Source organism: Thioclava sp. F36-7 (genome assembly GCF_002020075.1).
Classification (GTDB): domain Bacteria; phylum Pseudomonadota; class Alphaproteobacteria; order Rhodobacterales; family Rhodobacteraceae; genus Thioclava; species Thioclava sediminum.
This window is the reverse complement of sequence record NZ_MPZR01000003.1, coordinates 335466-391258: the sequence shown is the minus strand read 5'-3', so window position 1 is coordinate 391258 and position 55793 is coordinate 335466. Positions and strand designations below refer to the sequence as shown.

The window sequence follows — 55793 nt, the reverse complement described above, 5'->3', positions numbered from 1 at the left end:
AGATGATCGGATGGGCGGTTGAGGAAGGCGCGGATATCATTATCGGCGAGACCTTCTACTACGCGGGCGAGGCGCTCTGTGCGCTGGAGGCCGCGAAGGCGTCGGGTCTGCCGGTGGTGCTAACGCTGGCGCCGATGGCGGGCAACGAGATGATGGACGGGGTCGGCATCGTCGAGACCTGCCAGCAGCTCGAACAGGCGGGCGCCGATGTCGTCGGGCTGAACTGTTTCCGCGGGCCGCAGACGATGATGCCGTGGCTGCGCAAAGTGCGCGCGGCGGTGAGCTGCCATGTCGGCGCCCTGCCCGTGCCCTACCGGACCACGAAGGAGGAACCGACCTTCTTCAACCTCTCCGATCACAACGGCTGCACCTGCCCCTCGCCGCATGGCCGGACCTTCCCGACCGCGCTCGATCCGCTGGCCTGCAACCGCTACGAGATCGGCGCCTTCGCGCGCGAGGCGCAGGCGATCGGAGTGAATTACCTCGGCGTGTGCTGCGGGGCGAGCCCGATGCATATCCGCGAGATGGCCGAGGCCGTGGGTCGCGAGACCGAGGCCAGCCGCTTCTCGGAGCGCATGGAGAACCACTTCATGTATGGCCAGAATGCCCGCCTCCCGGCGCATATCCGGGCGCTTGGCGACGGCGCCTGAGGCTTGACGCAGCCCTGTCGCGCGAGAGTTTCGCGCGGCAGGGAAATCTATATATTGACACGACCATCCCTCGCCGCCCAATATGATGTTGCTTTGGTTCCTGCGAGTCACTCCGCAGGCGAAGAGGGAAGCCGGTGAAATTCCGGCGCTGCCCCCGCAACTGTAAGCGGCGAGCCTCAAGTCCGAATGTCACTGGTGCGATGCGCCGGGAAGACGGCCCCAGAGGCGCTCGAGCCGCGAGCCAGGAGACCTGCCAGAGCAGATAGACGACGACCGCGGCGGAGGGCCCGGGCGCGTGGCAGTGTGCTTTGCGCCCTGCCCACGAGCCTTGTCCCGCGCTGCCGACAGCAAACAAAGGGACAGGAACCATGACCATCACCGTCTACTCGAAACCGGCCTGCGTGCAATGCACCGCAACGACCCGCGCGCTCGATGCCAAGGGGATCGATTACAACGTGATCGACCTGACCGAGGATGCCGCCGCGATGGAGATGGTGCAGGACCTCGGCTACCGTCAGGCCCCGGTCGTGATCGCGAACGAGGATCACTGGGCGGGCTTTCGCCCCGACATGATCAACCGGCTGGCCTGAGACCTAGCCGCGATGGGACAGGCCAAGCTGATCTATTACTCCTCGGCCTCGGGGAACACGCAGCGCTTCGTGGAGCGGCTGGGTCTCCCCGCCCTGCGCTTGCCCGTCTCGGCGGACGCCCCGATGCCGACGCCCTCCGGCCCCTACGTCCTGATCTGCCCGAGCTATGCCGACGGCAAGGGGCGCGGCGCGGTCGCGAAACCCGTCATCGCCTTTCTCAACGACCCCACCCGCCGCGCGGGCCTGCGTGGCGTCATCGCCAGCGGCAATCGCAATTTCGGCGCACTCTTCGCCTGCGCGGGCGATCTGCTGGCGCGCAAATGCAATATCCCCGTGCTTTACCGGTTCGAGTTGGCAGGCACGGACAGTGACATCGCCCGCGTGCGCGCGGGTCTCGAAACCTTCTGGAGGCAGGAATGCTCGATAGCGACGTGACACCGAGCGGGGCCGCGGCCTCGGAATTCGCGGGGCTTGATCACCACGCGCTCAACGCAATGCTCAACCTCTATGAAGCGGAGGGCAATATCCGCTTCGACGCCGACCGGATGGCGGCCCGGCAATATTTCCTGCGCCATGTGAACCAGAACACGGTGTTCTTCCATTCGTTGGATGAAAAGCTCGGCTATCTGGTGGAGGAAGGCTATTACGACGCGGGCGTCCTCGATCAGTATTCGCGCAACTTCCAGCGCGCGATCTGGGACGCGGCCTTTGCCGCCAAGTTCCGCTTTCCGACCTTCCTCGGCGCGTTCAAGTACTACACCTCCTACACGCTGAAGACCCGTGACGGTCAGCGCTATCTCGAACGCTACGAAGACCGGGTCGTGATGGTGGCGCTGACGCTCGCGCGCGGCGACGAGGCGCTGGCGATGCGCCTGATGGAGGAGATGCTGGCGGGGCGCTTCCAGCCCGCGACGCCCACCTTCCTCAATGCGGGCAAAAAGGCGCGCGGCGAATTCGTGTCGTGTTTCCTGCTGCGGCTGGAAGACAACATGGAAAGCATCGGGCGCGGCATCAACTCGGCGCTGCAACTGTCGAAACGCGGCGGCGGCGTGGCCCTGATGCTGACTAATATCCGCGAATATGGCGCGCCGATCAAAGGAATCGAGAACCAGTCCTCAGGGGTGATCCCGGTGATGAAGCTGCTCGAAGACAGCTTCAGCTATGCCAACCAGCTCGGCGCACGGCAGGGCGCGGGCGCGGTCTATCTGCACGCCCATCACCCCGACATCCTGCGTTTCCTCGACACCAAGCGCGAGAATGCGGACGAGAAGATCCGGATCAAGACGCTGAGCCTCGGCGTGGTGATCCCCGACATCACCTTCGAGCTCGCGAAGAAGAACGAGGAGATGTATCTCTTCTCGCCCCATGACGTGGAGCGGGTCTATGGCCGCGCTTTCTCGGAGATTTCCGTCACCGAGAAATATCACGAGATGGTCGATGACGCGCGCATCCGCAAACGCAAGATCAACGCCCGCGCCTTCTTCCAGACACTGGCCGAGATCCAGTTCGAAAGCGGCTATCCCTACATCATGCTCGAGGACACGGTGAACCGCGCCAACCCGATCGCGGGGCGCATCACCATGTCGAACCTGTGTTCGGAAATCCTGCAGGTGGCCGAGCCGTCGGAATTCGACGAGGATCTGGGCTATGCGCGGATGGGCACGGATATCTCGTGCAATCTGGGTTCGCTCAACATCGCGAAGGTGATGGATGGCGGCGATCTGGGCGCGAGCGTCGGGGCCGCGATCCGGGCGCTCTCGGCGGTGTCGGAGATGAGCGCGATCAACGCCGTCCCCTCGATCCGCAAGGGCAACGAGGAGAGCCACGCGATCGGTCTGGGCCAGATGAACCTGCACGGTTTTCTCGCCCGCGAGCGCATCCATTACGGCAGCCCCGAGGGGATTGAGTTCACCTCCGTCTATTTCGCCGCCGTGGCCTATCACGCGCTGGCGGAGTCGAACCGGCTGGCCGACGAGCATGGCCGCAGCTTCAAGGGGTTCGAGACCTCCGCCTACGCCAATGGCAGTTTCTTCGAGAAATACGTGACCCGCGACTGGCTGCCTGAGAGCGAGACCGTCACGGCCCTGTTCGACCGCTTCGGGATCACCCTGCCCTCGCGCGCCGACTGGGCTGCCCTGCGGGACCGGGTGATGGACACCGGCCTGTGGAACCGCAACCTGCAAGCCGTGCCGCCCACCGGCTCGATCAGCTATATCAACAACGCCACCGCCTCGATCCACCCGATCACCGCGAAGATCGAGATTCGCAAGGAAGGCAAGATCGGCCGGGTCTATTACCCTGCGCCCTACATGACGAACGACAATCTCGAGTTCTACCGCGACGCCTATCAGATCGGCCCCGAGGCGATCATCGACACCTATGCGGCGGCGACCGAGCATGTCGATCAGGGGCTCTCGCTGACGCTGTTCTTCCCCGCCGAGGCCACGACCCGCGACATCAACCGCGCCCAGATCTACGCATGGCGGCGCGGCATCAAGACCATCTACTACATCCGCCTGCGCCAAGCGGCCCTTGAGGGGACCGAGGTGCAGGGCTGCGTATCCTGTTCCCTGTGAGGCCCGCCATGAAAGATCTGCACACGCCCCGCCCCGTTCCGCGCCCCGTCCCCCGTGCCGTCAACTGGAACCGCCTTCAGGACGACAAGGACCTCGAAGTCTGGAACCGACTGACGTCGAATTTCTGGCTGCCCGAGAAGGTGCCGCTGTCGAACGACATTCAAAGCTGGTCGCAGCTGACCGAGGACGAACAGACGCTCACGATCCGGGTCTTCACCGGGCTGACGCTGCTGGACACGATCCAGAACACGGTCGGCGCGCCCGCGCTGATGGCGGATGCCGCGACGCCCCATGAGGAAGCGGTGCTGTCCAACATCGCCTTCATGGAAGCCGTGCACGCGCGCAGCTATTCCTCGGTCTTCTCGACTTTGTGCAACACCGCCGAGGTCGACGAGGCCTTCCGCTGGTCGCAGGAGAACCCGCATCTGCAGGCGAAGTCGCGGCTGATCCTTGACGAATATGACGCGACCGCCAGCCCGCTCAAACGTAAGGTGGCGAGCGTCTTTCTGGAAAGCTTCCTGTTCTATTCGGGCTTCTACCTGCCGATGCACTGGTCGAGCCGCGCGCGCCTGACCAACACCGCCGACCTGATCCGCCTGATCATCCGCGACGAGGCGATCCACGGCTATTACATCGGCTACAAGTTCCAGCGCGCGCTGGAGCGATTGAGCGAGGCCGAGCGCGCGGAGGTCAAGGATTTCGCCTTCTCGCTGATGTTCGACCTCTATGACATCGAGGGTCGCTATACCGAGCAGCTCTATGACGGTCTGGGGCTGACCGAGGATGTGAAGCATTTCCTGCATTACAACGCCAACAAGGCGCTGCAGAACCTCGGCTACGAGGCTCTGTTCCCCGACGAGGCCACCCGCGTGAACCCGGCGATCCTTGCCGCGCTCTCGCCCGGATCGGACGAGAACCATGACTTCTTCTCGGGCTCGGGATCGAGCTACGTGATCGGCAAGGCCGTCGCGACCGAGGACGAGGACTGGGCGTTCTGAGCCCGCCGCCGCCCGCGCCTCAGACGGGGCGCGGGTCGGTATCAAAGGGCGCGGTCTCGCCGCCCGATTTCAGCGTGGCGATGAACCGCTTGGTGCGCTCGCGCTCGGGCGCATCGAAGACCTGCCGCGCCGGGCCGGTCTCGACCACGCCGCCGCTTTCCAGCACCACCACGGTCTCGGCGATCTGAGAGGCCAGCCGCAGGTCGTGCGTCGCCATCACCATCGTCGTGCCCTCGCGGGCAAGCTGCGCCAGAACGTCCACGACCTCAGCGGCCAGTTCCGGATCGAGCGCCGAGGTCGGCTCGTCGCAGAGCAGCACCTTGGGCGACGGGGCCAGTGCGCGCGCAATCGCGATCCGCTGCTGCTGACCGCCCGAAAGCGTCGCGGGCCAGGCATCGGCCTTATGCGCCATGCCGACCTTTTCGAGCAGCGACATCGCCCGCTCGCGTGCCTTCGCGGCAGGCCAGTTCTGCACGGTCACAAGGCTTTCCATCACGTTCTCGATCGCGGTGCGATGCGGGAAGAGCTGGAAATTCTGGAACACCATGCCGGTCTGCTGGCGGATGCTCTGGATCTGGGCGCGCGACAGCTTGCCGCCTTCGCTCAGCGTAACGGACGCGTCGCCGATGGCGAGAGTGCCGCGCGTGGGCACCTCCAGCAGGTTGATCGTGCGCAAGAGCGTGCTCTTGCCGCCGCCCGAGGGGCCGATCAGCGCGGTCACGGAGCCTTCCGGCAGGGAGAGCGAAATCCCCGACAGGACCTCGTTCTCGCCGAACCGCTTGGTGATGTTGGACAGCTCGATCATGTGCGTTCCTCCAGAAAGCCGCCATATTGGCCAAGGCGCCGTTCGAGCCGCCCCTGCAGAGCCGACAGGACTGAGCAGAGCGCGAGATAGATCAGCGCCGCCTCGACATAGAGGACGAGAGGTTCATAGGTGGTCGCGACGATCCGCTGCGCCGCCTGAAACAGTTCCGGCACGGTGATCGCGGCGGCGAGCGACGTATCCTTCACCAGCGAGATGAAGCTGTTCGACAACGGCGGCACCGCGACCCGCGAGGCCTGCGGCACGATGGTGCGGGTCATCGTCTGCCGCCAGTTCATGCCGATGGAATAGGATGCCTCCCACTGCCCCTTGGACACCGATGACAGCGCCGCGCGCAGGATCTCGGACGTGTAGGCGCCGACATTCAGCGTGAAGCCGATCAGCCCCGCCACGAAAGCATCGAGCGTGATCCCGAGGCTCGGCAGCCCGTAGAAGATCAGGAACAGCTGCACCAGAAGCGGCGTCCCCCGGATCACCCAGACATAGAACCGCACGATCCACACCAGCGGGCGCGGACCGAAGAGACGGATCACCGCGCAGAGCAGCCCGAGCGCAAGGCCCAGCGTGAAGGTGATAAGCGTCAGCGGGATCGTGAAGGTCACCGTCGCCTGCAAAAGCGGCACGAGCGACGACCACATCAGGGGCAACCAGTCAGCCATAGCGGATCCTTTCCGAGAGCCTCACGCGCGCCTCCGGGCCGAACCCCCAGGCGCGCGCGGCTCTACATGCGCCTTACTTCGAGACGTCCTCGCCGAAATATTCCTGCGAGATCTTCTGATACGTGCCGTCAGCCTTCATCTCGTCGAGCGCCTTGTTGATCGCAGCGAGCAGCTCGGGCTGCTCCTTGGCGATGATCACGCCGGAATAGTTCGCATCCGGCTGCGTCGCGGCCAGTTTCACCGGGGCATCCGGCTTGTGCTTCTTGAAATCGAGGAAGGACAGGCTGTCATTCACCGTCGCGTCCGCGCGGTTCTGCAAGACGAGCGCGATCGACTGGTCGAACCCGTTCGTTCCGATCAGTTCGGCGCCGTGATCGGAAGCGATCTTGCCGAAATTGCTCGACAGGGTCTGCGCGGCGGTCTTGCCTTTCAGATCGTCGAAGCTGCTGATGTCGGTCTCGCCTTCACGCACGATCAGCGCCGCTTTCGACGCGATATAAGGCTGGGAGAAATCGTATTTCTTCTTGCGCGCATCGGTGATGCCCACCTCGTTGATCACCGCGTCGTAGCGGTCGGCGTCGAGCCCTGCGATCAGACCGTCCCAGCGGCCTTCGAGGAACTTCACCTTCACGCCCAGCTTCTCGCCAATGGCGCGGGCGATGGCGACGTCAAAGCCGGTCAGCTTGCCGGACTCGTCGTGGTAGGTGAAGGGCGGATAGGTGCCTTCGGTGCCGACGCGGAAGACGCCGTCTTTCTGGATGTCGGCGAGGCTCGCGGCCTGGACTGCGGGCGCCACGATCCCGGCAAGGGCTGCGATGGCGATGAGGGTGCGAATGGGTTTCATGCGAGATACCTCCGATAGGTCGAAGACGCCGCCCTGTGGCGGGTCGGAATAACAGGCGCCTTACCTAGTAATGCGGAGAGGCGAAGTCGATGCGGCAGGCAAACATATGATAAAATTAGTCTTTTATTCCCTCTCGCGCGGCGGGAGCGGAACGAATTCCAGCACCGTGTCGCGCGGCGGAAAGCCTGTTCCACGGCGTGCGGGCGCGGCAAAACACTGTCATCCGACATACGGTTGCGCGCCTCCCCGATGTTGCGAAAAGGCGCGCTCTGCCCCGGCATCACGCTACGCTTCCGCCCCGGCGGACTGCCTGCCCAAGCGCCGCGTCAGAGCGGTCTCCAACAGGCTCAGCGCGTCGTAGATGAGCACCGCGAACAGCCCCACGATCACGCCGCCCTGCAGGACGAAGGCGGTGTTGCTCGTCAGAAGCCCCGCGATGATCACCTCGCCCAAGGTGCGCGCTGCCACGGTGGAGCCGACGGTCGCCGTACCGATGGCGATCACCACCGACAGCCGGATCCCCGTCAGGATCACCGGCAGCGCCAGCGGCAGTTCCACCCGGATCAGACGTTGCCATCGGGTCAGGCCTATGCCGCGCGCGGCCTCCATCGTCGCGGGCGGCAGGGTCGAAAGGCCCGCGATGGCCGTCTCGAAGATCGGCAGCAACCCGTAGAGGAACAGCGCCACCAGCGTCGGCCCCGCCCCGAAACCAAGCGCGGGCACCGCCAGCGCCAGCACTGCGACGGGCGGGAAGGTCTGGCCAATGTTGGTGATCGTGCGCGACAGCGGCAGGAAGGCCGCGCCCGCAGGCCGGGTCACGAGGATGGCAAGGCCCACCGCGACCAGCGTCGCCAGCCCGGAGGCCAGCGCCACCAGCCCCAGATGGCTCAGCGAGAGCGACAGGATCGAGGCGCGCTCGTAGATCACCGGACCGCCCGCCGGGGCGAAGGGTGCAAAGACCGGCGCGAACCAATACGGGCGCAGAACCAGCGCCAGCAAGAGCGCCACGCAGGCGGCCCGGATCACGCCGCTACGGCTCATGCCAGCTCCGCCGCGCGGGCGCGGATCGTGGCCAGCGTCACCCGGCCAAGCGGGGTATCGCCATCGGCCACCGGCAGCGCCTCGCAGCCGCGCCAGAGGCACAGGGACAGCGCATCGCGCAGGCTGGTCTCGGGCGCGATCGGTTCACCGTCAGCAGTGCCGTCTTCCAGAACCTCCGAGACCGGGATCAGCGACAACAGCCGCAGCGGACGGTCCACGCCGCCCACCATCTGCGCCACGAAATCGGTGGCGGGCGCGGCGATGATCTCGGCGGGCGTGCCATGTTGCAGCAGCTTGCCGCCATCCATCACCGCTACCCGGTCGCCCAGATGGATCGCCTCTTCCATGTCATGCGTCACGAGCACGATGGTCGAGCCGAGCTGCCGCTGGATATGCCGCAGATCGGCTTGCGCCCGGGCCCGGATGATCGGGTCGAGCGCGCCGAAGGGCTCGTCCATCAGCAGCAGATCGGGCCGCGAGGCCAGGGCGCGGGCCACGCCGACGCGCTGTTGCTGACCGCCCGACAGCTCCGCCGGGTAGCGGTCGCGAAACTGCGCGGGCTCCATCGAGAACAGGTCCAGCAACTCGTCGACACGCGCGCGCGTCTTGTCTCTGGACCAGCCGAGCAGCTTGGGCACCGCGCCGATATTGCCCGCGATCGTGTAATGCGGAAACAGCCCGTCGCCCTGAATGACGTAACCGATCCGGCGGCGCAGCTCGTGCTTGGGCAGCGCGCTAGTGGCCTCGCCATTGATCCGCACCTCGCCCGAGCTGGGTTCGATCAGCCGGTTGATCATCCGCAGTAGCGTGGTCTTGCCCGAGCCGGACGTACCCACGATCACCGTGATCGTGCCGGTCTCAACCGTCATCGAGACGTGGTCGACCGCTGCGGTGTCCTCATAGAGCTTCGTGATCTCGTCGATTTCGATCATTCTTCACGCTCCGTTCGAGGGGTCGTCAGTTCGACGAGGATGTCCATCGCGATGGCCGAGATCAGCGCCAGCGCGACAGTGGGCAATGCGCCCAACAAGATCAGGTCACCCGCCGTCTGGTTCAGACCCTGAAAGACGAATGTGCCATAGCCGCCGCCGCCGATCAGCCCGGCGATCACCGCCAGCCCGATATTCTGCACCAGCACGATGCGCAGGCCCGCCAGCACCACCGGCAGGCCCAGCGGCAGTTCCACCCGGGTCAGACGCTGACGCCATGTCATCCCCATCCCCCGCGCCGCCTCGAGCGTGGCGGCGGGCGCGGTGCGCAGCCCGGCCAGCACATTGGCGACCACCGGCAGCAGCGAATAGAGGGTCAGCGCGAGGAAGGCCGGCGCGAAGCCGATCCCGGCGATGCCGATCGCGCGGGCGCCGGGGATGACGCCGCTCAGCCAGCTCAGCACCGGGATCATGATCCCGAACATCGCGAGCGAGGGGATCGTTTGAAGGAAGCTCAGCACCGGCAGCAAAGCGCGGCGCAGCCCGGCGTTGCGGTGGGACATCACGCCGAGCGGCAGGCCGATCACCGCCGCCGCCAGCAGCGAGCCGAAGGCAAGGCCCAGATGGCGCAGGCTGGCGCTATAGAAGGCGTCCTTGCGGCTCGCGAATTCCTGCGCGATCGACAGATCGCTCAGCGCGCCCGACCACAGCAGCGCGCCGACCAGCGCGAGCACCAGAACCAGAAGCCCGGCCCGCGCGGCAGGCCCCGGCGACAGCGCGGAAAGCGCATCGGCCATCATCAGCGCGAAGACCACCAGCAGGAACCAGAAGCCCGCCGCCGGAGAGACGCGGGCATACTCTCCCGCCTCTGCAAGCAGGGAAGACGCGCCGAGGACCAGTAGCCAAACCAGCCCCGCAAGGCCAAGCGCAGCCCCCGCGATGCGCAGATACGGCCGCGCGGCGGGCAGCCCCAAGGCAAGCCCCAGCAGCATCAGCGCGATCCCCGGCCCCGTGATCTGCGGCGCGGCGAGGGTCCAGAGCGCCCGGCCCTCGCCCGCGACGATCCGGTTCGCCGCCAAGGTCATGAAGGGCGCGAAGATCGCGGCCAGACCCAGCACCGCGAACAGCACGCCGGGCGGCGACAGCCCCGCCATCGCGGAGCCTGTGCCCGCCCGTTTGCGCGCCGCCGCAGTCAGTTCAGCACTCCGATCTGCGTCAGGTAGTCCTTCGCGACCGCCTCGGCGGGCTCACCGCCGACCTGAATACGACCGTTGAGCTTTTGCAGCGTCTGCATGTCGAGCTTGTCGAAGATCGGGTTCAGCACCTCGGGGATCTTCGGGTATTCCTTCAGCACCGCGTCGCGCACGATCGGGGTGGGCTCGTAGACCGGCTGCACGCCCTTGTCGTCTTCCATCACGACGAGCCCCGCCGCGCCGACACCGCCATCGGTGCCATAGGCCATCGCCGCGTTCACGCCCGAGGTGCCGCGCGCCGCTGCCTGAATGGTCGCCGCCGTGTCACCGCCCGACAGAACCACGGTCTGATCGGGGCTCAGCTTGAACCCGTAGGCCTTCTGCATCGCGGGCAGCACGGCGGGAGACGAGACGAACTCGGTCGAGGCCGCGAGCTTCACGTCACCGCCATTCGACACCCATTTGCCGAAATCGGACATGGTGGTGAGGTCGTTCGCCTTGGCGAGCGCGCCCGTCACCGCAATCGCCCAGGTGTTGTTGGCAGGCGCGGAGTCGAGCCAGGTGATGTCGTTTTGCTTGTCCAGTTCGGCGGCGCGGTCATGCGCCTTCGTGGCATCCTTCCAGATGTCGCTATCGGCCTCGTTGAAGAAATAAGCCGCGTTGCCGGTATATTCGGGGTAGATGTCGATCTGGCCCGCGAGGATCGCCTTGCGCACGACCTGCGTGCCGCCCAGCTGCAACCGCCGTTCGACCGGCATCCCGGCATTTTCCAGCGACAGTGCGATGATATTGCCCAAGAGACCGCCTTCGGTGTCGATCTTGGAGGAGACGGTGATATCGGCCTGCGCGGCGGAGGCGAGCGCGCCCCCGAAGACCGCGGCGGCCACGATGAGAGGATATTTCATGGCTGGTCTGGCTCCCTGACTGATGTCTGTGCGTGTCTCGAGACGTGATCCTGCCTGAGGTAGGGCCCGACCCGCGCCCGCCAAGCCTCTCCCGACCCACCAGCCGCATGCGACGCCCCGGCCTGGCCACGGGGCCTTTCAGGGGTGCGTCACATTTGCGCTAGCCCGACGCGCCAAGGTTTGCATAAGTAGTCAAAAGACATGCTCGAAGAGGGACGTCATGGTTGGAATTGGTACGGGCCTCGCACGGCTCGCGATGGTGGCGGTGCCGACCGCACTCGGTGTGGCGGCGATCGTTTTTGCGGGCGATCTGAAATCTCTGCCCAGCCCGAGCGAGGCGAACCGCCCGGCGACGCTGGTGCGGGTGATCACGCTCGCGCCCATCGAGATGATCCCGCGCGTCACCGGCTATGGCACGGTCGCGCCGGTGCGCGAGTGGCGCGCCGTCGCGCGGATCGAGGGAGAGATCCGCGACATCGCCAAGCCGCTCGCGCCGGGCGATATCGTGGCCAAGGACACCCCGCTTTTCACCATCGACGACAGCGATCTGAAACTGCAGCGCGCCAGTCTCGAGGCGCAGGTCGCGGCCTCCAAGGTCAAGGATGAGACGGTGCGCACGAGCCTCGAGCTGGCGCGCTCCGACCTCGCGCTGGCCCAGGACGAGCTCGACCGCCAGAAGACGCTGCACGACCTGGGCCGGATCACCCAGCCCCAGCTCGACGCGGCGCGCCGCCAGCAGCTGACTGCGCAGACCAAGGTGACCGATCTCGAAAGCCAGCTGAAGCTGAACGAGGCCGAACGCGAGGTGCTCGATACGCAGGCGGCGACGATCGACCGGTCCATCGGGTTTTCGACGATCACGGCGCCTTTCGAGCTGCGGGTCAATTCGCTGGACGCGGATCTGGGCCAATATGTCAATCGCGGTCAGGTTCTACTGAGCGGCGAAGGCGTCGCGGCGGTCGATATCTCGGCGCAATTCCCGATCGGGCGGATGGGCCCCCTGCTCCGGCTCGCGGGCGACGGCACCAAGGTCACCGATCTAAAGGCGCGCGTCACCCTGCCCGAGCCCGAGCACCCCATTGTCTGGAAGGCCAAGGTCGAGCGGATGGGCGAGGCGATCGACGAGACCACGCAAAGCGCGCCCGTCGTGGTGCGCGTCGACGATCCACTGGGTCAGGCGCAGGCGGGCGAGCGCCCACCCCTGCGGCGCAACATGGTCGTCGCGGTGGAACTCGCCGCGCCGAAGCAGAGCCTGCTCGTCGTTCCCGCCGAGGCGGTCGCGGGCGGGAGTGCGATGGTCGTTGCGGAAGATGGCACGCTGGAGAAGCGCGCGGTGAAGACCAGCTTCGTCTCGGGCGATCTGGCGGTGATCGCGCAGGGCCTCAAGGCGGGCGACAAGCTGGTCGTCACCGATCCTTCGATCGCCGTGCCGGGCATGACGGTCAAGGCGACCGAGGATGAGGCGCGCAAGGCCGAGATTGCCGCCGAGGCGCTCGGCCAGACGGCCACGAGCCCGCAACCGGGAAGCGGTGGCGGCGGAGGTGGCGGGGGCGGCAAGGGGGCCGCGCCCGAAGGCGACGCCGCACCGAGCGGAGACAGCGCCGCCAAGCCTGCGGGAGATGCGCAATGATCGCGCTTTTCGCTGGCCATCGCACGGCGGCCAATATCGCGATGATCGCGATTGCGGGGCTCGGGCTGATGGCGCTGCCGAGCCTGCAGCGCGACACCTTCCCGGCGACGCCACCCTCGGATGTCTCGGTCCGCATCACCTATCCCGGCGCCGCGCCTTCGGAGGTCGAGACCGGCATCTGCACCGTGACCGATCCGGTCCTGACGCGGGTCGAGAACCTTGCGAAACTGACCTGTCTTGCGCGCGACAACAGCGCCCAGATCACTGCGGAGATGATCGAGGGTGCGGACATGACGCGCTTCTACAACGACATCAAGGATGCGGTGGACGGGATCAATTCCTTCCCCGACAAGGCCGACGATCCGGTGGTGCAGATCGTCGAGCGCACCGCCTCGGTCTCGTCGGTGGCGGTGACCGGGCCGGACGATCCGGCGGTGCTCTACGCCTATGCCCAGAGCTTCGCCGATCAGCTGCGCGCCGATCCGGCAATCTCGCTGGTCTCGGTGAACGGCTTCTCCGACCGCGAGATCGCGATCGAATTCGACCGCGCCGCGCTGGAGCGCTTCGGGCTCGACATGGGCTCTGTCGGTGCGACGCTGGCGCGCTACAGCCTCGACATGCCCGCGGGCTCGCTCGAGGGGCGCTCGGGCGAGGTGGCGATCCGCTTCCTCGGCGAGAGGCGCACGCCTGCCGAGCTTGCGCAGATCCCGATTGCGGGCAGTGCCGCGGGCGGCGAGGTGCGCTTGGGCGATGTCGCGACGATCCGCGAAGGCTTCGCCGATCCCTCGCAGGCCACCTATTTCGACGGCAAGCGCGCCGCCATCGTCTCGGTCCAGAAGACCGCCTCGCAGGATGCGCTGCGGGTGCGGGCCGCGCTCGATCGCGAGATGGCACAGGCGCAGGCCGAGGCGCCGGGCAATATTCAGCTCGCGATCTCAGCGGATTCCACGCGCAACATCGTCGAGCGCCTGCGCATCATTGGGGTCAACGGGCTGCAGGGCCTGATCCTCGTGCTCGTCGCGATGTGGCTGTTCTTCGGGCTGCGCATGTCCTTCTGGGTCGCGATGGGCCTGCCGATCAGCTTCCTCGGCGCGATCTTCGCGATGCAGTTCCTCGGCTACACGATCAACATGATGACGATGGTGGCGCTGTTGGTCGCCACCGGTCTGTTGATGGACGATGCGATCGTGATCTCGGAAAACATCGTGCGCCGGCGACAAACGGGAGAGCCCGCCCGTGTCGCCGCCGTCAAAGGCACGATGCAGGTCTTTCCCGGCGTTCTGGCGTCTTTCCTGACGACCGCGATGGTGATCGGGCCGCTCAGCTTCCTGACCGGCAATATCGGCGCGCTGCTGAAATACATCCCGATCGTGCTGCTGATCACGCTGACGGTCAGCCTGATCGAAGCCTTCCTGATCCTGCCCGCCCATATGCGCCACTCGCTGAAACACGACATGCGCCCCGGCCCCGTGCAACGCGCGGTCAACGGCGTCTTCGAGCGGCTGCGCGACCGTGTCATCGTCCCGCTTGCCGGGGTCGCTCTTCGCTGGCGCTATCTGACGCTTGGGCTTGCGATCTTGCTCGTGTCGCTCTCGGTCGCGCCCTTCACCGGGGGCTTCCTGAAATACCAGAGCTTCCCGACGCTGGAGAGCGACACGGTCGAGGCGCGGCTTCTGCTGCCCGCGGGCGCGCCGCTCTCGCTGACCGAGGCGCGGGTGAGCAAGGTCGTCAAGGCGCTCAAGGAGATGGATGCCGAGCTGAGCCCCGCTCAGCCGGACGGCCAGCCCCTCGTCAGAAGCTACACCATCACCTATGGCAGCAATGCCGACAGCCCGACCACGGGGCCGAACATGGCCACGGTGAGCGCCTCGCTTCTGCCCGCAGGGACGCGCACCACCGATGTCGGCACGGTGCTCGACCGCTGGAAGCAGCTGGTCGGCAAGATGCCCGACATGGCCGCCTTCCGGATCACCGACAAGGAGCGCGGTGCGGGAGGCAAGCCGATCGATCTGCTCGTCACCGGCCCGGATCTTGGCGAACTGGCAACCACCGCGCGCGAGCTGCGCCGCTTCTTCCGCGGCTTCGACGGGGTGCGCGATGTGACCTTCGATCTGCAGCCGGGCAAGCCCGAGCTGGTGGTGCGGATGAAACCGGCGGTGGCCAACCTGCTGGGCGTGACGCCTGCTGCGCTGGCGGGTGAGCTACGCGCGGCCTTCCGTGGCGACAGCGCCGTCAGCTTCGCCGATGCGCGCGGTCAGGTCGATATCGTGGCCCGGCTCGCGCCCTCTGAGCGGCGCGCTATCGGCGATGTTCTGGCACTGCGGGTGCCCGGCAAAAACGGCGCGCTGGTGCCGCTCTCGGCCGTGGCGACGGTCAGCGAGACACGCGGCTACACCACGATCACCCATGTGAACGGGCAACGCGCGGTCTCGGTGCAGGGCACGATCGACCCGACGCGGGCCAATTCGCGCGAGCTGATGGCGGCGATGCGGGCCGATTACCTGCCCGAACTGGCGCAAAAGCGCCCCGACGTGAAAGTGCAGGTTCTGGGCGAAGAACAGGACACCGCGACCACCGGGGCGTCGCTCGTGCGTTTCATGACGGCGGGCGCGGTCGGGGTCTACCTGCTGCTGGCCTTCTACATGGGCAGCTTCATCCGCCCGGTCGCGGTGATCGCGACGATCCCGCTCAGCCTGATCGGCGTGATGTGGGGGCATGTGCTGCTTGGCCTTCCGCTCTCGCTGCCGAGCCTCGTGGGGCTGGCGACGCTGGCGGGCGTGGTGGTGAACGACGCGATCCTGCTCGACGCGTTCATCGGCGAGAGACGTGCGACCGGAACCCCGATGCTCGAGGCCGGGAAGGAGGCCGTGCGCGACCGCTTCCGCGCGATCTTCCTGACCTCGCTGACGACTGTGGTCGGGCTTGGCCCGCTTTTGCTGGAAACCTCGACGCAGGCGCAATTCCTGCGCCCGATCGTGGCGAGCCTCGCCTTCGGTCTGAGCGCGGCGACGGTGCTGTCGCTCTTCGTGACCCCTGCGATCCTCGCCGTGCTGGAGGATTTCGGCATCCGCACCGCCGATCCCGAGCCCGAGGAGACGGCCCCCTCTGTCGAGCACCCCGTCGACGCGTTGCGCGTCTGACCGAGGTCTTCGCCCGATCTGGGTCGGAGAGCGTCGGCCTGACGCTCTCCGCCTGGAGGCTGCCTCCACCGCTGCGGCTTTTGTGACGTCATCCCCCCTTGCAATCCGCACCTCGGTGCCCGGACTATCGCTGTGATTGCCGGGGAAGACGCGACACCCGACGGGCGCGCGCGGTACTCCGCAAATGCGACAGAAATCGAGGAGGAGACTACCCATGAAAGAGATCGGAATGCTGCTGGACGGGGCCTCCGCCCCTGCCGCCTCGGGCGCAAGTTTCGACCGGATCGATCCGGTGACCGGCGAGGTCGCCACCCGCGCCGCTGCCGCGGGCCGTGACGATGTCGAGGCGGTCGTGGCCTCTGCCGCGCGCGCCTTTCCCGGCTGGTCCGCGACCGGGCCGAACGGGCGACGCAAGATCCTGTCGAAAGCCGCTGACGTGATGGAGGCTAGAGCCGACGAGTTCATCCAGGCGATGATCACCGAGACCGGCGCGACCGGGCCCTGGGCCGGGTTCAACGTCCATCTCGCGGCAGGCATGATCCGCGAGGCTGCGGCGATGACCACCCAGATCGGCGGCGAGATCATCCCCTCCGACAAGCCCGGCACGATGGCGATGGGCGTTGCGCGCGCCAAGGGCGTCTGCCTCGGAATCGCGCCGTGGAACGCGCCGGTCATCCTCGGCACGCGGGCGGTCGCGATGGCGCTTGCCTGCGGCAATACGGTGGTGCTGAAAGCCTCCGAAATGTGTCCCGCGACGCATCGCCTGATCGGGGAATGTTTCGCGGAAGCCGGACTTCCCGAGGGCGCGCTCAACGTGGTGACCAACGCCCCCGAGGACGCGGCCGATGTCGTCGAGGCGCTCATCGCGCATCCCGCGGTCAAGCATGTGAACTTCACCGGCTCTTCCGCCGTCGGCCGGATCATCGGACGGCTTACGGGCGAACATCTGAAGCCCTCGCTGCTGGAGCTGGGCGGCAAGGCGCCGCTGATCGTGCTCGACGATGCCGATCTCGACGGGGCGGTGAATGCCGCGATCTTCGGCGCCTTCATGAACCAGGGCCAGATCTGCATGTCGACCGAGCGGATCATCGTCGACGAGAAAGTGGCCGACGCTTTCGTCGAAAAGCTCGCCGCACGCGCCAGTGCCCTGCCCGCGGGCGATCCGCGTGGCGAGGTGGCGCTGGGGGCGCTTGTCTCCGAGGCGGCGGCCGAGAAGATGGACGCCCTGATCGCCGACGCGACCGGCAAAGGCGCGAAACTTGTCGCCGGGGGGTCGCGCGAGGGGACGATCGTCGCGGCCACGCTGCTGGACGGGGTCGCGGAAGGCATGCGCATCTATGCCGAGGAGAGCTTCGGCCCGGTCAAATCGATCATCCGCGTGAAGGGCGACGAAGCGGCGCTGAAAGTCGCCAACGACACCGAATACGGCCTCTCGAGCGCGATCTTCAGCGCCGACGTCTCGCGTGCGATGGCGCTGGCGAACCGGCTCGAAACCGGGATCTGCCATATCAACGGCCCGACGGTGGGCGACGAGCCGCAGATGCCCTTCGGCGGGGTCAAGGCCTCGGGCTACGGGCGGTTCGGCGGGCGCGCGGCCATTGCCGAATTCACCGATCTGCGCTGGATCACCATCGAGGACCCGAAACAGCATTACCCGATCTGAGCCGGGCTCTCAGAGGGGCGAAACAGCAAGGAGCCGGCCCTGGGGTCGGCTCCTTTCAATGTCGGATCGCCGCAGACGCGGCCCACCCGGATCAATCCGTCTTCGGTTTGGGGTAGACCGGCAGATGCGGGATCAGAACGTGATCGGGCTGGTCGATCGCGAAGAGGAAAGCCCGCGCGACATCGTCGGGGCGCAGCGCATCCGGTTTCGCCTCGTCGAAGAACGGCGTGTCGACCATGCCCGGATGCAGGCAGGTGACGCGGCCGCCCGCCTCGCCGAGTTCCTCACCGAGATTGTCGGCATAGCCGCGGATGAACCACTTGGTCGCCGAATAGACCGAACCGAACATCGCGCCCTGCGACGCCTTGGAGCCGGTCAGCACCATATGCCCTTTCGAGGCGCGCAGATGCGGCAGCGCGAATTTCGCGGTGTAGGTCACGGCGAGGCAGTTCACCTCGATCATCTTCTGGAAGCTCTCGACCGATCCGGCCTCGGTCCCGCGCGCCGAAGCGCCGACGCCCGCATTGGCCAGCACCACGTCGAGACGTCCGTAATGCTCGACCGCACGCGCGACCATGCGTTCCTGAGCCTCTGGGTCCGTGACATCGGTGGGCAGCGCGAGGGCGTTGTCTGCACCCAGATCTTTGACGAGCGCTTCGAGTTTCTCCTCGGACCGCGCGGCCAGCGCCACCTTGTGACCCGCTTCGACCGCATGGCGCGCGCAGCTCTCGCCGATCCCGGTGGAGGCGCCGGTGATGAGAATGATTTTCGACATGTCAGCCTCTTTGAATTTGGTGGGAACGAAGATGGCGCCACCCGGACCGGGCGGCGCCTCTCAAAATCAGCCCAGCAGGGCCAGCACTTCTTTCGCAGCCGCCTCGGACGAGGCCGGGTTCTGGCCGGTCACCAGACGCCCGTCGGCCACCGCATGGGGCTGCCAGTCGTCGGTACTCTCGAACTTCGCGCCAAGCTCGCGCAGGCGGGTTTCCAGCAGGAAGGGCACCGCTTCGGCAAGACCCACACCGCGCTCCTCGCTATCGGTGAAGGCCGAAACCTTGCGGCCTTTCACGATGGAGTCGCCGTTCTTGTCCACGACCTTGTCGAAGGCTGCGGGACCGTGACAGACCGAGGCGACGATCTTGCCGCCATCCCAGGCGGTGCTAATCGCCTTCGCGGAGATATCGCTCTCGGCGAGGTCATACATCGCACCATGGCCGCCGGGGATGTAGAGCGCATCATAGGAAGTTATATCCTCGTCCTCGATCCGCGACGGGTTTTCCAGAACCGCCTTGGCGTCGGCGTCATCCCGGAAGCGCGTCACCGAGGCCGGGGCGTCGTCGCCGGTCACGTCGGAATTCGGGTCGATCGGGATCGAACGACCGCCGATCGTGGCCACTTTCACCTCGTGGCCTGCATCGAGAAAGGCGTAATAGGGCGTCGCCAATTCCTCGTACCAGACGCCGGTCTTTTTGCCGGTGTCGCCAAGGGCATCAGCTGCGGTCGAAAGAATAAGAATACGTGCCATGGGTTTGGCCTCCTTCGTTGTGCGTTTCAGGGCATTTCCGGTCCTGTTCGTCTCGGGCCGTCAACGCGTCCCAACAGAGATAGGTTGCGTTCACTGATCGAGAAATTGATGCAGACAACGTCAGAAATCGATATTCTGGAGACATGACACCCGACGTATCGCTTTTGCGCGTGTTCCATGCGGTCATGGAAGAACGCAATGTCACCGCCGCGGCCCAACGGCTCGGCCAATCCCAGAGCACCGTGAGCGCGGCGCTGTCACGTCTGCGTGCGGCGCTGGGTGACGAGCTATTCCTGCGCGCCCGCTACGGGGTGGAGCCCACCGAGAAGGCGCTCGAGATCGCGCCCGACATCGCCGCCGGGCTGGAGCGGCTGGAACAGGCCTTCCGCGCCGCCGAGCCTTTCGATCCGGCGCGCACCACGCGCCGCTTCCGGCTGTTGCTGGGGCCCTATGCCGAGATCGTTCTCGCGCCGGAACTCGCGGCGACCTTTGCCGACAGGGCCCCGTCGGCGCGTCTCGAAATCTCGCCCATCGGGCCCGATCTGGATCCTCGCGCGCTTGCCGGGCGGGCCTTCGATCTGGCGGTCGGGCGGTTCGACTCCCCGCCCGAGGATCTCGTGGTCTCCGACCTGTTCGAGGACGGGTTCCGCTGTATCGTGGCCCCACAGGCTTTACCCGAGGGCGCGTCGCTCGACCTGAACCTCTATGAGACGTTGCCGCATGTCGTCGTCGCCCCGCCCGGCAAGTGGCGCACCGGGGTTCACAAACGCACCGAGGCGACGGGTCTGCACCGGAACACGGCTGTCGTGGTCACGCATTTCCTGACCGCCGCACCTGCGGTCGCACGTCTGGGCGGGATCGCCACCGTGCCCGCGCGGGTCGCCGCGATGGCCGCCGGGCCCTACCGGTTGCGCGATGTTCCCGTGCCGATAAACCTCGGCACCTTCCCCAGCCAGATCGCCTGGCACCCGCATCTGCGCCGGGATCAGGGCCATGTCTGGCTGCGCGACCTGATCCGCGAACTGGTCGCAGAGTTCACGACGCCGGGCTGACGGCCGCTCGAATAAGTCCGGTTAAGTCACCCGCCCGCGCGCCTTGAACGCAGGGGTATCCCAGGCCCGCTGCGCCATCACTTCGCCGAGGATTTCAGCGGCGCGCGTCACGTCGACCTCGTCGAGGTAAAGCGGCGTGAAGCCGAAGCGCATCGCATCGGGCGCGCGGAAATCTCCGATCACCCCGCGCGCGATCAGGGCTTGAACGACGGCGTAGCTGTCGGCGAAACCGAACGACACCTGGCTTCCCCGCGCCTCCGGGTCGCGCGGGCTGAGCAGCGTCAGCTCGGGGCAGCGCGCCTCGACCTCGCGGATGAACAGCTCCGACAGCTCGACGGAACGCGCGCGCACCTCCGCCATCGTCAGCCCGTCCCAGACCTTGAGCGCCTCTTCGAGCGCGGTCATCTGCAGGACCGGCGGCGTGCCGACGCGCATCCGCTCGACTGCGCGGCCGGGGCGATAGTCGAGATCGAAGGCGAAGGGCGCCTCATGGCCGAGCCAGCCGCTCAGCGCAGGGCGCATTGTGTCGGCGATGTCGGGGCGGACATAAATGAAAGCCGGGGCGCCGGGGCCGCCATTGAGATATTTGTAGGTGCAGCCGACGGCGAATTCGGCCCCGTTCGCCGTCATGTCGACCGGCACCGCGCCCGCGCTATGGGCGAGATCCCAGATCATCACCGCGCCGACCGCGTGGGCCTTGCGGGTGATCGCCTCGAAATCGTGCATCCGACCGGTGCGGTAATCGACCTGCGTCAGCATCACCACCGCGACCTCTTCGGTGATCGCGTCGGCCACGTCCTGGGGCGCGGGTGTGCGCAGCTCGTGCCCGCGCCCCAGCGAGCGGATCAGCCCGTCCGCCATGTAGAGATCGGTCGGAAAATTGCCGTTGTCCGACAGGATCACCTTGCGGTCTGGCCGCATTTCCAGCGCAGAGGCAAGCGCCTGATAGAGTTTGATCGAGAGCGTATCGCCCAGCACGACCGAGCCCTCCGGCGCGCCGATCAGCCGACCGATCCTATTGCCGACGCGGGCGGGCTGATCCATCCAGTGCGCCTCGTTCCAGCCGCGGATGAGCATCTGCCCCCACTCGTCGCGCGCGCAGCTCTCCAGCCGCTCCGCCACGCCGCGCGGCAGCGGCCCCAGCGAATTCCCGTCGAGATAGATCACCCCCTCGGGCAGATCGAAAAGATGCTTTCTCGGCAGGTTCGGCATGGTCATTTTCCTCTTGTTCTCACGGCTCGAAAGCGCGTCTCGAAACCCGGCAATCGGCTGGTGGATCACGAAAGTTTCGGCTCGGGCGCACGCTACCTGCGCAACCATGCCCTCGCAATATCCCGCGCTATATGCTCTGTCTCCAAATGGGACGCGAAACGAGCGGGAGGGAACATGGAAGACCTGAGCGGGATCGACTGGGAAGACGCTTTCGAGAACGGCGGCTATATCGAGAATGGCAGCAGTTACCCCGATCTCTGGGCCAAGCGCGCCGCCGAATTCCGGTCGCGCCATGCCGATCGGATGAGCGAGGTCGCCTATGGCGAAGCGCCCCGCGAAAAGATCGACCTCTTCCGCCCCGAAGGCGCGTCCAAGGGGCTCGTGGTCTTCGTGCATGGCGGCTACTGGCTGAAATTCAGCAAGGACATGTGGTCCCATCTGGCAGAGGGCGTGCTGTCGCAGGGCTGGACCGTCGCCCTGCCCGGCTACACGCTCGCCCCGGAAAACAGCATTCCCGGCATCGCGCAGCAGATCGCACGGGCGATCGATCACGCGGCGGGGCTCGTGGAGGGCCCGATCCATCTCGTCGGCCATTCTGCGGGCGGGCATCTGGTAACGCGCTCGGTGTCCGAGGGCAGCGCGCTCTCCGACGAAACCGCAGCGCGCATCCGGCGGGTGATCTCGGTGAGCGGCGTGCATGATCTGCGTCCGCTGCAGATGCATTCGATGAACGCGCGGCTGGGGATCACGCCCGAGATCGCCGCGAGCGAGAGCCCCGCCCTGCTGAAGCTGCGCCCCGGCGTGAAGGTCACCGTATGGGTCGGCGCGGCGGAGCGGCCGGAATTCCTGCGCCAGTCGTCCCTGCTCGCCGAGCACTGGCCCTCGGTCGATCTGGTCGCGGCCTACGGGCGGCACCATTTCGACGTGATCGAGGAGCTGTCCGACCCGTCCAGCGCGCTGGTCACGGCGCTTCTGAGCACGGATTAAGAAAGCGTCACCCGCCGCCAAAACCGCCTCACCGATCCACACATAAGCTTCACGTTCGCGCGCTCGGGCTTCGCTGCGCTTGCATTCTAACGGGCCTTGGGGTCTCAAAAGAGTGCATCTGTGCACCAAAGCGTCTTGCGAGTGTCGAACATGAGCGATGCCAAGAATACCTACGAACACAGCGTTCCCTTCTTCTGGCCGATGGCGGCGGCGATGGAATGGCAGAAGATCGGGCTCGACGCGGTCGAGAAAGGGCTGACCTATCTCGACGAGGCGGCGAAGATCACGCACCCGCCCGATCCGAAATGGGCCACCAAGAACGACGTTCTGCTCGATCTCGACACGATGCGGCTACGCGATTTCGGCGGCACGGGCGGCGGCATTCCGGTGATCGTCGATGCGCCCTATGCCGGGCATTCCTCGACCATCGCGGATTACGCCAAGAGCCAGAGCCTGATCGAGACACTTCTGGATGCAGGTCTCGGTCGCGTCCTTTGCACCGATTGGAAAAGCGCGACGCCGAAGATGCGCGATTTCGACATCGACAAATATCTCGCCGAGATCAATGTCGCGGTCGATGAGCTCGGCGGGCGGGTGATGCTGGTAGGGCTGTGTCAGGGCGGCTGGATGTCGGCGATGTATGCCGCGCGCTTCCCCGAGAAAGTCGCGGGTCTCGTGCTGGCGGGCTCGCCCATCGACACCGATGCCGGGCACGGGCCGATCCGCAAGCTCGCCCATGAGATGCCGCTTTCGGCTTATCAGGAGATGGTCGACGCCGGTGAGGGCCGGATGCCGGGGCGGTTCATGCTCACCGGCTGGAAGAACATGCATGCCGATCAGCAGTATTTCGGCAAGTTCGTCGATCTCTACGAGCATATCGACGACCGCAATTTCATGAAACGCACCGAGCGGTTCGAGAGCTGGTACGAGAACCCCATCGACCTGCCGGGGCGCTATTACCTGCAGGCGATCGACCTGCTGTTCAAACAGAACCTGTTCGCCAAGGGCGAGTTCGTGGGCCTCGGGCGCAAGCTCGATCTGGGCGCGATCACCTGCCCGGCTTTCCTGCTTGCAGGCAAGGCGGACGACATCACCACGCGCGAACAGGTGTTTGCGGCCGAGACGCTGCTCGGCACGCCGCGCAAGGATATCGTGAGCCGCCTCGTCGAGGGCGGGCATATCGGCCTCTTCATGGGCAGCCATACCCTCTCGAATGTCTGGCTGGAAATCGGCCAGTGGCTCGGAAAGCTCGGGGCCAAAGCTGGAGACTCGCACAATGGATCAGACCGTCGCTGAACCGATGACGCAGGATGTGCCGCAAACGGACCGCAAGACAGGTCTGAGCGCGGCAGAGGCGGCACAGAGGCTCGAGCGATACGGTCCGAATGCGCTCCAAAGCGACGAGAAAACCCTGCTGCAACGGATCGCGGGTTATTTCTGGGGGCCGATCCCGTGGTTGATCGAACTGGCGGCGCTGTTGTCGCTCGTGCTGCGCGACTGGTCCGATTTCGCTGTGATCTTTGTGATGCTGCTGCTCAACGCGGCCGTGGGCTTCAAGGAAGAGAGCAAGGCGAGTTCGGCCATCGCAGCGCTCAAGGCGCAGCTGGCCCCCAGCGCCCGCGTGAAACGCGACGGGCAATGGCAGGAGATCGCCGCGCGCGATCTGGTGCCCGGCGATATCGTGCGGCTGTCGATCGGCCAGATCGTCCCGGCTGATCTGACGCTATTCGAAGGCAAGTATCTCTCCATCGACGAGGCGGCGCTGACGGGCGAGTCGCTGCCCGTAGACAAGGCGGTCGGTGACAGCGCCTATTCCGGCTCGGTCGTGAAGCTGGGCGAGATGACGGGCGAAGTCACCGCGACCGGGATGGAGACCTATTTCGGCCACACCGCCTCGCTCGTGCAGACCACGAACGGCAAATCGCATTTCCAGAAAGCCGTGATGCAGATCGGGAATTTCCTGATCGCGGCGGCGCTGGTTTTGGTGGCGATGATCGTGATCGTCTCCTTCCAGCGGCACAACCCGCCGCTCGAGGTGATCCAGTTCGCGCTGATCCTGACGGTGGCGGCGATCCCGGTGGCCTTGCCCACGGTTCTGTCGGTGACGATGGCGGTGGGCGCGGAGCGTCTCGCGCGGATGAAGGCGATCGTCTCGCGGCTGGTCTCGATCGAGGAGTTGGCGGGCGTCGATGTGCTGTGCTCCGACAAGACGGGGACGCTGACCCTGAACGAGCTGACCGTCGAGGACCCGCGCCCGGCAGACGGTGTCGCGGTCGACGATCTGCTGCGCGCAGCCGCCCTTGCCTGCGACCGCGACGCGCCCGATGCGATCGACAAGGCGGTGCTGGCGGCGGCGGAGGGCATTGCATTCGACGCCATCGAGACGCTCAGCTTCACCCCGTTCGACCCGGTCAGCAAACGCAGCGAGGCGGAGGTGCGGCACGAGGCCGATCGCTGGCAGGTCGCGAAAGGTGCGCCGCAGGTGATCGTCGAGCTTGCGGCCCTCACAGATGACGCGCGCAAGGCGGTGGAGGACGAGGTCGAAACCCTTGCGCAGCAGGGCTACCGCGCGCTCGGGGCCGCACAGAAGCGCGCCGGGCAGGATTGGGAATTCCTCGGCCTGCTGCCGATCATCGACCCGCCGCGCCCCGATGCCGCGAGCACCATCGCCGAGGCCCGCAACATGGGGATCGACGTCAAGATCATCACCGGCGACCACGAGGCGATTGCGCGCCAGATCGCGGGCAAGCTGGACCTTGGCCAGAAAATCTACCCGGCGGGCCAGTTGCTCGATGGCGACCCGGCCACGGTGGAGGCCAATGTCCGCGCCGCCGATGGTTTCGCGCGCGTCCTGCCCGAGCACAAGTTCCGCATCGTCGAGGTGCTGCAGGCCGGGCATTCCATCGTCGCGATGACCGGGGACGGGGTGAACGACGCCCCTGCCCTGCGCAAGGCCGATGCCGGGATCGCGGTGAGCGGGGCGACCGATGCCGCGCGCGCCGCCGCCGATCTGGTGCTGACCGACAAGGGGCTGTCGATCATCACCACCGCCATCGAGGAAGCGCGCCGGATCTTCGAGCGGATGACGAGCTACGCCACCTTCCGCGTGGCCGAGACGATCCGGGTGCTCTTGTTCATGACGCTTTCGATCCTGATCTTCGATTTCTACCCCGTCACCGCGATCATGATCGTGCTGCTGGCGGTGCTCAACGATTTCCCGATCATGATGATCGCCTATGACAATGTCTCGGTCTCGCCACGCCCGGTGCGCTGGGACATGCGACGCGTGCTGACGGTGGCGGCGACGCTGGGCGTGACCGGAGTGATCGAGACCTTCGTGCTGTTCTGGTTCGTCGATGCCTATCTCGGCCTGCCGCGCGACCAGATCCAGACGATCATCTTCCTCAAGCTTCTCGTCTCGGGGCATATGACGCTGTTCGTGACGCGCCACCAAAGCTGGTTCTGGCGTCGGCCCTTCCCGGCGCTGCGGCTGTTCGCGACGACCGAGGCCACGCAATTGCTGGGCACGCTGATCGCGGTTTACGGGCTTTTCGAGACGCCGATCGGCTGGGGGCCGGCGCTGCTGGTCTGGCTCTATTGTCTCGTCTGGCTGCCCCTCGAAGGGGCGATGGCCTTGCTCATTCGCGCGCTTTATGATCGCAGGGCACAGGCGCGCGGGCAGTAAGCCCCTCACGGCGCGCGCAGGAGGCACATGACGGACGACGCGCAAGAGGCACAGGACACGCCAGCGGGCAAGTTTGGACGCGGATTGCCGGTGGGCATCTGGGCGCTGGGGTTCGTGTCGCTCTTCATGGATATCTCCTCCGAGATGATCCACGCGCTGCTGCCGGTCTATCTGATGACCGGGCTTGGCGCGACGGCGCTGGCGGTGGGCGTGATCGAAGGGATCGCCGAGGCCACCGCCGCGATCACCAAGGTCTTCTCGGGCGCGCTGTCGGACCGCATCGGGCGCCGCAAGGAGCTGGCCGCGCTCGGCTACGGGCTGGCGGCGGTGACGAAACCGATCTTCCCGCTCGCGCCGACATTCGACTGGCTTGTGGCCGCGCGTTTCATCGACCGGGTGGGCAAAGGCATCCGCGGTGCGCCGCGCGACGCGCTGATCGCCGACCTCGCGCCGGGCAAGATGCGCGGTGCGGCTTTCGGGTTGCGGCAATCGCTCGACACGGTGGGTGCGTTCCTCGGGCCGCTCGCCGCGATCGGGCTGATGTGGCTGTTCTCGGACGATTTCCGCTCGGTCTTCTGGGTCGCGGTGATCCCGGCCTTCCTGTCGCTCGGGCTGATCCTGTTCGTGGTGAAAGAGCCTGTCCATCCCCGCACGCAACGCCGCGTGCGCAATCCCCTCGCCCGTTCGGAACTCAAGCTCCTGGGCCCTATGTTCTGGTGGGTCGTGGTGGTCGCGACGCTCTTCACCCTCGCCCGGTTCAGCGAGGCCTTCCTGATCCTGCGCGCCAATGACGACGGCATTCCGGTGATGCTGGTGCCGCTGGTTCTGGTGGGCATGAACGCGGTCTATGCGCTGATCGCCTATCCGGTGGGCGCGCTGTCCGACCGGGTCGGTCGCGTCGGGCTGCTGCTGGTCGGGCTGGGGCTGTTGATCGCGGCGGACCTGACGCTGGCGCTGGTCAGCGGGATCGGCGGGCTTGCGGTCGGCGTGCTGCTCTGGGGGATGCATATGGGCTTTACCCAGGGGCTGCTGGCCGCGCTGGTAGCCGAAGCGGTCCCGGCAGAGCTGCGCGGCACCGCCTTTGGCATGTTCAACCTCGTGACCGGCGTGGGGCTTCTGATTGCAAGCGTGCTGGCCGGGGCGCTTTGGGAAATCGGCGGCGCGCAATGGACGTTTCTGGCGGGGGCGGGTTTTGCGACGACGGCAGCGCTGAGCCTGTTGCCGCTGCGGGCGCGGTTCAATGGAACGCATAAACCCAAGGACGCAGCCTGACGCAGAGAGCGCCGCGCGGAGACCCCGCGCGACGCTCGCAACGCTTGAAACGGCTCAGGCGGTCGCCTCGACTTCCAGTTCCAGCTCCTCGATCATCGCATCGCGCATGACGAATTTCTGCGGCTTGCCCGAGACCGTCAGCGGCAGGCTGTCCTTGAACCGGATCACCGCCGGAACCTTGAAATGCGCGATCTCGTCGCGGCAGAACGCGCGGATAGCGTCCTCGGTCAGCTCGGCCCCGTTGCGCGGCACGATCCATGCGGCGACGATCTCGCCGAACTTGTGATCCGGGATGCCGAAGACCTGCGCCTGACTGATATCGGGATGGGTGTAGAGGAACTCCTCGACCTCGCGCGGATAGACGTTCTCGCCGCCGCGTACGATCATGTCCTTCACCCGGCCCGTGATGTTGCAATAGCCCTCGCTGTCGATCCGGGCGAGATCGCCCGTATGCATCCAGCCATCGGCATCGAGCGCCTCATCCGTGCGCTCGGGCTCGCCCCAATAGCCGCACATGACCGAGTAGCCGCGCGTCAGCAACTCGCCCTGCTCGCCCACATTGGCAAGCGAGCCATCCTCGCGCACGATCTTCACCTCGAGATGCGGCTGCACCAGCCCCACCGAGGAGACACGTTTTTCCAAAGGCGTATCGGTGGCCGACTGGAAGGACACCGGCGCAGTTTCGGTCATCCCGTAGGCGATGGTCACTTCCGACATGTGCATCTTCGACTGCACCTGCTTCATCACCTCGATCGGACAGGGCGCCCCTGCCATGATGCCGGTGCGCAGCGAGGACAGATCGTGGTTCGCGAAATCGGGATGCTCCAGTATCGCGACGAACATGGTCGGCACGCCGTAAAGCGCGGTGCAGCGCTCGGCGGCGACGCATTCCAGCACGCTCTGGGCATCGAACCCTTCGCTGGGGACGACAATGGTCGCGCCCTTGGTGACGCAGCCCAGCGTGCCCATCACCATGCCGAAACAGTGGTAGAACGGCACGGGGATGCAGACGCGGTCCGCTTCGGTCGCCAACATCGCGCCGGTCACGAAATGCGCGTTGTTGACGATTTTGCGATGGGTCAGCGTCGCGCCTTTCGGCGACCCGGTCGTGCCGGAGGTGAACTGGATGTTGATCGGCTCGTTCGGGTCCAGCCGAGCGGTGATCGGATCGAGCGCGCTGCGGTCCTGCGCCTCGCCCAGCGCCTCGACATCCGAGAAGCGATGGCATCCGGGATGCTGGGTCTCGCCAATCGTGATGATGTCGCGCAGATCGGGCAGTTTCATGGTTTCCAGCTGTCCGGGCTCACTCTTCGCAAGCTCCGGCAGCAGGCGCTGGATCATCGACAGGTAATCCGAGCTCTTGAAGGTCTCCGCCAGCACCAACCCCCGGCAACCGGTCTTGCGTAGCGCAAATTCCAGCTCGTGTAGACGATAGGCCGGGTTGATGTTCACGAGGATCACCCCGATCCGCGCCGTCGCGAATTGCGTCAGCAGCCATTCCGAGCGGTTGGGCGACCAGATGCCGAGCCGGTCGCCATGGCGAAGACCGAGCGCGAGCAGCCCCGAGGCGAGCCGATCGACCCGTGCCGCGAATTCCGCCCAGCTCCAGCGGATGCCTTCCGAGGTGAAGATGGCGGCCTCGCGATCGGGCCAACGCGCGGCGGTGCGCTTCAGTACGGCCGGGATCGTATCCTCGATCAGCGGGGTATCGGTCGGCCCGGCGACATGGGCCAGACCGCGTTTCGGGGCCACACCGAGTTCAGGGTGCGGGTTCGTCTCGCTATGCATGATTTCCTCCTCTGACACCCCATCGCCGGCACATCGGGCCAACGATCCTCCATGGGGGCGCTCATATTAAATGAACGATGGTTCATTTAATGCAACCCCAAAGCGTCAAGACAAGGAATTCCTGCCCTGCTCGCGAAACCGTGTTCGAGACGGTGATCGCCGCGGAGCCCAGCAAAATCTGACGACTCGCCGCGTTTCTGCTATAGTTGGAGAATGTCGAATCTTCTGGGGAGGAGAGAGAATGCGACCGGAACTCACGACGCGCCGCCGCGCTTTGCGTCTTGCGTTCGAGCGTTACATCGAGGCGGACAGAGCGTGGCGAGACGCGCTTGTGGCCTTGAACGACTGGTTTCCGCCAAGCGCGGACCGTCGTCCGGGAATGATCGGAAATCCGGGTTCACCGATACGACGGCTCTATGACGCGCGCAGCCGGGCGCTGGTGCGCCTCGAGGTCACGCAGGTCAAGCTGGCCACCGCGAAACGACGGCTGGCAGAGCGCCGCGCGCGCGAACTGCCGCCCGTGTTTCTGATCGGGCCACCCTGCTGACAGCAATGCGCCGCGTTTAGGCGACGTCCCTTCAAAGTCACGGCGGAAGCGCGTTTCCGTCCTTGGGGGTGCTTGTCATTTCCCCAAGGCTGACGCAGCTTCGCAACGGGCAGCACCGGACGAGTAACGGTGCGGCGGGGTCCGACTCGCGCCTATAGCCCCGATACGCCCCTTCTCTGGAGAGCTTCATGAGCAGTTTCGTCACGATCACCCATGCGGATTGCCTTGGTCACGATACCGGGCCTCATCATCGCGAGCGTCCGTGGCGGCTCGAGACGGTGCGCGGACTGATCGACGAGATGGAGCTGCCCGTCATCGAGGCGCGCGAGGCCAATGACGAGGACCTCCTGCTGGGCCATGATCCGGCCTATCTCGAAGCGCTCGAAGAGGTCTTCGCGCGTGAGGAACATGCCGATCTCGACTCGGACACCCATGTCTCGCCCGGGTCGCGCCGTGCAAGCCGTCTCGGCGCAGGCGGTGCCTTGCAGGCGGTCGATCTTGTCCTCTCGGGCGAGGCCAAGCGCGTCTTCGTCGCGACCCGCCCGCCGGGGCACCATGCGACGCGGACGCGGGCGATGGGGTTCTGCATCTATGGCAATACCGGGCTTGCGGCGCTTCATGCGCTCGAACGGCATGGCCTGTCGCGTGTTGCGGTGCTCGATTTCGACGTGCATCACGGCAATGGCACGCAGGATATCCTCTGGGACGAGCCGCGCAGCCTGTTCATCTCGTCGCATCAGGAGCCCAAGTCGCTTTGGCCGGGCACCGGGGCGCGCTCGGAGACCGGGGCGCATGACAACGTGCTCAACCTTCCGCTTGCCAGCGGGAGCGGCGCCTCCGAGATGAAGGTGGCCTGGGAGGACGGGCTGGCGCGGCTCGAGGCCTTCAAGCCGGAGCTGATCATCGTCTCCGCCGGGTTCGACGCGCATCGCGAGGACGATATCTCCGGGCTGCTCTGGACCGCGGGCGATTACTGGTGGCTGACGAATGCGATCCGGGGCGTCGCGCGCCGCTGTTGCGAGGGGCGTATCGTCTCCTGTCTGGAGGGCGGCTATAACCCGACCGCGCTCGCGGAAGGGGCTGCGGCCCATCTCGAGGCCTTGGCGCGCTGATATCCCGGAACGCGACAGGCCGGGTCCGGTTCGCTAATCTTCCCCGAAAGACAAAGGCAGGCACGAGATGGCACGTAACCGCTACTATTCCGGCCCGGTCACGGACCATTTCGACGGCGAGCGGTTTCACCCGCAGGACCAGCCCTCTACCGACCGCTCCTTTCGCGACATTCTCAAATGGCACCGCGAGGGTCAGCGGGCGCGCTGGCCCAAGCATGTCCCGGTCGAGCCGAACATCCCGCCCGAGCGCAGCGACACGGCGCGGCTGACCATGGTCGGGCATGCCTCGGTTCTCATTCAGGTCGCGGGGCTCAACCTGCTGACCGATCCGGTCTGGTCGGAGCGCGCGAGCCCGCTGCGCTTTGCCGGGCCCCGGCGCGTCACCGCGCCCGGTATCGCCTTCGACAACCTCCCGCCCATCGACGCGGTTCTGATCAGTCATAACCATTACGACCATCTCGACACCGTGACGCTGCGCAAGCTGCATAAGCGCCACCGCCCGAAGATGATTATGCCGCTGGGCACCGATGCGACGGTGCGAAAAGCGGTCCGCGACGCGCAGATCGAGACCGGGGATTGGCACGACCGCATCGCGCTGACTTCCGAGGTCTCGGTCACGCTGACGCCCGCGAACCACTGGTCGGCGCGCGGGCTCGGCGACCGGCGCATGGCGCTCTGGAGCGGATTCTGGATCGACACGCCGCAGAGCCGGATCTGGTTCGCGGGCGATACCGGCTATGGCGACGGGGCGCTCTTTCGCGATATCCGCGCCCGGCACGGCGCGCCCGACATCGCGGTGATCCCGATCGGGGCCTATGAGCCGCGCTGGTTCATGCATCCCCAGCATGTCGCGCCCGAAGAAGCCGTGCGCATCTTCACCGATATCGGCCCCACGCAGGCGCTTGGCTGTCATTGGGGGACATTCCAGCTGACCGACGAGCCGCGCGAGGAACCGCCCGCCCTGCTGGGTCGTAGCCTCGCAGCCTCGGGGATCGCGGCGGAGCGCTTTCTCCCCTTTGGCCCCGGCGAGGTCTATCTGGCGCCCTCTGGGATCTAAGACCGCCACCCCGACTCAACGCAGAGTCACGTCAGCGTTGACGGGTTTGCTCTCCCTAAATATAAAACTGACGTCAGTTTCATTTTTGGAGCCGGAACGTGACCCCCACCCTCGCAAATGCGTCGCAGGACGCCGCCGTGTTCTCTTTTCCGGAGCATCTTGCCAAGACCAGCGCCGGACGCCCGAAGGGAGAGCGCACCCGCGCCCAGCTGCAAATCGCCGCCTGCAAGGTTTTGCAAGACAGCGGGCCGCAAGGCCTCACCGTCGCGGAAATCTGCAAGGCGGCCGGCGTCTCGAACGGCACGTTTTACCTTTACTTCAAGGATCGCAACGCCCTGCTCGACAGCCTGCTTCGGGCGTTCGTGGCCTTCCTTCAACTGGCGATGAGGGCGGCGAGCGAACGCGAAGGCCATGATGCGCCGCGCGCGGCGACCCGCGCCTATCTCCGTCTGTTCGAGCGAAATAGCGGGTTGATGCGCAGCTTGATCCACCCGACCGACGGCTTCCCCGAGGCGCAGGCGGCGTTTCAGACGCTCAACCGGGAATGGATCGAGGCGGTGGTCGCCTCCGTCGAACGCCGGCAGCGGCAGGAGGGCACGGCGGTCCCCCCGCGCGACGAATTGCTGCGCCGCGCCTATGCGCTGGGGGGCATGGTCGATCAATACCTCTCCAACCTTCTGCTGGCGAAGGACCCGGTCCTGATCGAGATATCGCAGGATCGCGATGCGGTGCTGGAGACGCTTTCGCTGCTCTGGGACCGGGGGATGACGGCATGACCACCATTCCCGGCGCCGAGAAACTCTCCCGCGCGGAGCTGCAGCCCGAGATCGAACGCCGCTGGCAGGCGCAGCGCGCCCATGTCACCGCGCATTCTGCCTTCTACCAAAGGCTCTGGCAGGGACGCAGGCCGCCCGAAGATCTGCGAGACCTGCCCGAATTGCCGCTCTCCGACAAATCGCAACTGCGGATCTCGCAGGCCGAGCATCCGCCCTTCGGCGACTACCTCGCCGCCACGCGCAGCACCGCCAACCGCCTGCATCGAACCTCGGGCACCACGGGTCAGGCGATGAACCTCGCGCTCTCGGCCCGCGACGCGCTGGTGACGCAGGAGGTCGGCGGGCGCTGTCACCGCTCTGCGGGGCTGACGGCGGAGCATACGGTGGTGCATTGCCTGAATTACCAGATGTGGATGGGCGGGCTGACCGATCACATGACGCTGGAGGCCACCGGCGCGCTGGTCGTGCCCTTCGGCGTCGGTTCGACCGAGCTTCTTATCCAGACGATCCGCGAGGTCGGCATCACCGCGATCTCCTGCACGCCCTCCTACCCTTCCGTCCTCGAACGGGTCATCGCCGAGAAACACCCCGGTCTGACGCCGCGCGATCTGGGCCTCAAGCTGGGTCTGTTCGGGGGCGAGCCGGGGCTCGACGACCCCGCCTTCCGCGCCCGCCTGCGCGAGACCTGGGGGATGGAGCCGCGCAACGCGAATTACGGCGTCTCGGACGTCTTCTCGAACTTCGCGGCGGAATGTCCGTATGACACGAAGCTGCATTTCATGGCCGCCGACGTGCTGCATCCCGAGCTGATCGACCCCGATACCGACGCGCCGATCCCGCTGGAGGTCGGGGCGCGCGGCGAATTGGTCCTGACCCACCTCGTGCGCGACTGCCAGCCTCTGGTGCGGTTTCGCACGGGCGACATCATCACCATCGGCGAGACGGAGCCCTGCGCCTGCGGCTGCACCGGGTTTCGTTTCTCCGTCGTCGGGCGCTCCGATGACATGGTGGTCGTGCGGGGCCTGAACATGTTCCCTTCGATGGTCGCCGCCGTGCTCAACGAAATCCCCGAGCTTTCGGGCGACTATCGCATCACCCTCGACACGCCGCCGCCCTATGACACCCTGCCCGTCAGCGCCGAACTGGCGGAAGGCGAGCACGCCACGCCCGATCTTGCGCGCAAGGTAGAGCAACGGATCAAGTCGAAACTGGGTGCGACGGCGAGCGTCACCCTCCTGCCCGCCCACAGCTTCCCGCGCACCGAGGGCAAGACCAAACGCGTCATCCGGAGTTTCCAATGAGCCATTTCAGCTACGACACCGTCCTGAGCCAGCTTGGCGCCAAGGGCGTGCGCACCATCACCCTCAACCGACCCGAACGCCTCAACGCGATGAACCGTCAGCTGGTCGTCGATGTCGCGCGCGCTTTCGAGGACGCCAATGCCGACCCGGCCACGAAAGCGATCATCTTCACCGGGGCGGGCAAAGCGTTTTGTGCGGGCGACGACCGCAAGGCCCATACCCATCCCGAGACCGAGGAAGAGGCGCGCGAGATCGTGCACGCGATACAGCGCGCGACCCATACGATCACGCTGGGCGCGAAGCCGGTGGTCGGCGCGATCAACGGCTGGGCCGTCGGCGGCGGCTTGGAATGGGCGATCAATTGCGACTTTCCGATCTGGGCCGAAAGCGCCAAGGGCTTCTTCCCCGAGGTATCGCTGAACCTTTTCGTCACCGGGGCCGTCACCTCGCTCCTGCCCGCGCTGGTCGGGCTGAACAAGGCGCGCGAGATGCTGATCTTCGGCGACCGGTATTCGGCGCAGGAGATGGGCGAGATCGGATTGGCGTGGAAGGTGGTTGACGATGCCGCGCTGATCGCGGTGGCCGTCCAGACCGCCGAACGGCTTGCAGATCTCCCCGTCCTGTCGGTGCGCGCGATGAAACGCGTTCTCAATCACGCCGCGGTGCCGGACCTGCACCGGGCGCTGCAGCTCGAGACCGATGCCACGGTCGCGGGTTTCCTCGACCCGGAAACGACGCGGCGCGTGACCGAGTTCTGATCTGCGTGGGCAGAAGCTTTTTCAAACTCCGTCACTTATTGGGATTGCTTGCTTGTGGTGACCGGAACGAAGGGTCAGATTGAGGTCGGCGGACATCCGTGTGCCGCGCCCCGGTTGCGGGGCAACCGCATGGCGGAAAGAGAGGGATGACATGAGCTGGTCCTATTCAATCGGCAAGATCGGCGGCACGGTTCTCAGGGTGCATGTCACCTTCGTTCTGCTGATCATCTGGATCACCGCCTCGGCCTGGGCGGCGGACGGACCGCAGGCCGCGCTGATCAACATGCTCTTCATTCTGTCGGTCTTCGCCTGCGTCGTTCTGCACGAATTCGGCCATGCGACGATGGCGGCCCGGTTCGGCGTGCGCACCCCCGACATCACCCTTCTGCCGATCGGCGGGCTGGCGCGGCTGGAGCGGATCCCGGAAAACCCCAAGCAGGAAATCCTGATCGCGGTGGCAGGCCCTGCGGTCAATGTCGTGATCTTCCTGATCCTGACGATCTTCCTTGGCGGCAGCGGCTGGCTGAGCGACCTGCAATCGCTCGACAATCCAGGCCAAAGCTTCTGGGGCCGGCTCGCGCTGGTGAACGCGCTTCTCGTGGCGTTCAACCTGATCCCGGCCTTCCCGATGGATGGCGGGCGGGTGTTTCGCGCCGTGCTTGCGCTCTTCATGGACCGGGTGAAAGCCACGCAGGTCGCGGCGCGGACCGGGCAGGTCATCGCCGTGCTCTTTGCCTATTGGGGGCTGACGAGCGGCAACCCGATCCTCGTGCTGATCGCGGCGTTCATCTTCTTCGCGGCCGGGGCGGAAAGCTCGGATGCGGCGATGCGTGGCCTCGCCCATCGTTCGGCCGCGCGTGACGCGGTCATCACCTCTTTTGTGTCGCTGACGCCCGACGACACGCTCGACACCGCCGCTCAGGCGATCCTGCACAGCTCGCAATCGGAGTTCCCCGTGCTCACGCCGGACGGGCAGTTCGTCGGCTTCGTCACCCGCGAGAGCGTGCTGGCCCGGCCCGACCCCGAGTTCCGCCAGCGCCCCGTTTCCGAGATCATGTTCGACAACGTGCCCGTCGTGTCGCTGAAGACGGGCATGGACGATGTACTCGACGCGTTCGCGAAAGGGCGTATTCCCGCGGTGGCGGTGATCGGCAAGACCGGGAATTTCGTGGGCTTCATCAATCGCGAAAATATCGGCGAGTGGTTCATCCTCGCCCGCGGCAGCTAAGAGGGGCGCTCGCTCCCGGCCCTAGAGATAGACCGACAGCCCCCGCCAGCCTGCCAGCACCGCCGAAATTGCCATGACCACGATGGCGAGAGAGCGATACTGCGTATTGTCAAGCCGCGCGAAGGCCGCGGTCCCCGCCCATGTCCCCAGCGCAAGCGCAGGCACCGAGACCAGCGTCAGCCAGAGCGCATCGCCATTCACCGCGCCCGCCCAGATCAGCCCCGGCGTGGCCAGCAGCGAGGCCACGAAGAAGAACAAAAGCAACGAGGCCCGCGTCTGCACAGCCGTGGTGCCCGCGCCCAGATAATAAGCCACCGCAGGCGGGCCCGGCATCGCCGCGAGCCCGGAAAACGCGCCCGAAGCGACGCCCGCCAACAGCGCGAGCCCACCATGGGGATGCGGGCGCGCAGGCTTGTAGCGCAACAGCAGCGCCAGTCCCGCCAGCACGGCGAGCGCGATCATCACCCGCGCGGCATCGGCGCTGACGGCGGTGAGCGCGAATATCCCCACCGGCGTGCCCACAATCGCGCCCAGCGACAGCCGCGCGAGCGACGGTTTATGTACATGCCCATGCAGGGTGAAAAGATCGCGGCACCCGACCACGACCTGCAGCAGAACCGCCAGCGTCACCGCCTCGATCGGCGGCACCATCAGCGAGACGATCGGCACCGCGGCCAGCGCGAAACCGAACCCCGCGACGCCGCGCAGGAAGGCCGAGAAGAACACCGCAGTGATGACCAGCAGGGTCGTTGTGCTCAGCATCCGGTCACGTCTCGGCCTGCGCGATCCGCGCCGCACAGCCCGCTGCACAGAAGGCGACCAGCCCCTCGACGGAGGCTTGCGCATCGGACTGCGAGGCCAGCGCCGCGATCCGCCATTCCGAGGTCAGGAAGGCCAGAAGGGCTGCGACCGAATAGACGAACCCTTCGGCGACGACCGCCCGGCTGACCTTCGGATGCAGCGCGCAGATTTCATCCATGAAGCGCTGCGCGGTCGGGTCGAACAGATCGGTCGAGATGTCGGCCCAAGCCGGATCGGCCGAGACCATCGCCACGAGCCGCGCATAGGCCAACCATTGCGGATCGCTCCCCGCCGCCTTCGCCAGATAGGGCCGGAAGAAGCAGCCGAGGATCGCCGTCAGATCGAGCGCCCCCTGTCCCTTCGCCTGCGCCAGCGCCTCGAGACGCAGACGCGCCAGCTCTTCGGCGCGCCGCTCCACGACCTCACGAAACAGCGCCTCTTTCGAGCCCCCGTGATGGTTCACCAGACCGAGCGGCACCTCGGCCAGCGCGGCGATGTCGCGCACCTTCGCGCCTTCGAATCCGTCCCGCGCAAACACCGTTTCCGCCGCATCGAGAATCCGTGAACGACTCGCGAGAGAGCGCTTCGACGGCGCCCTAAGCCTTTGTTTCTCGGTCGTCTTTTTCGTCATCAGATCGGGGCTTGCTTATTATGAACAATGGTTCAATTTAAGAATGTCTGGGAGGAGACGCAACATGACAAATACGAGGGGCACGTTCGCCCTGATCGGCGCGGGCCCGATGGGCCTGGCCGCGGCCAAGGTGCTGGGCGAACAGGGAGTGGACTATCAGGGCTTCGAGCTGCACAGCGATGTGGGCGGGCTCTGGGATATCGAGGGCGCGCATTCGACGATGTATGAAAGCGCGCATCTGATTTCCTCGAAACGGATGACGGAATTCACCGATTTCCCGATGCGCGAGGAGGTGGCGGAATACCCGAGCCACCGCGAGATGGCGCAGTATTTCCGCGACTTCGCCGATCATTTCGACATTCGCCGCCATTACCGCTTCGGCGCCGAGGTGACGAAAACTGAACCGCTGGGCGGCGATGGCGAGGGCTGGCGGGTCAGCTGGCGCGATGCGGAAGGCGAGCATTCCGAGATTTATGCAGGCGTTCTGATCGCCAATGGCACGCTTTCCGAGCCGAACATGCCGGAGTTCCCCGGCCAGTTCGACGGCGAGCTGATCCATTCCTCGGCCTATCGCGATCCGTCGCAATTCGCCGGCAAGCGCGTGCTCGTCGTGGGCGCGGGCAATTCGGGCTGCGACATCGCGGTGGACGCGATCCACCACGGCAAAAGCTGCGATCTGTCGATGCGGCGCGGCTATTACTTCGTGCCGAAATACGTCTTCGGCAAACCCGCCGACACGCTGGGCGGGGCGATCAAGCTGCCGATGTGGCTCAAGCGCAAGATCGACGGCGCGCTGCTGAAATGGTTCGTGGGCGATCCGCAGAAATACGGGTTTCCCAAGCCCGATTACAAACTCTACGAGAGCCATCCGATCGTGAACTCGCTGGTGCTGTTCCACGCAGGCCACGGCGATCTGAAAGTGCGCCCGGATATCGCGCGGCTCGACGGCAAAACGGTGCATTTCAAGGATGGCACGCAGGCGGATTACGACATGATCCTCGCGGCCACCGGCTACAAGCTGCATTACCCGTTCATCGCACCCGAGCTGCTGAATTGGCAAGGCGATGCGCCGCATCTGTACCTGAACGCGATGCATCCCAAACGCGACGATCTCTTCGTGCTGGGCATGCTGGAGGCGAGCGGGCTTGGCTGGCAGGGTCGCCACGAACAGGCCGAGATGGTGGCGCGCTACATTCGCGGGCTGCACGATGGCTCGGAGGCCGCGAAGCGCCTGCAGGCGAAGAAGGCCGAAGGGTTCGAGCGCGCGACCGGCGGCATGGCCTATCTCAAGCTCGCGCGGATGGCCTATTACGTGGACAAGGCGACCTATCGCAAGGCGGTCACCGGCTGGATCAAGGCGCTCGGCGGGAAGGCGGCGGCATGACGGGGCTCGACGCGGTTCGGCTGAATTTCAGCCCCGGCGCCCTGCATCTGCTCAACGCGATCCTCGGCATCGTCATGTTCTCGGTCGCGATCGACCTCTCCCCACGCGATTTCCGCCCGCTGGTGCGCAGGCCCTGGGCGCTGATCGTCGGGTTCACGTCGCAATTTCTGGTGCTGCCCGCGCTCACCTTCGGGCTGGTGCTGGCGCTGCAGCCCAGCCCGTCGATCGCACTGGGGCTGATCCTCGTGGCGGCCTGCCCGGGCGGGAATGTCTCGAACTTCTTCACCCATCGGGCGGGTGGGAACACGGCGCTCTCGGTCTCGCTGACCGCCTTCGCCACGGTGGCGGCAATCGTGCTGACGCCGCTAAATATCGCCTTCTGGGGCAGCCTGTACGCACCGACGCGGGCGCTGCTGCACGAGACCCATATCGACCCGGTAAGCGTGGCGATCACCGTCGGTGTCATGCTGCTCTTACCGCTGATCGCCGGGATTGCGCTGAACCATTACCGCTATGACCTCACGACGCGCATTCGCGATCCGCTGAAATGGATCTCGATGGCGATTTTCGTGGCGTTCGTGGCGCTCTCGCTCAGTGCCAACTGGCAATATTTCGTGCAATTCGTCGGGCTGATCGCGGGGATGGTCGTGATGCACAACGCGCTGGCCTTCGCGGGCGGCTATGGCACCGCGACGCTGGCGCGGCTGTCGCCCTTCGACCGGCGCGCGATCACCATCGAGACGGGCATCCAGAATTCAGGTCTCGGCCTCGTGCTGATCTTCGCCTTCTTCGGCGGCTTGGGCGGCATGGCAATCGTCGCGGCTTTCTGGGGCATCTGGCACATCATCGCGGGCTTCGCGATCTCGACCATCATGAGACAAAAGGAGGCCGCGCGATGACCCGGATTCTGATTACCGGAGCGGGCGGCATGATCGGCCGCGTACTCACGGCTGAGCTGTCTGAGAGCGGCCATGAGGTCATCGCGACCGATCTGGCGGCCCCCGAGACCCTGCCCGAAGCCGTGCGCTTCGTGGCGATGGATGTGACCACCGATGCCCCCGGCAAGGTCATCGCGCGCGAACGGCCGGAGGTGATCGTGCATCTCGCCTCCATCGTGACGCCGGGCGCCGGCATGGGGCGCGATCTCGCCTATAAGGTCGATGTGGAGGGCACGCGGAAGGTGCTGGATGCGGCGCTTTCGGTCGGGGTGCGGCGGCTCGTCGTGACCTCCTCGGGCGCGGCCTATGGCTATCACGCCGACAATCCCGTGCCGCTGCGCGAGAGTGATCCGGTGCGCGGCAATCCCGAGTTCGCCTATGCCGATCACAAGCGGCAGGTCGAGGAGATGCTGGCCGAGGCGCGTACCGCCCACCCTGCCCTCGAACAGGTCGTTCTGCGGGTCGGCACGGTTCTGGGCAAGGGCACGGACAACCAGATCACCGCGCTCTTTCGCAAGCCGCGTCTGCTCGCACTGAAGGGCTGCGAGAGCCCCTTCGTCTTCATCTGGACCCGCGATCTCGCGCGCATCCTGATCCGCGCGGCAACCGATGGGCCGCCCGGAATCTTCAACGTCGCGGGCGACGGCGCTTTGGGCGTCAGCGATCTGGCGCGGCGTCTGGGCAAACCGGTGCGCCGCCTGCCCGCGCTTGGCATCAAGGCCGCGCTGGCCCTCGCCCATCCGCTTGGGCTGAGCCGCTACGGGCCCGAGCAGGTGCGCTTCCTGCAATACCGCCCCGTGCTGGCCAATGACGCGCTGAAGGAGGTCTTCGGCTACACGCCCGAGCTGACCAGCGCGGAAGTCTTCGATCTCTGGGCGCGCGAGGCCGGGCTATGAGCACGCGGGTTGCGGTAATCTCGGGCGGCGCCGGGGGCCTTGGGCAGGCGCTCTCGGCGGGGCTGCGCGCCGAGGGCTGGCAGGTCGTGCTGCTCGACCGGGATATCTCCGGGCTGACGGCCACGCCAAACGAAGAAGCCATCGCCTGCGATCTGACCGATCCGGCGCAACTTGCCAGCGCCTGCGATAACATCCGCGCGCGTCACCCCCGGATCGATCTGGTGATCTACAATGCAGGTGTCACCCAGATCGGGCCGTTCTCCGAGCTGACCGAGGCCGCACATCGCAAGGTCTTCGAGATCAACTATTTCGCGGCGACCGCTATGGCGCGGCATTTCCTCGAGCCGCTTCGCGAAAGCCACGGCACGCATCTGGCGATTTCCTCAGTCGCGGGGTTCTCGCCGCTTTACCACCGCACGGCCTATGCGGCGTCGAAACATGCGCTGGAAGGGTTCTTCAAATCGCTGCGCTCGGAGGAGGCCCCTCACGGCGTGCGCGTGCAGATCGCGGCGCCCTCCTTCGTGGCGACCAATATCGACCGGGCCGAGCGGCAATCCGACAGCATCGCGCGCCCCGGAGCGGCCGCCGACGGGGTGGATTACATGACGCCCGAGGCTGCCGCACAGGTGATCCTTACTGGGCTGAAGCGCGGCCGCCCGATGATCCCGGTGGGCCGCGTCGCGCGGCTCGCATGGTGGATCAACCGCGCCTCGCCCCGGCTGTTCCAGCGGCTCATGGAGCGCAACATCGCGAAGGGCCAATCCTGAGGCCGAACACAGTGACCTTTCGCTAGAGATCGAGAAAAATCGCGCCCGACTTGATCGAGCGCATTGAAGCGACGCACCCCCTTAGCGCTAATCTAGCCCCGGTCCTGTGAAGGTCGGAGGCCCGTGACGCGCTCACTCTCTTCGATAGATTCCCGCACCCCGGTGGATGGGTGCGACCGAATGCTCCACCTCGGGCGCGTTGACTCCATTTGCGCGAATGCGCATATGCGAATGTAGAAATGGAGGCACCGATGATCGTGACTATTCTTTCCGCGCTTGCCGAACCCACCCGGCTGGGGGCGATGCAGCTTTTGCATGACGGGGGCGAGCATTGCGCCTGCGAATTGATGGCGCGTCTCGATGCCACCCAGTCGCGCATGTCGCGCCATATGGGCGTGCTGAAAGCCGCCGGGCTGGTGGTCGACCGGCGCGATGCGCAATGGGTCCGGTATCGGGTGAACCCCGACCTCTCCCCGGAAATCCAGCAAATCCTGAGCGCGGTCATGAAAGCCAGCGCCAACACGGAAAGGACCGCGGCATGAGTGTGACACAGCATGAAACCCCGCATGGCGGGATGCCCGGCTGGTCATGGAGCGTGGTCGTCGCGGCAGGCCTCGTCGCTTGGTGGGTGGTCTACCATCAACTCCCGGCCCTCTCCGAATGGATCGTCTCGCTGCTGCCGGTCGCCCGCGACACCCATACCGGCGAGGCGCTGGCCTTCTTCTTCTACGACGTACCGAAAGTGATGATGCTGCTCACCCTGATCGTCTTCGCGATGGGGGTCGTGCGCAGCTTCTTCAGCCCGGAAAAGACCCGCGCCCTTCTCTCGGGCAAGCGCGAGGGCGTCGGCAACGTAATGGCGGCGGGCCTGGGCGTCTTGACCCCGTTCTGCTCCTGCTCGGCGGTGCCGCTGTTCATCGGCTTCGTCTCCGCGGGCATCCCGCTGGGCGTCACCTTTTCCTTCCTGATCGCAGCCCCGATGGTCAACGAAGTGGCGCTGATCCTGCTGGTCGGCCTCGTCGGCTGGTCCGTGGCGCTGGTCTATCTCGCCTTCGGCCTCGCCATCGCGATCGTCGCGGGCTGGGTGATCGGCAGGCTCCATGTCGAGGGGTGGCTGCAGGATTGGGTGCGCGACATCCATTCCGGCGCAACCACCCCGGGCGCGGTCGAGAGCGACGATCTGAGCATGACCGACCGCTATCGCCTGGGCCTCGAGGCCGTGCGCGAAATCTTCGCCAAGGTCTGGATCTGGATCATCGTCGGGATCGCCATGGGCGCGGTGATCCACGGCTATGTGCCGCAGGATCTGATGGTGCGGATCATGGGCTCGGGCACGTGGTGGTCGGTGCCGGCCGCCGTACTGATGGGCGTGCCGATGTACACCAACGCCGCCGGGGTCATCCCGATCGTCGAGGCGCTTCTGGGCAAGGGCGCGGCGCTCGGCACGGTTCTGGCCTTCATGATGTCGGTGATCGCGCTGTCCATGCCCGAGATGATCATCCTGCGACAGGTCCTCAAACTGCGCCTGATCGCTGTGTTCATCGGGGTCGTCGCCAGCGGCATCCTCGCCGTCGGCTTCCTGTTCAACGCATTGTTCTAAGGAGAAAAGAGATGAAGGACGTCAAGGTTTACGGCCCCGGCTGCAAGCGCTGCGAAAAGACCGAGGAGATGGTCAAGGAAGCGGCTGCCAAGCTCGGCATCGAGGTGTCGGTCGAGAAGGTGACCGATCCCCGCGCCATCGCCATGGCGGGCGTGATGTCGACCCCCGGTGTCTCGGTCGACGGGAAGCTCGTCCACACGGGCGGCCTGCCGGATAGCGGCAAGCTCGAAGGCTGGCTGTCGGCCTAAGCGACCGCTCGACCGTCCCGAAAAAGAAAACCCCGCGCCGGGTGGCGCGGGGTGAATTCGTGGGTGGCGTTCATCATGGGACCTCCTGACCGAGCCCGGCCTCGTAGAGGCGGAACCAGGTCTCCCTGTCGATCTGAACCTTGAGCGCATCGGAAAGCTTCGCGATCCGCTCAAGGTTATTCGTCCCCATCACCGGGATGATCCGCGCGGGATGCGCCAGCAGGAAGGCCGTCGCGACAGCCGCACGATCCACGCCCTGCGTCTGCGCGATCTCATCGAGCACGCTCTGCACCGGTCCCTCGCCCGTCATCAACGCGCCGCCGCCCAGGGGCGACCACGCCATCACGGGCTGCGCCTGACGCTGGTGGAAGGCCAGATCGCCATTGGTGAAGGGCTGCAGGCAGCCGAGGCTGATCTCGATCTGGTTGGTCACCAGCGGCGTTTTCATCCCCGATTGCAGCAGCTCCCAGTCCCACGGGCGGAAGTTCGACACGCCCACCGCGCGCACCTTGCCGGACGCCACGAGATCGTCGAGCACCGCTCCGGTCTCGTGGTGATCCATCAGCGGATCCGGGCGATGGATCAGCAGCAGGTCGATCCGGTCGGTGGCCAGCTCCCGCAGCGAAGCCTCGACCGAGGCTTCGATATGCGCGCGCGAGGTGTCGTAATGCTTCACCTTGCGATGCGAATGACGGCCTGCCGAGACGATGATGTCGCATTTCGTGACGATCTCCATCTGATCGCGCAGCGACGGGTCCTCGCGCATCGCCGCGCCGAAGACCCCCTCCGCCGTGTAGCCGCCATAGATATCGGCATGGTCGAAGGTGGTGATCCCCTGCTCCAGACAGGCGTCGATCTTGGCGCGCACATGGGCGGGCGAGGTGTCGGCATCGTCGGCGAGCCGCCACATGCCATAGACGATCCGGCTGAGCGCGACATCCGAGGTAAGGTCGATCTTTTCCATTAGCGGCGTTTCCCTTCTGCGAGCGGTGTTGCGGGCGGCCCCATAGATTTCGGGCAGCGAGACCGTGTTGAGATGCGGATAGCCCTACAAGATGAAGGCGCGAATGCCCATCTTGCGATATTCCTCGAGCTTCGAGAGCACCTGATCGGGTGAGCCCACCAGCGCCGCGCCGCAGCCAGAGCGCGCGCCCCCGGTCCAGAGGCTCGGCGCGACATAACCGCTCTCATCCGCACTACAATCATGCGTCTCTCCCTCGCGTTTCCCCTTCGAGTTAACTTAGGTAAGCAACCTGCTTGATAGCGCACCGGCCTGCCGATCTATCATCAGGTTTCCGAATTGCTGTGTCGAGATATCGCAGCGGAACCCGAAGGGCCCGGTGCAGCGCTCGATCGAGACCGGCGAGGCAGTGCACTTCCCCGCACGAACTTGGTGGCGCGTGGCCTGAAGGCACAGGGGGCAGGCCGGACCATGGCCTGGCCGCCTCTGCTCTGGGCGCGCGACACTGCGACGCTGAGTCACCCCTCAAGCGTTTGACGCGGATCAATTCTCGGCTCACCCTCGTGTGATACGAGCTTGAACAATGACCCGACCCCAACGCGCCTCCAGAGCCTTTGACGGCAAGATCGAACGCGGCCCGCGCCTGCACGCGCCGCGCTTCGCTGGATTGCGCCGCGCGCAATCGGCGCTGCTGACCGCGCTCGTCGCGATCCTGCTGCAGGTCGTCCTGCTGACCGATCATCTGGGGGCGGCCGCCATCGCTGCCACCGGCCGGGCCGCGCCCGGCGCGCAGATGGGGCTGCTGCAGATCTGTACCGGCGAGGGGATCGTCTACATGACCCCGCAGGGCGAAACGGTCGCCGCGCCGGATGGGGCCGCGCCCCTGCCCGGCCAGACCGCGCCCACCGGTCAGGTCCATAGCCAATGCGCAGTCTGCGGCTCGGCCTCGGTCTGCGCGTTTGAAGCCCCCGACACCATCGTCACCCCGGCCCGTCTTGACCGCGAGATCGCCCCGCTCCACGCGTCCCTTGAGCGGCTCTCTCTCCCGGTGCAGACCGCGCCCCGTTTCCGGCACGCCCGCGCCCCTCCTGTCGTCTGAGTGCGTCCCTGCACGTCGATCCCGACGTGCTTTTTTCCAAACCAGACACATGGCTCGCGACTGCGCCCGTCTCTCGGTGGCGGTGCGTTGCGATATGACAGGATGATCCCGATGAAACGACGCGACTTTCTTCTGACCTCTTCGACCGGCCTCGCGCTGGTAGCCTCCGGCGCCGCTGCCGAGGATATGAAACCGATGGACGGCATGCCGATGTCGCCGATGGACTGGACCGACCAGAACGGGCTGACCCGCTTTCTCAAGACCGACACCGCGCCGCTCGAGAACGAGTTCGAGAAATACCCCCGCTGCCCCTATTGCGGGATGATGCGGCAGATGTTCAGCCAGACGCGCCACCTGATCGTCTATGACAACGACACGGTCGACGGCACCTGCTCGCTGCATTGCGCGGCGATCAGCCTCGCGTTGAACGTGGATGCCGGCCCCAAGACGATCTACGCGGGCGATGCGGGGGCCACGGCCAAGGTCAAGCCGCTCGCGGTGGTCGACGACATGACCTATGTGATCGACGCGAAAAAGCCCGGCACGATGACCGGCACGTCGAAATACGCCTATGCCGATCCGGCCAAGGCGGATGCGGCGGCCAAGGACGGGGGCAAGCTGGCGAGCTTCGATGAGGCGCTGGTCATGGCCTATGCCGATATGGCGCGCGACACGATCAACATTCGCAAACGCCGCGCCGAGCGCCGCGCCCGCGCCGGTCAGTGATCGCCTCAAGGCGGGGCCCGCGCGGCCCCGCCCTTTCCGACCTCTATTCAAGGAGTTGCAAGACGATGTGCAACCATCCCTGCCATCACGGGGGCATGCCCGCACGCCCCCCGTCACGCCCCATGTCGCGCCCCCAGTCGCGCCCGACGCGCCGCCAGATGCTCAAACGCGCGGCGGGCCTCGCCGCTACCTTCTCGCTCGGCCCGGGACTGAGCCCCGCGCGCGCCGATGCGCCCGCGCTCGACCTGCCCCCGCCCGGCCCCGGCGACACCTGCCCGGTCTGCGGCATGTTCGTCTACAAATACCCCGAATGGGTCACCACGGTGCTCTACGCGGATGGCTATGCCGATCATTTCGACGGTGCCAAGGACTACTTCAAATACATGTTCGACATGGAGAAATACGCCCTTGGCCGCAAAGCCGACCAGATCACCGGCATGGGCGTGACCGAGTATTACGGGCTCAAGCTGATCGACGCGCGCGAGGCGCTTTATGTCGTGGGCTCGGACGTTCTGGGCCCGATGGGCCATGAGCTGGTGCCGCTGATGAACGCGGTCGATGCGCAGGATTTCATGCGCGACCATAAGGGCCAGAAGCTGCTGCGCCATGACGAGGTCACGCCGGAGCTGATCGACGCGCTCGATCAGGGCGGCCCATTCTGATGCGCCGTTCGAGCTATGTTTTCGCGGGTCTCGGTTGTCTGACGCTGCTGCTGGCGGTGGAGCTTTATTACCCCGTCTTCGCGCGTCCCCATCGTGATGGGCGTCTGCTGGAGGAGCGCAGATTGGTCGCGCGGCTGGGGCTGACCGATCCGGCACTGTTTACCGAGGCGCGCTATACCCGGAACCCCAGCCTCGCCGATCTGAACACGCCGTTTCAGGATCATCCGGGCAGCTTCGACCACTTCCCCTCCGGCACCTTCGTGCCGCCCCCCGCCACGCCCGGCAAGGGCTGGCTCCTCTTCCAACCCGAGGCCGCGAAATGACCCCATTCCTGCGCCGCCAGCGCGCGCTGGCCGATTTCACCCTCGCCGCTCTCGCCCGCCGCAAAGGCAAGAATATCGCCTTGATTGCAGTCTATTCCGTGGTGGTCTTCGTGCTCGCCTCGGCGATGTTCTTCGCCGCCAGTCTGCGGTTCGAGACCACGACCGTGCTCGAAGGCGCGCCCGAGATCACCGTGCAGAAGATCACGCTGGGCCGTCAGGACCTGATCGACGGATCGGTCGCCGACGAGATCGCCGCGATCCGCGGTGTGACCGAGGCCCATCCCCGGCTCTGGGGCTATTATTACGACCGGATCAATGGCGCGAATTACACCGTCATGGTGCCCGACGACCCCGAGATGATGCCCGACCCCGGTCAGATCGCGATTGGCGAGGGCATCCCCCGCGCACGCGGCCTCGAATGGGCGCGCGCGCCGGTTTTCCTATCGCGCTACGAGGGCGATCTGAAGAAGTTCGACGTCGCCAAGACCTTCAGCCGCGACTCCGCGCTGATGACCTCGGACCTGATGCTGATGAACGAGGCCGATTTCCGCGACTTCTTCGACATTCCCGAAGGCCGCTATACAGATGTCGTGGCCCGCGTGCGCAACCCCAACGAGGTCGCTACGATCGTCCAGAAAGGCTCGAACGCGCTGCCGCAGATGCGCTTCGTCACCCGCGCCGATATCGCGCGCACCTATCAGAAACTGTTCGACTGGCGCGAGGGGTTGCTGACGGCGCTGGCCTTCGCGGGCATCCTCGCCTTCGTCATCTTCGCCGCCGAAAAAGCCAGCGGGCTCTCGGCCGAGGAAGCGCGCGAGATCGGCATCCTCAAGGCGGTGGGCTGGAACACGCGCGACGTGATCGCGATGAAGATGTGGGAAGGCGGGCTGATCTCGCTCGCGGCCTTCCTGATCGGCACCGTTGCGGGCTTCGCCCATGTGTTCTTCTTCGGCGCCCCGCTCTTCGCGCCGATCCTGAAGGGCTGGGCGGTAATCTATCCCGATTTCCCGCTGAGCCCGCATGTGGACGGGCTGCAACTGCTGACGCTCGCGCTGCTGACCACCCTGCCCTATATCGCCGCGACCGTGGTGCCGATCTGGCGCACGGCCTCGGCCGATCCCGATGCCGTAATGCGCTGAGGAGGCCCCCATGATCACTCTGCAATCCGTGACCAAGACCTATAATGCGGGCCGCCCCAATGCGGTGACCGCGCTGGACGGGATCGACCTGAGCATCGAGGGCCGGGCCGTCACCGTGCTCAAGGGGCCGTCGGGCTCGGGGAAATCCTCGCTGCTGTCGGTCGTCGCCTGTATGGCGCGGCCTTCCACGGGCCGCGTCAGCCTCGATGGCGAGGTCGTCTCGGGCCTGCCCGAGCACTTCCAGACCGAACTGCGGCGCGAGCGGTTCGGCTTCATCTTCCAGCGGTTCAACCTCGTGCGCGGCCTGACCGTGCTGGAAAACGTGATGCTGCCCGCCGCGCCGCTGGGCCAGCACTTCGGAGAGCTCCGCGCGCGGGCGATGGACCGGATCGAGGCGCTGGGTCTGGGGCCGCGCGCCCAGACCCGGATCGAGTTGCTCTCGGGCGGCGAGGCGCAGCGCGCAGCGATTGCGCGGGCGCTCATCAACGATCCGCCGATCCTGATCGCGGATGAGCCCACGGCCAATCTCGACAGCGCGCTCTCCGAGACCTTCCTGCAGATCGTCGCCGAGGAGAAAGCGCGCGGGCGCACCGTCATCATGTCGAGCCACGACCCCCGCGTCTGGGGCGCGGACTGCGTCGACCGGGTGGTTTCGATGCGCGACGGGCGGATCGAGGATGCCCCTGCCCAGCAGGAGCCGCAGCCATGATCTTTCAAACGCCGATCATGGCGCTGTTGCTGGTGGCGGGTCTGGCCGCGCTGACGGCCCTCTGGGCGGGCGGCTTCGCCGTGACAGTGCTGCGCCGCTGGGACCTGACCGACATGGGCGCGCGCCAGCTGCGCATGGAGCGGATGACCGAGCTGGTCTCCACCCTCTTCGCCGCCGTCATGCTGGCCGAGCTCGCGGCGCTTTTGCTGTTTGTCTTCAATGCCGACCGGATGTCGTCGCTATTCGTCGGCGCGATGTGTGCGGTCGGCACGCTCAACGTGAACGATTACGGCTTCCCCGCGCTCTATCTCAAGATCGGGGTGTTCTTCGCCGCCGTGATATGGCTGATCCTCGACCGGGCCGACAGGCTGGGACGGGACTACCCGCTGACCCGCGTGAAATATGCAGCCCTTTTGGCAATCACGCCGCTGATCCTTGCCGATAGCGCGGTCGAGCTGAGCTATTTCCTCGACATGCAGACCGATGTCATCACCTCGTGCTGCTCGAAGCTGTTCACGCCGAACAACCCCAATCTCGCGAACCAGATGGCGGGCGTCGGCGAGGCGCAGGCGCTCTGGCTGCTCGGCCTCACCGCGCTGATCGCCTTGGCTGCGGGGATCGCGGCGCTGATCCGCAAGCGCGGCTATGGGCTTTACGCGCTGGCCTCGGCGCTGATGTTCGGGATGGGGCTGACTGCGATCGTCGCCACGATCTCGCTCTATATCTATGAAAACCCCAACCATCATTGCCCGTTCTGCATCCTCAAGCCCGAATACGGCTATGTCGGCTACGCGCTGTATGTGCCGCTGTTTCTGGCCACCGCAGCCGGGCTTGGGGCGGGCGCGCTCAGCCCGTTTCAAAAGCGCGCCTCGCTGGCGGGGCCGCTGCCGGGTTTGATGCGGCGGCTGCTGATCTGGTCGATGGCCGGGTTCGCCACCTTCGGGATCGTCTGCCTGATCGTGATCTGGCGCTCGCATCTGATCCTCTTCGGCTAAGCTATCCGCGATGCGGGCAGCCCTGATTTGGGCCAGTGTCGCGCCGGGCTATGTCGTAAGGCATCCGCGCCGGGCGCGGGAACGCGAACTGGAGGAGGACAGACCATGAGCAAGGCACAGGCGGTGATTATCGGAGTGGGCGACGGGCTTTCAGCCGCAGTGGCGCGAGAGCTTGCGTCTGATTATGACCTGACGCTGGCGGCTCGCAGCGCCGAGAAGATGCAGGCACTGGCCGAGGAGACCGGCGCGCGCATGGTGCAGCTGGACGCAACCGACGAGGCCGCGATTGCCGATCTGTTCGACGCCCTGCCCGCACCGCCGCGCGTCGTGGTCTACAACCCCTCGGGACGCGTGCGCGGCCCGGTGGCGGAGCTCGATGCCGACGAGGTTCGCGCCGCCGTCGAGATCACCGCAATCGGGGCGTTTCTGACCGGCAAGCACGCCGCGCGGCGGATGCTCAAAGCCGAGCCTACCGAGGGCACTCGCGGCACGATCCTCTTCACCGGCGCCTCCGCCGGGGTGAAAGGGTTTGCACGCTCGGCCCCTTTCGCGATGGGCAAGTTCGCGCAGCGCGGGCTGGCCGAGAGCATGGCGCGCGAATTGCACCCGCAAGGCATCCATGTGGTTTGGGTGAATATCGACGGAATGATCCTCAATCCGGGCCGCAGCGAGGCGCCCGACAAGCCCGGCTCGATGCTGCGCCCCGAGGCGATTGCGAAAACCTATCGCCAGCTGATCGAGCAGGACCGCAGCGCCTGGACGAACGAGATCACGCTGCGCCCCTGGGTCGAGACGTTCTGAGGCGGCGGACGCTCAGCGCCCCTTGCCCGCCTTCAGCGCCGCCGCGCGCATCGCCGAGAGCGACTGGCGCGGAGTGAGCGCCTCGGGCGAGATCACGAGGTCCAGCACCGCGCCGGTCTCCGAGGCCCGCGCCCGTTCGAACGCGGCTGCGAAATCCTCCGTCCGCTCGACCCGCTCGCCGTGGAAGCCATAGGCCTTCGCCAGCGCCGCGAAATCCGGGTTCACCGCCATCGAAGTGCCCGACACGCGGGTCGGATAATTGCGCTCCTGATGGGCGCGGATCGTGCCGTAAATCCCGTTATTGAGGATCAGGATGATCGGCTGCGCGCCCGCCTGCGCGGCGGTGGCAAGCTCCTGCGAGGTCATCTGGAAATCGCCATCGCCCGCGAAACAGACCACCGTCTTCTCGGGCTGCGCCACCTTGGCCGCGATGGCCGCTGGCACCCCGTAGCCCATCGCGCCCGATTGCGGCGCAAGCAGCGTGGCGTTCGGCCCGAAGCGGAAGTACCGGCCCGGCCAGACCGCGAAATTGCCCGCCCCGTTGGTCAGGATCATGTCCTCGGGGAGTTGCTCGCGCAGATAGGCGCAGACTTTGCCCATATCGACCGGCGATGGCAGATCGGGCAGATCGAAGCCTGCCTCGTAAGCCGCGCGGCCCTCGGCGCGCCAATCGGCCCAGTCGCCTTTGACCGGCTCCAGCGCGCCAAGGGCGGCGGCGAAGGCGTTCGGCCCGGCATGAATGCCTAGTTCGGGACGGTAGATCTTGCCGATCTCCAGATCCGAGCCATGGACATGGATCAGCCGCTGCGCGGGCTGCGGCAGGTCCAGAAGCGTGTAGCCATCCGTCGTATTCTCGCCAAAGCGCGCATTGATCGCGAGGATCACGTCGGCCTCGCGCATCAGGCGCTTCACATGCGGCGCCATCCCGACGCCCGCATCGCCGCAGAAGACTGGCGAATTATTGTCGAATTGGTCCTGATAGCGAAAGACGGAAAGCACAGGCATATCAGATACTTCCGCGAAGGACTTAATAGGCGCAGTGCCGTCCCCGCGCCAGTTGCACCCGCCATAGAGGATCAGCGGACGCTTGGCCCCGGCCAGCATCTCGCGCAGCTCGCCCATCGCCGCCGGATCGGGCTGAGGCTCGGTGATCCGGACGGGCGCGCCAAGCGGCGCGGCCTCGGTCATCGACGTCAGCATATCCTCGGGCAATGCCACCACGACCGGACCGGGCCGTCCGCTCACGGCCATCGTCCAGGCGCGCGAGAGGATTTCGGGGATGCGCTCTACCCGGTCGATCTCGACGGCCCATTTCGCCATCGTGCCGAAGACAGCCTTGTAATCGAGTTCCTGAAACGCCTCGCGGCCCTTCATATCGGTGCCGACCTGCCCCACGAACAGGATCATCGGCGCGGAATCCTGCATCGCCGTATGCACCCCGATCGAGGCGTTGGTCGCCCCGGGTCCGCGCGTGACCATGCAAATGCCGGGCTCCCCGGTCAGCTTGCCATAAGCGGCGGCCATGAAGCTCGCCCCGCCTTCCTGACGGCACAGCACGAAATCCAGCGTGCCTTGCGTGTCATGGAGCGCGTCGAGCACCGCGAGATAGCTCTCGCCCGGCACCCCGAACGCCTTGCGCGCACCGAGCCCCACGAGGCTTTCGACTAGAAGTTGACCACCGTTTCTCATGCGCTTGCCTCTCTCCCCTCGTGCCGCCCCGCGCATCGGCGCGGCGCTTTCGCGAGGCCTAGCACGCGCCAAATCCGAGCGCACCCCCGGCAGACCGCGAGCGTGCACGGCAACTTATCCGGCGAGGTAGGTCCGGAACCACGCGATCATGCGCTCCTCGGCCAGCTTGGCGGCGGCCTCGTCGTAGCGCGGCGTCGTGTCGTTGTGGAAGCCGTGGTTCACGCCCGCATAGATATAGGCCTCGTAGCGCTTGTCGTTCTCCTCAAGCGCCTTTTGATACTCCGGCCACATCGCGTTGATCCGCTGGTCGAGCGCTGCCAGCTGGATCATCAGCGGCGCCTCTATCATCGCGACTTGCGCAGAGTCGGGGGCGGCCCCATAGAACGGCACGCCCGCGCCCATCTCGGGATAGGCCACGGCGAGCTTGTTCACCACGCCCCCGCCATAACAGAACCCGGTCGCACCGACCTTGCCGTTGGTGCCGTCGAGCGTCTGGAGATACTCGAACCCGGCAAAGAAATCATTGAGCAGCGCACCCTGATCGAGGCTGCGCTGCATCGTGCGCCCCTCGTCATCATTGCCCGGATAGCCGCCGAGCGAGGACAGCCCATCGGGCCCCATCGCCACGAAGCCCGCCTTGGCCAACCTGCGCACGACATCGCGGATATAGGGGTTCAGGCCGCGGTTCTCATGCACGACGAGGATCGCCGCGGGTGGATTATCCGGGTCGATCTGCGTCGGGCGGACGAGATAGGCGGTGATCTCGCCGGTGCCGTTCGGGCTGGAATAGGTGATGTCCTCGCCCAGAATGTCCGGATCGTCCTCGGCGACCTGTTGAGCGAGCGCGTAATCGGGCGCGAGCGCGCCGAGGATCGCCAGCGCGGTCACGCCGCCCACCGCCCATTTCCCCGCCCGATCGAGAAATTCCCGTTTCGAGATCTTGCCATGGACATAGTAATCGTAGAGATCGAGAAGTTCCTGGTCGAAATCGGCCGCCGTCAAGCGACGCGCATGGGCTGGATCGGTCATGGTGAATCCTCCTCCTGAGACCGGGAAGCATATCACGAACGAGTGATTTTCCGTCACAATATCGACGCGCATTTCATGCGAGGCGCCCTCCTCACGCCGCGGCTGATCTAGCGTGCCGCGTCGCATCACAAACCAAATATTCTCAATAGACCTTGGGTTGCATCTTGCAATTACGTTACGTTTATAGGTTGTTAAACTTATTGGCCCCGCCCCGCTGTAACGTGTCATCTCGAGGAGCCCCGAATTGAAAACTGTTCGCCCTGTTATCGGTATTATTTTGGTTGCGGGCGCTCTTTGGGTGATCGTCGGAGAGCAGATGTCGGGAGTCAGCGCGGATGCGGTCGTCAATGCGCCCGTGGTCACGGTGCGCAGCAGCACCGCCGGCAAACTCTCGATGCCGAAACGACCGCTTGGCGCCCATGTCGACAAGGGTGAGCGGCTGGCCACCGTCGATGATATCCTCTCGGACACGACGCGGCTCGAAGATTTGCGAATGGAGCTGGCGAATGCCGAGGCAAATGTCGCGCGGATCAAAAGCGACCTCGCCGCCAAACGCACGCAACGCGACGCCTATAGCGCGCGCAGCAAGCTCTATCGCACGCATCGCATCGCCGAGATCGAGACGAAGCTGAAATTTGCCCGCGCGCGGCTCGACCGGCTGCAGCCCGGTGCGCAAAGCTCGGAAACGAGTGCCACGAAAGTGGCGCAGACCGCCCCTGCCGCCCCGGCGGAGAATGGGCCCGTGACCCAGTCGCGCGAGGACGTGGCGTTGCTTGAAAACGCGCTCGATGCCGCCAAGTCCGGCGTCTATCTGGGCGACGGCTATAACGACGCCCCAAGCTCCGAACAGCGCGGTGCGCTTCTCGATGAAGAAATCGCCTCGCTCGAGGCGGAGCTCACCGAGGCCGAGGCCCGCGTCAAGACGCTCGACGCGCGCCGGGCGAAGGAACAGACGCGGGTGAACACCCTGTCCTCAAGCCAGGTGACATCGCCTGCAAACGGGATCTACTGGGAGACCCTGCAGGCGGATGGCGTGACGGTGCAGCGGGGCGACCCGATCATGTCGCTCGTCGATTGCGACGTCTCGCTGGTGACCGCCTCGGTGAGCGAAGGCGTCTACAACAACCTCAAGGTGGGCGATTCCGCGACCTTCAAGCTGGCCTCGCGCGACAAGATCTACGACGCGACGATCGCACGGCTCGCCGGCAGCGGCGCGGCGCGCGTCTACCAGCATCTCGCCATCGCGCCGAGCCAGAAGCATCTCGAGCGCTACGACGTGACGCTTCTCGTTCCGGACCTGAAATCCGATCCCGACCTCGACTGTCCCGTGGGGCGGACCGGGCGCGTGTTCTTCGAGCACCGCCCCCTCGACTTCCTGCGCTGAGGGCGGGGCGGCATGTTCTTCTATCCGCAACTGGGAGAGCTTGGCTCGGCGGCGATGCAGCTCATCCTCGTGGTGGGCATCACAGCCATTCTGCCGAGCTTCGTCAATTCCCGGCGCAACTGGCACCGGGCGGTCTTGCTGGGGATCAGCGCGGTGCTGGCGCTGCGCTATATCTGGTGGCGCGCGACCGAGACCCTCGCCCCGCCCGGCCTGACGCTGGATGCCCTGGCGAGCTGGTCGCTCTTCGGCCTCGAAGCCTTCACCATGATCGGCTCGCTCAGCGCCTTTCTGGTCCTGTCGCGGATCAAACTGCGCAGCGAGGAAGCGGATCAATACGCCAATCTCCCGACGGAGAAGGAGCCGCTCGTCGCGATCCTGATCGCCACCTATAACGAGGATCGCGACGTTCTCGAACGCACCATCGTGGGCGCGAAATTCCTACGCCATCGCAACAAGATGATCATGGTCTGCGACGACAGCCGCCGCGACTGGCTGCGCGATTTCTGCGAGACCAAGGGCGTGCGCTACATGCGCCGGGCCGACAATGAGGGGCAGAAGGCGGGCAATATCAACCACGCGCTGGACCGGCTGGCCGAAGAAGAGGTGCAGCCCGATTTCGTGGCAATCCTCGATGCGGATTTCGTGCCCCATCGCGGCTTCATCTCGCGCACGCTGGCGCTGTTTCACGACCCCGAGGTGGGCCTCGTGCAAACGCCGCAGCATTTCTTCAACTCCGACCCGATCCAGCACAATTTCAAGCTCGACAGTTCCTACCCGGACGAGCAGCGCTTCTTCTTTGATCAGATGCAGCCCGCGCGCGACGGCTGGGGGATCGCCTTTTGCTGCGGCACCTCCTCGGTCTGTCGTTGGAGCGCGCTGCGCGAGATCGGCGGCTTCAACACCGAGAGCGTGACCGAGGATTTCATGCTGACGCTGGCACTGCAGAACGCAGGCTGGCGCACCGTCTATCTGGCCGAGCCGCTGACCGAAGGGCTCGCCCCCGAAGGCCTCAAGGAATACATCACCCAGCGCGCCCGTTGGTGCCTCGGCCTGATGCAGATCGCGCGGTC

53 protein-coding genes, 1 pseudogene and 1 riboswitch (2 of these 55 cut by a window edge) are annotated in these 55793 nt (G+C 65.9%); of the genes and pseudogenes, 37 read left to right on the top strand and 17 right to left on the bottom strand.

Annotation, left to right across the window (positions count from 1 at the left end; genetic code table 11):
• The 5 genes from BMI89_RS07670 to nrdF form a co-directional block, all read left to right on the top strand.
• Positions 1 to 650, top strand: partial view of a homocysteine S-methyltransferase family protein gene (locus BMI89_RS07670; RefSeq protein ID WP_078570445.1) — the 3' portion only. 400 nt of this gene lie to the left of the window's left edge; the window shows 650 of its 1050 coding nt (coding positions 401-1050); its start codon lies off the left edge, out of view; its stop codon occupies positions 648 to 650.
• Positions 651 to 727: 77 nt separating this feature from the next.
• Positions 728 to 923, top strand: a riboswitch (cobalamin riboswitch).
• Between the two features lie 95 nt (positions 924 to 1018).
• Positions 1019 to 1240: a glutaredoxin-like protein NrdH gene (gene nrdH / locus BMI89_RS07665; protein ID WP_078519183.1), complete on the top strand. Its 222-nt coding sequence runs from the start codon at positions 1019 to 1021 to the stop codon at positions 1238 to 1240.
• A 12-nt stretch (positions 1241 to 1252) separates the two neighbouring features.
• Entirely contained in the window at positions 1253 to 1675 is a 423-nt protein-coding gene (gene nrdI, locus BMI89_RS07660; RefSeq protein ID WP_078570444.1) for a class Ib ribonucleoside-diphosphate reductase assembly flavoprotein NrdI, read from the top strand.
• On the top strand, positions 1657 to 3816 hold the full coding sequence (gene nrdE, locus BMI89_RS07655) for a class 1b ribonucleoside-diphosphate reductase subunit alpha (protein ID WP_078570443.1): 2160 nt from the start codon (positions 1657 to 1659) through the stop codon (positions 3814 to 3816). The genes nrdI and nrdE overlap by 19 nt, the downstream gene beginning before the upstream one ends.
• A gap of 8 nt (positions 3817 to 3824) precedes the next feature.
• Complete coding sequence (gene nrdF / locus BMI89_RS07650) at positions 3825 to 4814, top strand: class 1b ribonucleoside-diphosphate reductase subunit beta (RefSeq protein ID WP_078570442.1); 990 nt, start codon at positions 3825 to 3827, stop codon at positions 4812 to 4814.
• Positions 4815 to 4833: 19 nt separating this feature from the next.
• Here nrdF and BMI89_RS07645 read toward each other — a convergent pair whose 3' ends face one another.
• From BMI89_RS07645 to BMI89_RS07615, 7 genes are all read right to left on the bottom strand, one after another.
• The gene (locus BMI89_RS07645) at positions 4834 to 5619 is read right to left on the bottom strand and encodes an amino acid ABC transporter ATP-binding protein (protein WP_078570441.1); all 786 of its coding nucleotides are present in this window, start codon (positions 5617 to 5619) and stop codon (positions 4834 to 4836) included.
• Positions 5616 to 6296, bottom strand: coding sequence for an amino acid ABC transporter permease (locus BMI89_RS07640; RefSeq protein ID WP_075774679.1), 681 nt, complete (start codon positions 6294 to 6296; stop codon positions 5616 to 5618). The genes BMI89_RS07645 and BMI89_RS07640 overlap by 4 nt, the downstream gene beginning before the upstream one ends.
• Positions 6297 to 6369: 73 nt before the next feature.
• Positions 6370 to 7140, bottom strand: coding sequence for an amino acid ABC transporter substrate-binding protein (locus BMI89_RS07635; protein WP_078570440.1), 771 nt, complete (start codon positions 7138 to 7140; stop codon positions 6370 to 6372).
• 285 nt (positions 7141 to 7425) lie between these two features.
• Positions 7426 to 8181, bottom strand: a complete 756-nt coding sequence (locus BMI89_RS07630) for an ABC transporter permease (protein ID WP_078570439.1) — start codon at positions 8179 to 8181, stop codon at positions 7426 to 7428.
• Entirely contained in the window at positions 8178 to 9113 is a 936-nt protein-coding gene (locus tag BMI89_RS07625) for an ABC transporter ATP-binding protein (protein ID WP_078570438.1), read from the bottom strand. The genes BMI89_RS07630 and BMI89_RS07625 overlap by 4 nt, the downstream gene beginning before the upstream one ends.
• Complete coding sequence (locus BMI89_RS07620) at positions 9110 to 10264, bottom strand: ABC transporter permease (RefSeq protein ID WP_246831983.1); 1155 nt, start codon at positions 10262 to 10264, stop codon at positions 9110 to 9112. The genes BMI89_RS07625 and BMI89_RS07620 overlap by 4 nt, the downstream gene beginning before the upstream one ends.
• Positions 10265 to 10302: 38 nt before the next feature.
• Positions 10303 to 11208 carry an ABC transporter substrate-binding protein gene (locus tag BMI89_RS07615; protein ID WP_078570437.1) on the bottom strand — a complete coding sequence of 302 codons (906 nt, stop codon included), beginning with the start codon at positions 11206 to 11208 and terminating at the stop codon, positions 10303 to 10305.
• Positions 11209 to 11428: 220 nt separating this feature from the next.
• Here BMI89_RS07615 and BMI89_RS07610 point away from each other — a divergent pair, with 220 nt between their 5' ends.
• The 3 genes from BMI89_RS07610 to BMI89_RS07600 all read left to right on the top strand — a co-directional run bounded on the left by BMI89_RS07610 (position 11429) and on the right by BMI89_RS07600 (position 17641).
• The gene (locus tag BMI89_RS07610; protein ID WP_078570436.1) at positions 11429 to 12838 is read left to right on the top strand and encodes an efflux RND transporter periplasmic adaptor subunit; all 1410 of its coding nucleotides are present in this window, start codon (positions 11429 to 11431) and stop codon (positions 12836 to 12838) included.
• On the top strand, positions 12835 to 15978 hold the full coding sequence (locus BMI89_RS07605) for an efflux RND transporter permease subunit (RefSeq protein ID WP_078570435.1): 3144 nt from the start codon (positions 12835 to 12837) through the stop codon (positions 15976 to 15978). Before BMI89_RS07610 ends, BMI89_RS07605 begins: the two co-directional genes overlap by 4 nt.
• A gap of 214 nt (positions 15979 to 16192) precedes the next feature.
• Positions 16193 to 17641, top strand: coding sequence for an aldehyde dehydrogenase (locus tag BMI89_RS07600; protein ID WP_078570434.1), 1449 nt, complete (start codon positions 16193 to 16195; stop codon positions 17639 to 17641).
• A 91-nt stretch (positions 17642 to 17732) separates the two neighbouring features.
• On the opposite strand, the gene BMI89_RS07595 is transcribed toward BMI89_RS07600, so the two are convergent.
• Together BMI89_RS07595 and BMI89_RS07590 are read right to left on the bottom strand one after the other, a co-directional pair.
• Positions 17733 to 18416, bottom strand: coding sequence for an SDR family oxidoreductase (locus BMI89_RS07595; RefSeq protein ID WP_078570433.1), 684 nt, complete (start codon positions 18414 to 18416; stop codon positions 17733 to 17735).
• 66 nt (positions 18417 to 18482) lie between these two features.
• Positions 18483 to 19166, bottom strand: coding sequence for a type 1 glutamine amidotransferase domain-containing protein (locus tag BMI89_RS07590; protein WP_078570432.1), 684 nt, complete (start codon positions 19164 to 19166; stop codon positions 18483 to 18485).
• A gap of 143 nt (positions 19167 to 19309) precedes the next feature.
• Between BMI89_RS07590 and BMI89_RS07585 the strand changes: the two genes are divergently transcribed.
• Positions 19310 to 20218 (top strand): LysR family transcriptional regulator, encoded by a 909-nt coding sequence (locus BMI89_RS07585; protein WP_078570431.1) that lies wholly within the window; start codon positions 19310 to 19312, stop codon positions 20216 to 20218.
• A gap of 21 nt (positions 20219 to 20239) precedes the next feature.
• Here BMI89_RS07585 and kynU read toward each other — a convergent pair whose 3' ends face one another.
• On the bottom strand, positions 20240 to 21430 hold the full coding sequence (gene kynU / locus BMI89_RS07580) for a kynureninase (protein WP_143593851.1): 1191 nt from the start codon (positions 21428 to 21430) through the stop codon (positions 20240 to 20242).
• Positions 21431 to 21604: 174 nt separating this feature from the next.
• On the opposite strand from kynU, the gene BMI89_RS07575 reads away from it, so the two are divergent.
• From BMI89_RS07575 to BMI89_RS07560, 4 genes are all read left to right on the top strand, one after another.
• Positions 21605 to 22417, top strand: a complete 813-nt coding sequence (locus tag BMI89_RS07575) for an alpha/beta hydrolase (RefSeq protein WP_078570429.1) — start codon at positions 21605 to 21607, stop codon at positions 22415 to 22417.
• Positions 22418 to 22567: 150 nt separating this feature from the next.
• The gene (locus tag BMI89_RS07570; RefSeq protein WP_210402148.1) at positions 22568 to 23713 is read left to right on the top strand and encodes an alpha/beta fold hydrolase; all 1146 of its coding nucleotides are present in this window, start codon (positions 22568 to 22570) and stop codon (positions 23711 to 23713) included.
• Positions 23694 to 26102, top strand: a complete 2409-nt coding sequence (locus BMI89_RS07565) for a plasma-membrane proton-efflux P-type ATPase (protein WP_078570428.1) — start codon at positions 23694 to 23696, stop codon at positions 26100 to 26102. Before BMI89_RS07570 ends, BMI89_RS07565 begins: the two co-directional genes overlap by 20 nt.
• 27 nt (positions 26103 to 26129) lie before the next feature.
• Positions 26130 to 27374: an MFS transporter gene (locus BMI89_RS07560; protein WP_078570427.1), complete on the top strand. Its 1245-nt coding sequence runs from the start codon at positions 26130 to 26132 to the stop codon at positions 27372 to 27374.
• A gap of 54 nt (positions 27375 to 27428) precedes the next feature.
• Here the strand turns inward: BMI89_RS07560 and BMI89_RS07555 are convergent, their stop codons facing one another.
• Positions 27429 to 29162 (bottom strand): AMP-binding protein, encoded by a 1734-nt coding sequence (locus BMI89_RS07555; RefSeq protein WP_078570426.1) that lies wholly within the window; start codon positions 29160 to 29162, stop codon positions 27429 to 27431.
• A 241-nt stretch (positions 29163 to 29403) separates the two neighbouring features.
• Between BMI89_RS07555 and BMI89_RS07550 the strand changes: the two genes are divergently transcribed.
• The 7 genes from BMI89_RS07550 to BMI89_RS07520 all read left to right on the top strand — a co-directional run bounded on the left by BMI89_RS07550 (position 29404) and on the right by BMI89_RS07520 (position 35941).
• Positions 29404 to 29709, top strand: coding sequence for a hypothetical protein (locus BMI89_RS07550; protein ID WP_078539324.1), 306 nt, complete (start codon positions 29404 to 29406; stop codon positions 29707 to 29709).
• Between the two features lie 188 nt (positions 29710 to 29897).
• The gene (locus BMI89_RS07545; protein ID WP_078570425.1) at positions 29898 to 30821 is read left to right on the top strand and encodes a histone deacetylase family protein; all 924 of its coding nucleotides are present in this window, start codon (positions 29898 to 29900) and stop codon (positions 30819 to 30821) included.
• 67 nt (positions 30822 to 30888) lie between these two features.
• Positions 30889 to 31878 (top strand): MBL fold metallo-hydrolase, encoded by a 990-nt coding sequence (locus tag BMI89_RS07540; RefSeq protein WP_078570424.1) that lies wholly within the window; start codon positions 30889 to 30891, stop codon positions 31876 to 31878.
• A gap of 98 nt (positions 31879 to 31976) precedes the next feature.
• The gene (locus tag BMI89_RS07535) at positions 31977 to 32654 is read left to right on the top strand and encodes a TetR/AcrR family transcriptional regulator (protein ID WP_246831982.1); all 678 of its coding nucleotides are present in this window, start codon (positions 31977 to 31979) and stop codon (positions 32652 to 32654) included.
• Entirely contained in the window at positions 32651 to 33955 is a 1305-nt protein-coding gene (locus BMI89_RS07530; protein WP_078570423.1) for an AMP-binding protein, read from the top strand. Before BMI89_RS07535 ends, BMI89_RS07530 begins: the two co-directional genes overlap by 4 nt.
• Positions 33952 to 34713: an enoyl-CoA hydratase/isomerase family protein gene (locus BMI89_RS07525; protein ID WP_078570422.1), complete on the top strand. Its 762-nt coding sequence runs from the start codon at positions 33952 to 33954 to the stop codon at positions 34711 to 34713. Before BMI89_RS07530 ends, BMI89_RS07525 begins: the two co-directional genes overlap by 4 nt.
• 151 nt (positions 34714 to 34864) lie before the next feature.
• Positions 34865 to 35941: a site-2 protease family protein gene (locus BMI89_RS07520; protein WP_078570421.1), complete on the top strand. Its 1077-nt coding sequence runs from the start codon at positions 34865 to 34867 to the stop codon at positions 35939 to 35941.
• A gap of 21 nt (positions 35942 to 35962) precedes the next feature.
• Here the strand turns inward: BMI89_RS07520 and BMI89_RS07515 are convergent, their stop codons facing one another.
• Complete coding sequence (locus BMI89_RS07515; RefSeq protein WP_143593850.1) at positions 35963 to 36703, bottom strand: sulfite exporter TauE/SafE family protein; 741 nt, start codon at positions 36701 to 36703, stop codon at positions 35963 to 35965.
• A 4-nt stretch (positions 36704 to 36707) separates the two neighbouring features.
• On the bottom strand, positions 36708 to 37373 hold the full coding sequence (locus BMI89_RS07510) for a TetR/AcrR family transcriptional regulator (RefSeq protein ID WP_172976174.1): 666 nt from the start codon (positions 37371 to 37373) through the stop codon (positions 36708 to 36710).
• Between the two features lie 64 nt (positions 37374 to 37437).
• Here BMI89_RS07510 and BMI89_RS07505 point away from each other — a divergent pair, with 64 nt between their 5' ends.
• The 7 genes from BMI89_RS07505 (at position 37438) to BMI89_RS07475 (ending at position 43206) form a co-directional block, all read left to right on the top strand.
• Complete coding sequence (locus BMI89_RS07505; protein WP_078570419.1) at positions 37438 to 38757, top strand: NAD(P)-binding domain-containing protein; 1320 nt, start codon at positions 37438 to 37440, stop codon at positions 38755 to 38757.
• The gene (locus tag BMI89_RS07500; protein ID WP_078570418.1) at positions 38754 to 39656 is read left to right on the top strand and encodes a bile acid:sodium symporter family protein; all 903 of its coding nucleotides are present in this window, start codon (positions 38754 to 38756) and stop codon (positions 39654 to 39656) included. The genes BMI89_RS07505 and BMI89_RS07500 overlap by 4 nt, the downstream gene beginning before the upstream one ends.
• The gene (locus BMI89_RS07495; protein ID WP_078570417.1) at positions 39653 to 40591 is read left to right on the top strand and encodes an SDR family oxidoreductase; all 939 of its coding nucleotides are present in this window, start codon (positions 39653 to 39655) and stop codon (positions 40589 to 40591) included. Before BMI89_RS07500 ends, BMI89_RS07495 begins: the two co-directional genes overlap by 4 nt.
• The gene (locus tag BMI89_RS07490) at positions 40588 to 41358 is read left to right on the top strand and encodes an SDR family NAD(P)-dependent oxidoreductase (RefSeq protein ID WP_078570416.1); all 771 of its coding nucleotides are present in this window, start codon (positions 40588 to 40590) and stop codon (positions 41356 to 41358) included. Before BMI89_RS07495 ends, BMI89_RS07490 begins: the two co-directional genes overlap by 4 nt.
• 251 nt (positions 41359 to 41609) lie before the next feature.
• Positions 41610 to 41900 (top strand): metalloregulator ArsR/SmtB family transcription factor, encoded by a 291-nt coding sequence (locus BMI89_RS07485; protein ID WP_078570415.1) that lies wholly within the window; start codon positions 41610 to 41612, stop codon positions 41898 to 41900.
• Between the two features lie 32 nt (positions 41901 to 41932).
• Entirely contained in the window at positions 41933 to 42958 is a 1026-nt protein-coding gene (locus BMI89_RS07480; protein ID WP_143593858.1) for a permease, read from the top strand.
• 11 nt (positions 42959 to 42969) lie between these two features.
• Positions 42970 to 43206 (top strand): thioredoxin family protein, encoded by a 237-nt coding sequence (locus BMI89_RS07475; RefSeq protein WP_078546966.1) that lies wholly within the window; start codon positions 42970 to 42972, stop codon positions 43204 to 43206.
• A gap of 73 nt (positions 43207 to 43279) precedes the next feature.
• Here BMI89_RS07475 and BMI89_RS07470 read toward each other — a convergent pair whose 3' ends face one another.
• Complete coding sequence (locus BMI89_RS07470; RefSeq protein ID WP_078570413.1) at positions 43280 to 44170, bottom strand: aldo/keto reductase; 891 nt, start codon at positions 44168 to 44170, stop codon at positions 43280 to 43282.
• Positions 44171 to 44257: 87 nt separating this feature from the next.
• A pseudogene (locus tag BMI89_RS21075) lies at positions 44258 to 44401 on the bottom strand (alkanesulfonate monooxygenase); the annotation flags it as partial.
• A gap of 349 nt (positions 44402 to 44750) precedes the next feature.
• Between BMI89_RS21075 and BMI89_RS07460 the strand changes: the two are divergent.
• The 8 genes from BMI89_RS07460 (at position 44751) to BMI89_RS07425 (ending at position 50621) form a co-directional block, all read left to right on the top strand.
• On the top strand, positions 44751 to 45266 hold the full coding sequence (locus BMI89_RS07460; protein ID WP_078570412.1) for a DUF2946 family protein: 516 nt from the start codon (positions 44751 to 44753) through the stop codon (positions 45264 to 45266).
• Between the two features lie 111 nt (positions 45267 to 45377).
• Positions 45378 to 45992, top strand: coding sequence for a nitrous oxide reductase accessory protein NosL (locus BMI89_RS07455; RefSeq protein ID WP_078570514.1), 615 nt, complete (start codon positions 45378 to 45380; stop codon positions 45990 to 45992).
• A 158-nt stretch (positions 45993 to 46150) separates the two neighbouring features.
• A complete protein-coding gene (locus BMI89_RS07450; protein ID WP_078570513.1) occupies positions 46151 to 46654 on the top strand; it encodes a nitrous oxide reductase accessory protein NosL in 504 nt (167 codons plus the stop codon).
• A complete protein-coding gene (locus tag BMI89_RS21020; protein ID WP_078570411.1) occupies positions 46654 to 46977 on the top strand; it encodes a hypothetical protein in 324 nt (107 codons plus the stop codon). The genes BMI89_RS07450 and BMI89_RS21020 overlap by 1 nt, the downstream gene beginning before the upstream one ends.
• Positions 46974 to 48116, top strand: a complete 1143-nt coding sequence (locus BMI89_RS07440; RefSeq protein WP_078570410.1) for an FtsX-like permease family protein — start codon at positions 46974 to 46976, stop codon at positions 48114 to 48116. Before BMI89_RS21020 ends, BMI89_RS07440 begins: the two co-directional genes overlap by 4 nt.
• 10 nt (positions 48117 to 48126) lie before the next feature.
• On the top strand, positions 48127 to 48825 hold the full coding sequence (locus BMI89_RS07435) for an ABC transporter ATP-binding protein (RefSeq protein ID WP_078546954.1): 699 nt from the start codon (positions 48127 to 48129) through the stop codon (positions 48823 to 48825).
• On the top strand, positions 48822 to 49820 hold the full coding sequence (locus tag BMI89_RS07430) for a hypothetical protein (protein WP_078570409.1): 999 nt from the start codon (positions 48822 to 48824) through the stop codon (positions 49818 to 49820). Before BMI89_RS07435 ends, BMI89_RS07430 begins: the two co-directional genes overlap by 4 nt.
• A 105-nt stretch (positions 49821 to 49925) precedes the next feature.
• Positions 49926 to 50621, top strand: a complete 696-nt coding sequence (locus BMI89_RS07425; protein WP_078570408.1) for an SDR family NAD(P)-dependent oxidoreductase — start codon at positions 49926 to 49928, stop codon at positions 50619 to 50621.
• A 12-nt stretch (positions 50622 to 50633) separates the two neighbouring features.
• On the opposite strand, the gene BMI89_RS07420 is transcribed toward BMI89_RS07425, so the two are convergent.
• On the bottom strand, positions 50634 to 52310 hold the full coding sequence (locus BMI89_RS07420; protein WP_143593849.1) for a thiamine pyrophosphate-binding protein: 1677 nt from the start codon (positions 52308 to 52310) through the stop codon (positions 50634 to 50636).
• Between the two features lie 114 nt (positions 52311 to 52424).
• Positions 52425 to 53339 carry a YghX family hydrolase gene (gene yghX / locus BMI89_RS07415; protein WP_078570406.1) on the bottom strand — a complete coding sequence of 305 codons (915 nt, stop codon included), beginning with the start codon at positions 53337 to 53339 and terminating at the stop codon, positions 52425 to 52427.
• A gap of 316 nt (positions 53340 to 53655) precedes the next feature.
• On the opposite strand from yghX, the gene BMI89_RS07410 reads away from it, so the two are divergent.
• Together BMI89_RS07410 and BMI89_RS07405 are read left to right on the top strand one after the other, a co-directional pair.
• On the top strand, positions 53656 to 54723 hold the full coding sequence (locus tag BMI89_RS07410) for an HlyD family efflux transporter periplasmic adaptor subunit (protein ID WP_246831980.1): 1068 nt from the start codon (positions 53656 to 53658) through the stop codon (positions 54721 to 54723).
• A 12-nt stretch (positions 54724 to 54735) separates the two neighbouring features.
• Positions 54736 to 55793, top strand: the 5' portion of a protein-coding gene (locus tag BMI89_RS07405; protein WP_078570404.1) for a cellulose synthase catalytic subunit. It continues 931 nt past the right edge of the window; the window shows 1058 of its 1989 coding nt (coding positions 1-1058); the start codon lies at positions 54736 to 54738; its stop codon lies off the right edge, out of view.

What these genes read in the sequence shown, in the direction of transcription:
- nrdH (WP_078519183.1), top strand. Translation starts at nt 1,019, where the DNA reads ATGACCATCACCGTCTACTCGAAACCGGCCTGCGTGCAATGCACCGCA.
- nrdI (WP_078570444.1), top strand. Translation starts at nt 1,253, where the DNA reads ATGGGACAGGCCAAGCTGATCTATTACTCCTCGGCCTCGGGGAACACG.
- nrdE (WP_078570443.1), top strand. Translation starts at nt 1,657, where the DNA reads ATGCTCGATAGCGACGTGACACCGAGCGGGGCCGCGGCCTCGGAATTC.
- nrdF (WP_078570442.1), top strand. Translation starts at nt 3,825, where the DNA reads ATGAAAGATCTGCACACGCCCCGCCCCGTTCCGCGCCCCGTCCCCCGT.
- BMI89_RS07645 (WP_078570441.1), bottom strand. Translation starts at nt 5,619, where the DNA reads ATGATCGAGCTGTCCAACATCACCAAGCGGTTCGGCGAGAACGAGGTC.
- BMI89_RS07640 (WP_075774679.1), bottom strand. Translation starts at nt 6,296, where the DNA reads ATGGCTGACTGGTTGCCCCTGATGTGGTCGTCGCTCGTGCCGCTTTTG.
- BMI89_RS07635 (WP_078570440.1), bottom strand. Translation starts at nt 7,140, where the DNA reads ATGAAACCCATTCGCACCCTCATCGCCATCGCAGCCCTTGCCGGGATC.
- BMI89_RS07630 (WP_078570439.1), bottom strand. Translation starts at nt 8,181, where the DNA reads ATGAGCCGTAGCGGCGTGATCCGGGCCGCCTGCGTGGCGCTCTTGCTG.
- BMI89_RS07625 (WP_078570438.1), bottom strand. Translation starts at nt 9,113, where the DNA reads ATGATCGAAATCGACGAGATCACGAAGCTCTATGAGGACACCGCAGCG.
- BMI89_RS07620 (WP_246831983.1), bottom strand. Translation starts at nt 10,264, where the DNA reads ATGGCGGGGCTGTCGCCGCCCGGCGTGCTGTTCGCGGTGCTGGGTCTG.
- BMI89_RS07615 (WP_078570437.1), bottom strand. Translation starts at nt 11,208, where the DNA reads ATGAAATATCCTCTCATCGTGGCCGCCGCGGTCTTCGGGGGCGCGCTC.
- BMI89_RS07610 (WP_078570436.1), top strand. Translation starts at nt 11,429, where the DNA reads ATGGTTGGAATTGGTACGGGCCTCGCACGGCTCGCGATGGTGGCGGTG.
- BMI89_RS07605 (WP_078570435.1), top strand. Translation starts at nt 12,835, where the DNA reads ATGATCGCGCTTTTCGCTGGCCATCGCACGGCGGCCAATATCGCGATG.
- BMI89_RS07600 (WP_078570434.1), top strand. Translation starts at nt 16,193, where the DNA reads ATGAAAGAGATCGGAATGCTGCTGGACGGGGCCTCCGCCCCTGCCGCC.
- BMI89_RS07595 (WP_078570433.1), bottom strand. Translation starts at nt 18,416, where the DNA reads ATGTCGAAAATCATTCTCATCACCGGCGCCTCCACCGGGATCGGCGAG.
- BMI89_RS07590 (WP_078570432.1), bottom strand. Translation starts at nt 19,166, where the DNA reads ATGGCACGTATTCTTATTCTTTCGACCGCAGCTGATGCCCTTGGCGAC.
- BMI89_RS07585 (WP_078570431.1), top strand. Translation starts at nt 19,310, where the DNA reads ATGACACCCGACGTATCGCTTTTGCGCGTGTTCCATGCGGTCATGGAA.
- kynU (WP_143593851.1), bottom strand. Translation starts at nt 21,430, where the DNA reads ATGCCGAACCTGCCGAGAAAGCATCTTTTCGATCTGCCCGAGGGGGTG.
- BMI89_RS07575 (WP_078570429.1), top strand. Translation starts at nt 21,605, where the DNA reads ATGGAAGACCTGAGCGGGATCGACTGGGAAGACGCTTTCGAGAACGGC.
- BMI89_RS07570 (WP_210402148.1), top strand. Translation starts at nt 22,568, where the DNA reads ATGAGCGATGCCAAGAATACCTACGAACACAGCGTTCCCTTCTTCTGG.
- BMI89_RS07565 (WP_078570428.1), top strand. Translation starts at nt 23,694, where the DNA reads ATGGATCAGACCGTCGCTGAACCGATGACGCAGGATGTGCCGCAAACG.
- BMI89_RS07560 (WP_078570427.1), top strand. Translation starts at nt 26,130, where the DNA reads ATGACGGACGACGCGCAAGAGGCACAGGACACGCCAGCGGGCAAGTTT.
- BMI89_RS07555 (WP_078570426.1), bottom strand. Translation starts at nt 29,162, where the DNA reads ATGCATAGCGAGACGAACCCGCACCCTGAACTCGGTGTGGCCCCGAAA.
- BMI89_RS07550 (WP_078539324.1), top strand. Translation starts at nt 29,404, where the DNA reads ATGCGACCGGAACTCACGACGCGCCGCCGCGCTTTGCGTCTTGCGTTC.
- BMI89_RS07545 (WP_078570425.1), top strand. Translation starts at nt 29,898, where the DNA reads ATGAGCAGTTTCGTCACGATCACCCATGCGGATTGCCTTGGTCACGAT.
- BMI89_RS07540 (WP_078570424.1), top strand. Translation starts at nt 30,889, where the DNA reads ATGGCACGTAACCGCTACTATTCCGGCCCGGTCACGGACCATTTCGAC.
- BMI89_RS07530 (WP_078570423.1), top strand. Translation starts at nt 32,651, where the DNA reads ATGACCACCATTCCCGGCGCCGAGAAACTCTCCCGCGCGGAGCTGCAG.
- BMI89_RS07525 (WP_078570422.1), top strand. Translation starts at nt 33,952, where the DNA reads ATGAGCCATTTCAGCTACGACACCGTCCTGAGCCAGCTTGGCGCCAAG.
- BMI89_RS07520 (WP_078570421.1), top strand. Translation starts at nt 34,865, where the DNA reads ATGAGCTGGTCCTATTCAATCGGCAAGATCGGCGGCACGGTTCTCAGG.
- BMI89_RS07515 (WP_143593850.1), bottom strand. Translation starts at nt 36,703, where the DNA reads ATGCTGAGCACAACGACCCTGCTGGTCATCACTGCGGTGTTCTTCTCG.
- BMI89_RS07510 (WP_172976174.1), bottom strand. Translation starts at nt 37,373, where the DNA reads ATGACGAAAAAGACGACCGAGAAACAAAGGCTTAGGGCGCCGTCGAAG.
- BMI89_RS07505 (WP_078570419.1), top strand. Translation starts at nt 37,438, where the DNA reads ATGACAAATACGAGGGGCACGTTCGCCCTGATCGGCGCGGGCCCGATG.
- BMI89_RS07500 (WP_078570418.1), top strand. Translation starts at nt 38,754, where the DNA reads ATGACGGGGCTCGACGCGGTTCGGCTGAATTTCAGCCCCGGCGCCCTG.
- BMI89_RS07495 (WP_078570417.1), top strand. Translation starts at nt 39,653, where the DNA reads ATGACCCGGATTCTGATTACCGGAGCGGGCGGCATGATCGGCCGCGTA.
- BMI89_RS07490 (WP_078570416.1), top strand. Translation starts at nt 40,588, where the DNA reads ATGAGCACGCGGGTTGCGGTAATCTCGGGCGGCGCCGGGGGCCTTGGG.
- BMI89_RS07485 (WP_078570415.1), top strand. Translation starts at nt 41,610, where the DNA reads ATGATCGTGACTATTCTTTCCGCGCTTGCCGAACCCACCCGGCTGGGG.
- BMI89_RS07480 (WP_143593858.1), top strand. Translation starts at nt 41,933, where the DNA reads ATGCCCGGCTGGTCATGGAGCGTGGTCGTCGCGGCAGGCCTCGTCGCT.
- BMI89_RS07475 (WP_078546966.1), top strand. Translation starts at nt 42,970, where the DNA reads ATGAAGGACGTCAAGGTTTACGGCCCCGGCTGCAAGCGCTGCGAAAAG.
- BMI89_RS07470 (WP_078570413.1), bottom strand. Translation starts at nt 44,170, where the DNA reads ATGGAAAAGATCGACCTTACCTCGGATGTCGCGCTCAGCCGGATCGTC.
- BMI89_RS07460 (WP_078570412.1), top strand. Translation starts at nt 44,751, where the DNA reads ATGACCCGACCCCAACGCGCCTCCAGAGCCTTTGACGGCAAGATCGAA.
- BMI89_RS07455 (WP_078570514.1), top strand. Translation starts at nt 45,378, where the DNA reads ATGAAACGACGCGACTTTCTTCTGACCTCTTCGACCGGCCTCGCGCTG.
- BMI89_RS07450 (WP_078570513.1), top strand. Translation starts at nt 46,151, where the DNA reads ATGCTCAAACGCGCGGCGGGCCTCGCCGCTACCTTCTCGCTCGGCCCG.
- BMI89_RS21020 (WP_078570411.1), top strand. Translation starts at nt 46,654, where the DNA reads ATGCGCCGTTCGAGCTATGTTTTCGCGGGTCTCGGTTGTCTGACGCTG.
- BMI89_RS07440 (WP_078570410.1), top strand. Translation starts at nt 46,974, where the DNA reads ATGACCCCATTCCTGCGCCGCCAGCGCGCGCTGGCCGATTTCACCCTC.
- BMI89_RS07435 (WP_078546954.1), top strand. Translation starts at nt 48,127, where the DNA reads ATGATCACTCTGCAATCCGTGACCAAGACCTATAATGCGGGCCGCCCC.
- BMI89_RS07430 (WP_078570409.1), top strand. Translation starts at nt 48,822, where the DNA reads ATGATCTTTCAAACGCCGATCATGGCGCTGTTGCTGGTGGCGGGTCTG.
- BMI89_RS07425 (WP_078570408.1), top strand. Translation starts at nt 49,926, where the DNA reads ATGAGCAAGGCACAGGCGGTGATTATCGGAGTGGGCGACGGGCTTTCA.
- BMI89_RS07420 (WP_143593849.1), bottom strand. Translation starts at nt 52,310, where the DNA reads ATGAGAAACGGTGGTCAACTTCTAGTCGAAAGCCTCGTGGGGCTCGGT.
- yghX (WP_078570406.1), bottom strand. Translation starts at nt 53,339, where the DNA reads ATGACCGATCCAGCCCATGCGCGTCGCTTGACGGCGGCCGATTTCGAC.
- BMI89_RS07410 (WP_246831980.1), top strand. Translation starts at nt 53,656, where the DNA reads ATGTCGGGAGTCAGCGCGGATGCGGTCGTCAATGCGCCCGTGGTCACG.